The 56,051-nt window shown below is 71.7% G+C and carries 49 protein-coding genes and 1 pseudogene (2 of these 50 running past the window's edge); 22 read left to right on the top strand and 28 right to left on the bottom strand.

The window, feature by feature from the left end:
• From STRVI_RS46500 to STRVI_RS23535, 3 genes are all read left to right on the top strand, one after another.
• On the top strand, positions 1-865 hold the 3' portion of the coding sequence (locus tag STRVI_RS46500) for a serine/threonine-protein kinase (protein ID WP_014058131.1). The gene continues 566 nt to the left of window position 1, outside the view; only the last 865 of its 1,431 coding nucleotides appear in the window; the start codon falls outside the window, past its left edge; its stop codon occupies positions 863-865.
• Positions 862-1,224: a hypothetical protein gene (locus tag STRVI_RS23540; protein ID WP_014058130.1), complete on the top strand. Its 363-nt coding sequence runs from the start codon at positions 862-864 to the stop codon at positions 1,222-1,224. The genes STRVI_RS46500 and STRVI_RS23540 overlap by 4 nt, the downstream gene beginning before the upstream one ends.
• 139 nt (positions 1,225-1,363) lie before the next feature.
• Positions 1,364-2,695, top strand: coding sequence for an alpha-lytic protease prodomain-containing protein (locus STRVI_RS23535; RefSeq protein ID WP_043239581.1), 1,332 nt, complete (start codon positions 1,364-1,366; stop codon positions 2,693-2,695).
• 61 nt (positions 2,696-2,756) lie between these two features.
• Here the strand turns inward: STRVI_RS23535 and STRVI_RS23530 are convergent, their stop codons facing one another.
• From STRVI_RS23530 to STRVI_RS23510, 5 genes are all read right to left on the bottom strand, one after another.
• Positions 2,757-5,867 carry a glycoside hydrolase family 2 TIM barrel-domain containing protein gene (locus STRVI_RS23530; protein WP_014058128.1) on the bottom strand — a complete coding sequence of 1,037 codons (3,111 nt, stop codon included), beginning with the start codon at positions 5,865-5,867 and terminating at the stop codon, positions 2,757-2,759.
• A 120-nt stretch (positions 5,868-5,987) separates the two neighbouring features.
• Positions 5,988-6,683, bottom strand: a complete 696-nt coding sequence (locus tag STRVI_RS23525; RefSeq protein ID WP_014058127.1) for an HAD family hydrolase — start codon at positions 6,681-6,683, stop codon at positions 5,988-5,990.
• Positions 6,684-6,769: 86 nt separating this feature from the next.
• On the bottom strand, positions 6,770-7,015 hold the full coding sequence (locus STRVI_RS23520; RefSeq protein ID WP_014058126.1) for a hypothetical protein: 246 nt from the start codon (positions 7,013-7,015) through the stop codon (positions 6,770-6,772).
• A gap of 76 nt (positions 7,016-7,091) precedes the next feature.
• The gene (locus STRVI_RS23515) at positions 7,092-8,258 is read right to left on the bottom strand and encodes a cation diffusion facilitator family transporter (protein ID WP_014058125.1); all 1,167 of its coding nucleotides are present in this window, start codon (positions 8,256-8,258) and stop codon (positions 7,092-7,094) included.
• A 207-nt stretch (positions 8,259-8,465) separates the two neighbouring features.
• Positions 8,466-9,062 (bottom strand): hypothetical protein, encoded by a 597-nt coding sequence (locus tag STRVI_RS23510; RefSeq protein ID WP_014058124.1) that lies wholly within the window; start codon positions 9,060-9,062, stop codon positions 8,466-8,468.
• Between the two features lie 119 nt (positions 9,063-9,181).
• Here STRVI_RS23510 and STRVI_RS23505 point away from each other — a divergent pair, with 119 nt between their 5' ends.
• The gene (locus tag STRVI_RS23505; protein WP_251982722.1) at positions 9,182-11,191 is read left to right on the top strand and encodes an amino acid transporter; all 2,010 of its coding nucleotides are present in this window, start codon (positions 9,182-9,184) and stop codon (positions 11,189-11,191) included.
• Between the two features lie 32 nt (positions 11,192-11,223).
• Here the strand turns inward: STRVI_RS23505 and STRVI_RS23500 are convergent, their stop codons facing one another.
• Positions 11,224-12,561, bottom strand: a complete 1,338-nt coding sequence (locus STRVI_RS23500) for a radical SAM protein (RefSeq protein ID WP_050993988.1) — start codon at positions 12,559-12,561, stop codon at positions 11,224-11,226.
• Between the two features lie 190 nt (positions 12,562-12,751).
• On the opposite strand from STRVI_RS23500, the gene STRVI_RS23495 reads away from it, so the two are divergent.
• Genes STRVI_RS23495 through STRVI_RS23480 form a run of 4 tightly spaced genes read left to right on the top strand, consistent with a single transcriptional unit; the run spans position 12,752 to position 17,557 of the window.
• Positions 12,752-13,828 carry an NAD(+)/NADH kinase gene (locus STRVI_RS23495; protein ID WP_014058121.1) on the top strand — a complete coding sequence of 359 codons (1,077 nt, stop codon included), beginning with the start codon at positions 12,752-12,754 and terminating at the stop codon, positions 13,826-13,828.
• Between the two features lie 8 nt (positions 13,829-13,836).
• Positions 13,837-14,463, top strand: a complete 627-nt coding sequence (locus STRVI_RS23490) for a 2Fe-2S iron-sulfur cluster-binding protein (protein WP_014058120.1) — start codon at positions 13,837-13,839, stop codon at positions 14,461-14,463.
• A complete protein-coding gene (locus STRVI_RS23485; protein WP_014058119.1) occupies positions 14,460-15,458 on the top strand; it encodes an FAD binding domain-containing protein in 999 nt (332 codons plus the stop codon). The genes STRVI_RS23490 and STRVI_RS23485 overlap by 4 nt, the downstream gene beginning before the upstream one ends.
• A complete protein-coding gene (locus STRVI_RS23480) occupies positions 15,455-17,557 on the top strand; it encodes a xanthine dehydrogenase family protein molybdopterin-binding subunit (RefSeq protein WP_014058118.1) in 2,103 nt (700 codons plus the stop codon). The genes STRVI_RS23485 and STRVI_RS23480 overlap by 4 nt, the downstream gene beginning before the upstream one ends.
• 240 nt (positions 17,558-17,797) lie before the next feature.
• Here the strand turns inward: STRVI_RS23480 and STRVI_RS23475 are convergent, their stop codons facing one another.
• The 9 genes from STRVI_RS23475 to STRVI_RS23435 form a co-directional block, all read right to left on the bottom strand.
• On the bottom strand, positions 17,798-19,015 hold the full coding sequence (locus STRVI_RS23475; protein WP_014058117.1) for a S1 family peptidase: 1,218 nt from the start codon (positions 19,013-19,015) through the stop codon (positions 17,798-17,800).
• A gap of 110 nt (positions 19,016-19,125) precedes the next feature.
• Positions 19,126-20,256 carry an LLM class flavin-dependent oxidoreductase gene (locus STRVI_RS23470; RefSeq protein WP_014058116.1) on the bottom strand — a complete coding sequence of 377 codons (1,131 nt, stop codon included), beginning with the start codon at positions 20,254-20,256 and terminating at the stop codon, positions 19,126-19,128.
• Between the two features lie 43 nt (positions 20,257-20,299).
• Positions 20,300-21,352, bottom strand: coding sequence for an ABC transporter ATP-binding protein (locus STRVI_RS23465; protein WP_014058115.1), 1,053 nt, complete (start codon positions 21,350-21,352; stop codon positions 20,300-20,302).
• On the bottom strand, positions 21,349-22,416 hold the full coding sequence (locus STRVI_RS23460; protein WP_014058114.1) for an ABC transporter ATP-binding protein: 1,068 nt from the start codon (positions 22,414-22,416) through the stop codon (positions 21,349-21,351). The genes STRVI_RS23465 and STRVI_RS23460 overlap by 4 nt, the downstream gene beginning before the upstream one ends.
• Positions 22,394-23,317, bottom strand: coding sequence for an ABC transporter permease (locus tag STRVI_RS23455; protein WP_014058113.1), 924 nt, complete (start codon positions 23,315-23,317; stop codon positions 22,394-22,396). The genes STRVI_RS23460 and STRVI_RS23455 overlap by 23 nt, the downstream gene beginning before the upstream one ends.
• Complete coding sequence (locus STRVI_RS23450; protein ID WP_014058112.1) at positions 23,317-24,333, bottom strand: ABC transporter permease; 1,017 nt, start codon at positions 24,331-24,333, stop codon at positions 23,317-23,319. The genes STRVI_RS23455 and STRVI_RS23450 overlap by 1 nt, the downstream gene beginning before the upstream one ends.
• Entirely contained in the window at positions 24,330-25,907 is a 1,578-nt protein-coding gene (locus STRVI_RS23445; RefSeq protein WP_014058111.1) for an ABC transporter substrate-binding protein, read from the bottom strand. Before STRVI_RS23445 ends, STRVI_RS23450 begins: the two co-directional genes overlap by 4 nt.
• A gap of 362 nt (positions 25,908-26,269) precedes the next feature.
• Entirely contained in the window at positions 26,270-27,253 is a 984-nt protein-coding gene (locus STRVI_RS23440; protein ID WP_014058110.1) for a DsbA family oxidoreductase, read from the bottom strand.
• A complete protein-coding gene (locus STRVI_RS23435; RefSeq protein WP_043236430.1) occupies positions 27,250-27,660 on the bottom strand; it encodes an RrF2 family transcriptional regulator in 411 nt (136 codons plus the stop codon). Before STRVI_RS23435 ends, STRVI_RS23440 begins: the two co-directional genes overlap by 4 nt.
• 96 nt (positions 27,661-27,756) lie before the next feature.
• Here STRVI_RS23435 and STRVI_RS23430 point away from each other — a divergent pair, with 96 nt between their 5' ends.
• Positions 27,757-28,281 (top strand): cupin domain-containing protein, encoded by a 525-nt coding sequence (locus STRVI_RS23430; protein WP_014058108.1) that lies wholly within the window; start codon positions 27,757-27,759, stop codon positions 28,279-28,281.
• A 130-nt stretch (positions 28,282-28,411) separates the two neighbouring features.
• Positions 28,412-28,657, top strand: a complete 246-nt coding sequence (locus tag STRVI_RS23425) for a hypothetical protein (RefSeq protein WP_014058107.1) — start codon at positions 28,412-28,414, stop codon at positions 28,655-28,657.
• A 26-nt stretch (positions 28,658-28,683) separates the two neighbouring features.
• Here the strand turns inward: STRVI_RS23425 and STRVI_RS23420 are convergent, their stop codons facing one another.
• Entirely contained in the window at positions 28,684-29,280 is a 597-nt protein-coding gene (locus STRVI_RS23420; RefSeq protein ID WP_043236428.1) for a helix-turn-helix domain-containing protein, read from the bottom strand.
• A 90-nt stretch (positions 29,281-29,370) separates the two neighbouring features.
• Here STRVI_RS23420 and STRVI_RS23415 point away from each other — a divergent pair, with 90 nt between their 5' ends.
• Positions 29,371-30,018 (top strand): class I SAM-dependent methyltransferase, encoded by a 648-nt coding sequence (locus STRVI_RS23415; RefSeq protein ID WP_014058105.1) that lies wholly within the window; start codon positions 29,371-29,373, stop codon positions 30,016-30,018.
• A gap of 56 nt (positions 30,019-30,074) precedes the next feature.
• Here the strand turns inward: STRVI_RS23415 and STRVI_RS23410 are convergent, their stop codons facing one another.
• The 3 genes from STRVI_RS23410 to STRVI_RS23400 form a co-directional block, all read right to left on the bottom strand.
• The gene (locus STRVI_RS23410) at positions 30,075-31,157 is read right to left on the bottom strand and encodes an acyltransferase family protein (protein WP_014058104.1); all 1,083 of its coding nucleotides are present in this window, start codon (positions 31,155-31,157) and stop codon (positions 30,075-30,077) included.
• Between the two features lie 170 nt (positions 31,158-31,327).
• Positions 31,328-32,029, bottom strand: a complete 702-nt coding sequence (locus STRVI_RS23405) for a DAK2 domain-containing protein (RefSeq protein ID WP_014058103.1) — start codon at positions 32,027-32,029, stop codon at positions 31,328-31,330.
• Positions 32,030-32,104: 75 nt separating this feature from the next.
• Complete coding sequence (locus STRVI_RS23400) at positions 32,105-33,103, bottom strand: dihydroxyacetone kinase subunit DhaK (protein WP_014058102.1); 999 nt, start codon at positions 33,101-33,103, stop codon at positions 32,105-32,107.
• Positions 33,104-33,399: 296 nt separating this feature from the next.
• Here STRVI_RS23400 and STRVI_RS23395 point away from each other — a divergent pair, with 296 nt between their 5' ends.
• The 3 genes from STRVI_RS23395 to STRVI_RS23385 all read left to right on the top strand — a co-directional run bounded on the left by STRVI_RS23395 (position 33,400) and on the right by STRVI_RS23385 (position 36,768).
• Entirely contained in the window at positions 33,400-34,407 is a 1,008-nt protein-coding gene (locus tag STRVI_RS23395) for a 1-aminocyclopropane-1-carboxylate deaminase (RefSeq protein ID WP_014058101.1), read from the top strand.
• 172 nt (positions 34,408-34,579) lie between these two features.
• Entirely contained in the window at positions 34,580-35,377 is a 798-nt protein-coding gene (locus tag STRVI_RS23390; protein ID WP_014058100.1) for an SDR family oxidoreductase, read from the top strand.
• 218 nt (positions 35,378-35,595) lie between these two features.
• Positions 35,596-36,768: a sialidase family protein gene (locus STRVI_RS23385; RefSeq protein ID WP_014058099.1), complete on the top strand. Its 1,173-nt coding sequence runs from the start codon at positions 35,596-35,598 to the stop codon at positions 36,766-36,768.
• A gap of 105 nt (positions 36,769-36,873) precedes the next feature.
• On the opposite strand, the pseudogene STRVI_RS56045 reads toward STRVI_RS23385, so the two are convergent.
• Positions 36,874-37,146, bottom strand: a pseudogene (locus STRVI_RS56045) (WHG domain-containing protein); the annotation flags it as partial.
• Positions 37,147-37,894: 748 nt separating this feature from the next.
• Here STRVI_RS56045 and STRVI_RS23380 point away from each other — a divergent pair.
• The gene (locus tag STRVI_RS23380) at positions 37,895-39,913 is read left to right on the top strand and encodes a spermidine synthase (protein WP_014058097.1); all 2,019 of its coding nucleotides are present in this window, start codon (positions 37,895-37,897) and stop codon (positions 39,911-39,913) included.
• A gap of 74 nt (positions 39,914-39,987) precedes the next feature.
• On the opposite strand, the gene STRVI_RS23375 is transcribed toward STRVI_RS23380, so the two are convergent.
• Complete coding sequence (locus STRVI_RS23375; protein WP_251982721.1) at positions 39,988-41,040, bottom strand: hypothetical protein; 1,053 nt, start codon at positions 41,038-41,040, stop codon at positions 39,988-39,990.
• 333 nt (positions 41,041-41,373) lie between these two features.
• A complete protein-coding gene (locus tag STRVI_RS23370) occupies positions 41,374-42,342 on the bottom strand; it encodes a D-2-hydroxyacid dehydrogenase family protein (RefSeq protein ID WP_014058095.1) in 969 nt (322 codons plus the stop codon).
• 296 nt (positions 42,343-42,638) lie between these two features.
• Between STRVI_RS23370 and STRVI_RS52840 the strand changes: the two genes are divergently transcribed.
• On the top strand, positions 42,639-43,469 hold the full coding sequence (locus STRVI_RS52840; protein ID WP_014058094.1) for a hypothetical protein: 831 nt from the start codon (positions 42,639-42,641) through the stop codon (positions 43,467-43,469).
• Positions 43,470-43,477: 8 nt separating this feature from the next.
• On the opposite strand, the gene STRVI_RS23360 is transcribed toward STRVI_RS52840, so the two are convergent.
• Entirely contained in the window at positions 43,478-44,170 is a 693-nt protein-coding gene (locus STRVI_RS23360; protein WP_014058093.1) for a response regulator, read from the bottom strand.
• Complete coding sequence (locus STRVI_RS23355) at positions 44,167-45,855, bottom strand: ATP-binding protein (RefSeq protein WP_014058092.1); 1,689 nt, start codon at positions 45,853-45,855, stop codon at positions 44,167-44,169. The genes STRVI_RS23360 and STRVI_RS23355 overlap by 4 nt, the downstream gene beginning before the upstream one ends.
• 251 nt (positions 45,856-46,106) lie before the next feature.
• Here STRVI_RS23355 and STRVI_RS23350 point away from each other — a divergent pair, with 251 nt between their 5' ends.
• From STRVI_RS23350 to STRVI_RS23340, 3 genes are read left to right on the top strand one after another with little or no spacing between them, the layout of a single operon-like run.
• Positions 46,107-46,919, top strand: a complete 813-nt coding sequence (locus tag STRVI_RS23350; protein WP_043236424.1) for an ABC transporter ATP-binding protein — start codon at positions 46,107-46,109, stop codon at positions 46,917-46,919.
• A complete protein-coding gene (locus tag STRVI_RS23345; protein ID WP_014058090.1) occupies positions 46,912-47,784 on the top strand; it encodes an ABC transporter permease in 873 nt (290 codons plus the stop codon). The genes STRVI_RS23350 and STRVI_RS23345 overlap by 8 nt, the downstream gene beginning before the upstream one ends.
• A gap of 50 nt (positions 47,785-47,834) precedes the next feature.
• Positions 47,835-48,866, top strand: a complete 1,032-nt coding sequence (locus tag STRVI_RS23340; protein ID WP_014058089.1) for an ABC transporter substrate-binding protein — start codon at positions 47,835-47,837, stop codon at positions 48,864-48,866.
• A gap of 56 nt (positions 48,867-48,922) precedes the next feature.
• On the opposite strand, the gene STRVI_RS23335 is transcribed toward STRVI_RS23340, so the two are convergent.
• The 3 genes from STRVI_RS23335 to STRVI_RS23325 form a co-directional block, all read right to left on the bottom strand.
• Positions 48,923-50,035 carry an MGDG synthase family glycosyltransferase gene (locus tag STRVI_RS23335; RefSeq protein WP_014058088.1) on the bottom strand — a complete coding sequence of 371 codons (1,113 nt, stop codon included), beginning with the start codon at positions 50,033-50,035 and terminating at the stop codon, positions 48,923-48,925.
• A 66-nt stretch (positions 50,036-50,101) separates the two neighbouring features.
• The gene (locus STRVI_RS23330) at positions 50,102-51,037 is read right to left on the bottom strand and encodes a lyase family protein (protein ID WP_014058087.1); all 936 of its coding nucleotides are present in this window, start codon (positions 51,035-51,037) and stop codon (positions 50,102-50,104) included.
• 249 nt (positions 51,038-51,286) lie between these two features.
• A complete protein-coding gene (locus STRVI_RS23325) occupies positions 51,287-52,237 on the bottom strand; it encodes a sensor histidine kinase (protein WP_014058086.1) in 951 nt (316 codons plus the stop codon).
• Positions 52,238-52,391: 154 nt separating this feature from the next.
• On the opposite strand from STRVI_RS23325, the gene STRVI_RS23320 reads away from it, so the two are divergent.
• From STRVI_RS23320 to STRVI_RS23310, 3 genes are all read left to right on the top strand, one after another.
• Complete coding sequence (locus tag STRVI_RS23320) at positions 52,392-53,273, top strand: alpha/beta fold hydrolase (RefSeq protein WP_014058085.1); 882 nt, start codon at positions 52,392-52,394, stop codon at positions 53,271-53,273.
• A 229-nt stretch (positions 53,274-53,502) separates the two neighbouring features.
• On the top strand, positions 53,503-53,826 hold the full coding sequence (locus tag STRVI_RS23315) for a hypothetical protein (RefSeq protein WP_014058084.1): 324 nt from the start codon (positions 53,503-53,505) through the stop codon (positions 53,824-53,826).
• Positions 53,827-53,879: 53 nt separating this feature from the next.
• Positions 53,880-54,716: an SAM-dependent methyltransferase gene (locus tag STRVI_RS23310; protein WP_014058083.1), complete on the top strand. Its 837-nt coding sequence runs from the start codon at positions 53,880-53,882 to the stop codon at positions 54,714-54,716.
• Positions 54,717-54,778: 62 nt separating this feature from the next.
• Here STRVI_RS23310 and STRVI_RS23305 read toward each other — a convergent pair whose 3' ends face one another.
• Positions 54,779-56,051, bottom strand: the final stretch of a protein-coding gene (locus STRVI_RS23305) for an AfsR/SARP family transcriptional regulator (protein ID WP_014058082.1). Its footprint extends 1,502 nt past the window's final position; 1,273 of the gene's 2,775 nt are visible here — the last part of the coding sequence; its start codon lies beyond the right edge, outside the window; it ends in the stop codon at positions 54,779-54,781.

Below are 56,051 nucleotides of genomic sequence, written 5' to 3'. Positions count from 1 at the left end.
GGTCGGAACGCCCCCTTACATGGCGCCGGAGCGCTTCACGCCCTCGCCGTATCAGGCGACCGGGGAAGCGATGCTCAGGGCCGATCTGTGGTCACTGGGCGTGACCCTGTACGAGGCCGTCGAGGGCGTCGTGCCGTTCCAGGGGGAGAGCGTGGGCGAGCTGATGAGCGCGGTGCTCAACGACCCGCCGCCGCCCATGAGATACGCGGGTCCGCTGCGGCCGCTGATCGAGGGTCTGCTGGTCAAGGACCCGGAACGGCGGCTGACGGCCGAGCGGGCCGAGGCGCTGCTGCGCACCGTGGCCCGGGGAGAGGCCATGTCCGCCCCGAGGATCGAGGCAGCGGCCCTACCCGCCGCCGCGGGGGCCGCGGAAGCCACGTGGTCGGCTCCTCCCCGTGCGAGAACTGTGGGCGCCGGAGCGCTCGCCCCGATCGTCATCGTGCTGGGGATCCTCCTCGCCGTGTCGGGGGCGGTGGCCCTGCCCTCGCTGCGCCCCGGCCACCTGGACGACGTTCCCGGATGGGTGGGGTTCGTGTGTCTCGGCCTGCTGTGGCTGGCGCTCGCGGCGCGCGGCTTCGCGTGGGCCAGACAGCAGGACCGGCAGGCCCGGTGGCTCGACGCCCTGCGCCCGGATGCCGGGGAGGCGGGCGCCCACCGGCCCACCGCGCCCTGGCAGGCGCTGCGCGAGGGATATCTGGCGTCCCTGGCGATCCCTCAGTCCCCCGCGCGGCGGGCGCGACGTCCGGTGGAGCGAGAGATGGAGCGGGACATGGCCGACTTCCTCACCGCGCTCGGTCCGCCTCCGCCACGGTCCGCGGCCGCGGATCCCCCGTCCCGTCCGGACCGTCCGGGGGAGGCGCCGTGACCGAGAACGCGAGTGAGAACCCCGCCCCGGGCAGCCCTCCGGAGACGGCGGTGCCCTGGGGCGACCGGCTGCCGGTGGAACAGGCCAAGGAGTGGGAGGCGGTCAGGCCCGGCACGGTGGAGTGGATGCTCACCGAGCTCCAGCGGGAACGCGAGCACCGCCGCCGCATGGACTGGGTCCACACGGGGCTGCAGGCATTCGGCTCGCTGCTCGGCGCGGGCACGGTCGTGGCGTACATCTGGGTGGCCACGTATTTCCTCGCCCATGACGCCGCCACCCAGGGCGCGGCCATCCTCGGCGGCGGCACGGCCGCCCTGGTCGGGGGGTTCCTCGGCAAGCGCTACGGCGACCGGCGCTGATCCCCGGTTCCCGCGGGCCGCGGCAGGCCCTGGCCGCCGCTCCGTCCGGGGAGTGAGCAGGACGCCGCTTCCTTACGTATGAGGGGGAGGGCCTTCGCCGTCCGAGGCCCCGGCTGGATCGACGTAAGGAGACAGGGTGGTGAAGCACATGCGGCGCGGCGTGCGCCGGGTCGTGCGGTTCGCGGCTGTCGGGGCGCTGGTCTGTGGCGGGGTGATGGTCTCACAGGCCGTGCCGGGCGGATCGGCCCACGGGGCGACCGGAAGCGACGGTTCGCGAGCCCTGACCGCGCGCCAGACGGACGATGTGGGCGGACGGCTGGTGTCCGCGCTCGGCACCTCCCGTACGGCGGGCAACTGGATCGGCGCCGACGGCCGTCCGGTGGTCGCGGTGACGGACGATACGGCGGCGGGCGAGGTCAGCCGGGCCGGGGCCACCGCCAAACGGGTGCGGTACAGCATGGAGCAGCTCGCCTCCGCGACCGAGAAGCTGCGCTCGGCGCCCCGGGTGGCGGGCACCGCGTGGATGGTGGACCCCAAGTCCAACCAGGTCGTGCTGGTCGGCGACAGCACCGTCTCCACTGCCCGCTGGTCGAGGATGAAGGACCTCGCGGCGGAGGTGGGCGACGAGGTGCGCACACAGCGGACGACGGACTCCTTCACCACCAGAACCGCGGGCGCCGCTCCGATGTTCACCAACGGCAGCCGCTGCTCGGCCGGTTTCAATGTCACCAACGGCCAGGCCGGCTTCATCCTGACGGCGGGGCACTGCGGTCCCCCCGGCACCCCCTGGTTCACCGACGCCACCGGCCGCACCAAAATCGGCACCACGGTCCAGACCAGCTTCCCCGGCAACGACTTCTCGCTGGTGCGGTACGACAACACCTCGCTGGACCAGAGCAGCGTGCTCAACGTCGGTGGCGGCCAGGTGGTGCGGGTCACCGGCGTGGCCGACCCCGTCGTGGGCCAGGAGGTGTTCCGCAGCGGCAGCACCACCGGGCTGCGCTCGGGCAAGGTGACCGGGCTCAACGCGACGGTCAACTACCCCGAGGGCACGGTCACCGGGCTGGTCCAGGCCACCGTGTGTGCCGAGCCCGGCGACAGCGGCGGGCCGCTCTTCGCCCAGGGCGTGGCGCTCGGTGTCACCTCCGGCGGCAGCGGCGACTGCACCAAGGGCGGGGTGACGTTCTTCCAGCCCGTGACCAAGGCGCTGACCGCGCTCGGGGTGAGCATCCCGGGCGCCAAGGCCCAGAGCGCCAACCCGTCCATCGCGTCCGGCGGCCAGACGGGCGCCGCGCCCGGCACCTCCGGGGTCGACGACGGCGTCTCGACGCTCGACGACGTCGTGGCGTACGCCCAGAGCCTCGGCCCCGGCCTGGTGGTCATCGTGGTGGGGTTCGCCGGGCTGCTGTCCACGCTGGCCATCCGGCCCCGGAGCCGCCGCTACCGCCGCTACCCCGCCGGCTGGGGATGAGCCGGTGAGGTGGCGGCCCCGCTCGTGGCCCCTTCGGCGTGGCGCCGTCGGATTCAGCCGCTCACCGGGCCTCGAAGGCGACGATGCGCTGGGCGCCGTCGGCCGCGCCCGGATGACGGCTGGTGAGGTCCAGCCGGAGCCGGGAGGTGCGGACCGGGTCGAAGGTGATGACCGTCGGGGTGCCGGAGGCGGTGGCCCAGTCGACGGACGCCCCGCGCACCGGGACGTAGGCATGGCCGTTCCATGCGGAGACCTCGATCGAGGCGGGCAGGGTGTGCGTGGCGTCGACGGTGAAGGACACCTCCACGCGGCGCAGCCGCCGCCTCCCGCTCCAGGTCACCGAGACCCAGTCGGCCTTCCGGGCGCCGTCGAAGGCGGGAAGCAGCGCCGTGGCGGGCTTGTGGAAGGCGTTGGACCAGCCGGTGGCCGGATCGCCGTCCAGCATGGCCGCGGGCAGGGTCGTCGGCGCGCCCGAATAGCTCGCGTCGGCGCGTGGCTGATCCGGGGCGCCGGGGCCGGGGTCGGGCGCGAAGGGCACCGGGCGGGTGACCGGCTGCGATGTCCCGCCGGTGGCGCGGACGGTGGTGGTCGCGGTGCGCAGCCCCGCCGAGCGGGCCGTGATGGTCAGCGGCCCGGCCTCGGTGCCGGAGCGGACGATGGCCAGGGCCTTGCCGTGGAAGGCGGTGCGGGTGCTCGCCTGGTAGCGCTCGGCGCTCTCCTGGCGGCCGTTGTCGACCCCGGCCAGGGAGCCTCCGGTGACCTTGAAGGCGATCGGATGGCCGGCGTCGGGCACCACCACACCGTGGGCATCGACCACTTCGGCGGTCACGAAGCACAGCGAGCGGCCGTCGGCGTCGACGCTCTCGCGGTCGGGGGTCAGCCGTACGGTGTGCGGGCGTCCCGCCGTGCGCAGCACATCGGTGGCCACGACCCGGCCGCCGCGCCGGGCCACGGCCTTCAGCTCACCCCGTGCGAACGGCACCTTCCAGGTGAGGTGGAGCTTTCCGGCGCTGCCGCCCGGACTGGTGTAGCTGCCGGGGTAGGGGCCTGAGGTGACGGTTTTGTCGTCGCCGGTGGGCTCGGTGGTCTCCAGGTAGGCGCGGCCGTCCGTGGTCTTCTTGGCGTCGAACTCGCGGACCCCCAGCGACCGGCCGTCCAGGAACAGCTCCACCGAGGCGACGTTGGAGTAGGCCCACACCTCCACGGTCTCGCCCGGCCGGTGGCCGGTCCAGTCCATGGGAACCAGATGGACCATCGGTTCGCCGGTCCACTGGCTCTTGAACAGGTAGTACATGTCCTTGGGGAAGCCCGCGGTGTCCACCGCGCCGAAGAACGACGCCTTCACCGGGAACACGTCGTACGGCGTGGGCTCGCCGATGTAGTCGATGCCCGACCACAGGAACTGCCCGGCGAAGAACCTCCGGTCCCGGTCCTTCTTCAGCCCGTACTCGCCGCTCATCGTCCAGGAGGCGAGGTTGTTGTCGTAACTGGAGGTCTCGCGCCTGCCGGGGGTGTGGTTCTCGCCCGTGTTGAGGTGCTCGGGCTCCTGATAGGCCCCGCGGGTGGAGGTCTCCGAGGAGGACTCGGACTCGAAGAGGAACAGCCGCGGGTAGCGGGCGTGCAGGGCGTCCACCGAGGCGGCCGTGTTGTAGTTGAGGCCGAGCCCGTCCAGCTTGGCGAGCATCAGGTCGGCGGGGGAGCCCTCGGCGGGCAGACCGCGGTACTTGTCCGAGCCGATCACGACGGGTCTGGTGTCATCGGCCGCGCGGACGGCGTCGATGAGCCGCTGGGCCATGCCCAGCCCCGGGGCGCTGGTGGAGTCGGGGATCTCGTTGCCGATGGACCACATGACGACGGCGGGGGAGTTGCGGGCGGCGCGCACCATCTCGGTGATGTCCGCCTCGCAGTGCTCGTCGAAGAAGCGCCCGTAGTCATAGGTGTTCTTGCCGGTGCGCCAGCAGTCGAACGCCTCCACGAGCATCACGATGCCGAGCCGCTCGCAGACCTCGATCAGCTCCGGTGAGGGCGGATTGTGCGAGGTGCGCAGGGCATTGACGCCCATGCTCTTCATGATGGCCACCTGGCGCAGCACGGCGTCGGTGTTGACGGCGGCGCCGAGCGCGCCCAGGTCATGGTGGAGATCGACGCCCTGGAGCTTGGCGTACTCGCCGTTCAGCGAGAATCCGCGGTCGGGGTCGAGGGTGACATGGCGGAGCCCGAAGGGGGTGCGGTACCGGTCGGTGGTGTCCTGGCCGACCCGCAGTTCGGTCTCCAGGACATAGCGCTCCGGGGTGTCGAACGACCACAACCGCGGCCGGTCGATTCTGAGCTCCTGGGTGGCGGTACGGGTGTCACCCGCCCCGATCGTGACGGTGGAGTGCGCCTGGACCACCGTGTGCCCGTCGGGGTCCTTGACGGTGGAGACCACGGTCACCGGCTTCGGGCCGTCCGACGCATTGACGACGAGGGTCCGCGCCCGCACCGTGGCATATCCGGCGCGCAGGGCGGTGGCCAGGCCGGGGGTGGTGAGGTACGTGCCCCACCGGGCCACATGGACCGGGTCGGTGACGACGAGCCGGGCATGGCGGTAGATGCCGCTGCCCGAGTACCAGCGGCTGCTGGGAAGGCGGTTGCGCACCTTGACGGCGAGGACGTTGGGAGTGGCGCCGTCGGTGTGGGCCACCTCGGTGAGGTCGAGGGCGAAGCCGGTGTATCCGTAGGGGTGTTCACCGAGGGGCCGTCCGTTGCAGTACACGGACGAGTCCATGTAGACGCCGTCGAATTCGACGCAGATCCGCTTGCCCTCGAGGGTGCGCGGCAGGGTGAAGGTGGTGCGGTACCAGCCGAGGCCGCCGGGCAGGAAACCGGTGCCGCCGCTGGTGCCGTGGTCGGTGGTGGGGGAGAGCTCGATGCTCCAGTCGTGCGGGACGGCGACCTCGCGCCAGGCCGAGTCGTCGTACGCCGGGTCGTGGGCGGTCTCGTACGCGCCGGTCGGGTCGGTGATCCCACCGGGGTTGACGAGGGCGAAGCGCCAGCCGTCCGTGAGCGGGATCGTCCGTCCTCCCATGGCGCGGGACGCGAGGGCGCCCTGCGCGGGATTGGCCGTGACAAGTGCCCCGGCCATCGGGGCGGCGGTGCCTGCGATCAATATCGATCTGCGCGTGACCGCCATCGCGATCCCCTTGTCTTCGATTGTGTGGTGGCGAAGGGCACGTGACCGACCACAACAGCCCTTCGCGCAACAGATTCTGACAGTTTTAAACAGGGACCTGTCAAGGGTCCCGCAGGGGGCTCAGTGCCCCAGCGCGCTGCCGTCGAGGTGGTGGAGCAGATCCGCGGGGTTCCGGTAGATCTCGTCCGCACCGGCGTCCCTCAGCATCTCAGGGGGGATGCCACCGGACTGCAGCGCGATACACCGCACCCCGGCCTCCACACACGCCACGACGTCCCACACGGTGTCACCGACGAAGACCGCGTCCCGGGCCGGCACCCCGGCGCGCTCCAAGGCCTGCTCGACCGGGTCCGGCGCGGGCTTGCCCTCCTCGACGTCGTCCGAGCTGAGCGCGGTGCCGATGGCCTCGTCGGCACCGATCGCGGCGCGCATCGCGGCCAGTTCGTCCTGCGAGGCGGAACTGGCCAGCACCAGGTACCAGCCGCGCTCCGCCAAGGTGCGCAGCAGATCCGAGGCACCGTCGAGAGCGGGCAGCCGGGGGAAGTACTCCGCGTACAGGGTCTTGTGGGCGGTGCTGATCCGCTCGTCCTGCGACCGGTCCCGGTCCTCGGGGAGCAGACGGTCCATGAGCTTGTCGGAGCTCATGCCGATGGTGTGGTGGATCTCCCGCATCCCCACGGTGTGCCCCGCCTGCCGCATCGCCTCCCACCAGGTGACGGTGTGCAGATAGTTGGTGTCCACGAGCGTGCCGTCCACATCGAACAGCGCGGCCCGGCGGCCACGGGCGTCCTGGTCCGAGGTGCGTTCGCTGCTCATCGTGTCCTCCCGGGCGAGTCGTACAACGACGAGGTGGCCCCCACCCGCGGCGGGGGCCACCTCCTCGGAAAGGGGCTGTCCGGCACTCAGTAGTCGTAGTGGGGGTGATGCCGGTGACGCTCGGGCTCCTCGACCACGGGGGGCGCCATGGCGGTCGGTTCCACGACGCGCCGGCGCTTGTACACACTCACATACGCCGACGTGCCGATGATGCCGACGGCCATCAGGATCAGGCCGACCAATTGGACGTTGAAGCCGCTGGCGTTCCAGTCGGTGGCGAAGGTGAGAATCCCTCCCACCGCGATCATCAATATGCAACCGCCGAGGCCCATCAGTTCTGCCTCCGTACATGAGTTCGCTGTTGTGGGCTGGTCTTCACCCGGGTACCCAGGTCCGCCGGGGCCAATCTCACCCCTCGCGGTCCTCCCGCTCCACGGCCGCCACCGTCTCATCGAGCGCCTGGCGGTCCTCGCGCGCCTTCGCCCGGTCCCTGGCCGAGGCGTCGGTGACATCGAGAAAGATCTGGTCGGCGTGCGGCCAGATCCGCGTCATCGCCGTCTTGACGCGTACCAGGACCTCCTCGACCTCCTCGCTGTCGAGACCGGGGACGAGATCGACCCGGGCCGCCACCAGCGTCGAATCGTTGCCCAGACGCATCGTCAGCAGACTGGTCACGGTGTCGATCTCCGGCTGTCCTTCCAGGAACCGGCGGAGCTCCCGGCGCTGGACCGGGTCGATCGCCTCGCCGATGAGTTGCGCGCGCGATTCCCTGGCCAGCCGGTAGGCCACATAGACCAGCAGCGCCCCGATCAGGAAGGAGGCCGTGGCCTCGTACGCCACCTCGCCGGTGACCATGTGTAGCCACATGCCGAGCAGGGCGAACACCACACCGAGACAGGCGGTGGAGTCCTCGGCCAGGACGGTGCGCAGCGTGGGGTCGTCGCCCCTGCGCAGTTCGGCCGCCATGCCACGGCCCGCTTCCCGGGCGTGTCCGCGGACCTGGAACAGCGCCCGGACCAGCGAGGAGCCCTCGGCGATGAGCGCCAGGCCCAGGACCGCGAAGCCCACCAGATAGCCGCTGTGGTCCTCGGAGCTGCCCGCGCTCAGGGCCTCGGCGCCCTGGAAGAAGGAGAAGCAGCCGCCCATGACGAAGATGCCGACAGCGGCGAGCAGCGCCCAGAAGTAGCGCTCCTTGCCGTAGCCGAAGGGGTGCTGGTCGTCGGGCGCCCGCTTGCTGCGTTTGAGGGAGGCGAGCAGAAACACCTCATTGAGGCTGTCCGCGACGGAGTGGGCGGCCTCGGACAGCAGCGCGGGGGAACCGGCGAAGACGCCGCCGATGGCCTTGGCCAGCGCGATGACCAGATTGGCGCCGAGCGCGACGAAGACGGTGACGGCGGTCCGGGCGTCCTGGCCCCCCGGCGTCCGGGCGTCCTGGCCCCTCGGCGCATTGGGCCCGTCCGGCTCAGGTCGGCTGTCCGGTGCGTCCGGTGCGCGCGAGGGCTCCGGTGAGTCCGGCGTATGCGGTGTGCGTGGTGTCCCGTGCCGGTCGGAGGGGGACGTTGAGGAACGGCTCATCGGGGGGAAACTCCGTAGGCGGAAGTCCGTGCCGTCCTGGTGGCGCTCTCCGCCGGGGGCGGCCGGACGGCCTGTCCCCTTCGCGGGTGTCCCGATGCCGGGACCTCAATCGTGACATGCGCATCGTGACACGCCCCGCCGACGGAGCGCGCCCCGCGTGAGCCATCCGGACCACGGGGCGCGCTCGGATCGGCACAGACGGTCGGGTCAGCCGGCCGGAGTGTTCGGGGAGGCGGGCACCTTCGGCAGCTCGCTGAAGATGTCGAGCCCCATGACGGCGGCGATCAGCAGACCGATGACGCCGAGCGCCACCGCTCCCCAGGCCACCGCGGTCACCCAGGGTGCCCCGGTCGTGACGGGCCGCCGCCGCAGCAGCAGCAGCACCACACCGGCGATCACCACGGCGGCCAGTGCGAAGAGCCCGTTGACGAGGGCCGTGGTGTGCCACGGAGTGCCGTACACCGTGGCGATCTGATCGGCGGCCGACCCGGACTGGGCCTTGATCTGGCCGGTGAGCTGCTTGCGCTCCTGCAGCATGGTGCCGAGCCAGGTGCCGGAGAGCGAGGCGAGCCCGAGGCCGGCGGCGACGACCGAGGCGGCGCCGGGGACGACGCTCGGCGTGGTGGCCGGGGAAGAGGTTCCGATGTCGTCGGAATCTTCCTCGAGGTCCGGTGCCTCGTGCGGGTCCGAAGTTTCCTGCGGGTCCGGAACAGTGTTCGGGGCACCCTCCGCCGTGGCTTCTTCCTCGCCCTCTGCGGGCTGCACAGCGGTGTCGGTCGGTTGGTCGGTCTTGGTGGTGTCCATGTGCCGCAACCGTACGGACCGAAGATGAAAACCCACTGAGAAAGCGATGTCCTTCGGCCGGCGGCACCGGCCGGGTGGTGGCCGGCCGGCCCGCATACGCTGACCGAAGGGTCTCACCGATGGCCGGGGACCCTTTCGCTGTACGACGGGAGTACCCCGTGGTCTCCTCCACCTCTGGCGGCGGCGCCTCCGACGGCTGGGTACGGCACCGGCTGCGCGCATGGCTGCTGGAGGGCCTGACCGACATCGCCAAGCGCCAGCCCGGCCCGCATGCCGAGCCGGAAAGCGCACACCACGGCCGGCCGTGGTGGCGGGTCATGTGCCTGACCGGTCTGGACTACTTCTCCACCCTCGGCTACCAGCCCGGTATCGCCGCCCTGGCTGCCGGGCTGCTCTCCCCGGTGGCCACTGTGGTGCTGGTGGTGGTGACCCTGGTGGGCGCGCTGCCGGTGTACCGCAGAGTGGCCGAGGAGAGTCCGCACGGCCAGGGCTCGATCGCGATGCTGGAGCGGCTGCTGACCTTCTGGAAGGGCAAGCTGTTCGTCCTCACCCTGCTGGGCTTCGCGGCCACCGACTTCCTCATCACCATCACTCTCTCCGCCGCCGACGCCACCGCCCATCTGGTGGAGAATCCGCATCTCACCTCGACCCTGCACGGTCATGAGGTGGCCGTCACCCTGATCCTGGTGGGATTGCTCGGCGCGGTGTTTCTCAAGGGGTTCACGGAGGCCATCGGGATCGCCGTGGTGCTGGTCGCGGCCTATCTGCTGCTCAACGCCGTCGTGGTGGCGGTCGGGCTGTGGCATGTCGGCACCGCGCCACATGTGATCCCCGACTGGTCCCAGGCGCTGGTCGCCGAGCGCGGCAGTCCCCTGGTGATGATCGGCGTGGCGCTGGTGATCTTCCCGAAGCTGGCCCTCGGCCTGTCCGGGTTCGAGACCGGCGTGGCCGTCATGCCGCATATCGAGGGCAAGCCGGGCGACACCCCGGAGCGCCCCGCCGGACGCATCCAGGGCGCCAGGAAGCTGCTGACCACCGCCGCGGTGATCATGAGCATCTTCCTCATCACCTCCAGCTTCATCACGACCCTGCTGATCCCGCAGCGCGAGTTCGAACCGGGCGGCGAGGCCAATGGGCGCGCCCTGGCCTATCTCGCGCATGAGTACCTGGGCTCGGCGTTCGGCAGTGTCTATGACGCCTCCACCATCGCCATCCTCTGGTTCGCCGGTGCCTCGGCCATGGCCGGACTGCTCAACCTGATGCCCCGCTATCTGCCGCGCTACGGCATGGCACCCCACTGGGCGCGCGCGGTCCGCCCCATGGTGCTCGTGTTCATCGCCATCGCGTTCCTGGTGACCTGGATCTTCAGGGCGGATGTGGACGCCCAGGGCGGCGCCTACGCCACCGGTGTGCTCGTGCTCATCACCTCCGCCGCCATCGCCGTCACCATCGCCGCCCGGCGCGCCCGGCAGCGCCGCTGGACCGTCGGCTTCGGCGTCATCGCGGTGATCTTCCTGTACACCACCGCGGTCAATGTCGTCGAACGGCCCGACGGCGTCAAGATCGGCGCCTGCTTCATCGCCGGCATCATGGCCGTATCGCTGCTGTCCCGGGTCGCCAGGGCGTTCGAGCTACGGGTCACCAGCGTGACGCTCGACCCCCTGGCCGAGCGGTTCATCCGCGACACCGCCCACCGCAGGATCCGCTTCATCGCCAATAAGCCGGAACGCCGCGACCTGGCCGAATACCGGGAGAAGCAACACCAGATCCGCGCCGACAACGACATCCCGCCCGAGGACGACCTCATCTTCGTCGAGGTCACCGTCGCCGACCCGTCCGAATTCGAAAGCGAGCTGCAGGTGTGCGGAGAGGTGGTGCACGGCCGCTACCGCGTGCTGACCATGCAGAGTGCCACCATCCCCAACGCGCTGGCCGCGCTGCTCCTGTGGGTGCGGGACGCCACCGGGCAGCGCCCGCACATCTACTTCGAGTGGACGGAGGGCCATCCGCTGGCCCACTTCCTGCGCTTCTTCCTCTTCGGTCAGGGAGAGGTCGCCCCCGTCACCCGTGAGGTCCTCCGCGAGGCCGAACCCGACCGCGGCCGCCGCCCCCACGTCCACGTCGGCTGAGGAGATCCCCCGAGCCGGGCCGGCCGTCGGCGTCAGGGTGCCACCGGCTCCTGCTCCGGCTCCGCGGCGGGCAGGCTGTCCATGAACGAGCTCACCGAGAACACCGCCCGTCCCGGCCCCGGCGGGCCGTATCCGGGCGGCGAGGCCAGCCCGAAGTCCTCGAGCGTCGCCCGATAGGTCTCCAGCAGCCGGATGTGGTACTCCAGCGGGGCGCCATGCGGATTGGCCTTGCCCAGCGGTGTCGTCGGCTCGGGACACCACGTGGTGAACCGGGGCACGACACCGTGCGACATGAAGAACCGCAGCCCCTCGCCGGTGGAGCCGATCGCCTCGGCCACGGAGGAGAAGCCGTACGGCTCGGCCATCTCCACGCCCGCCACGAAGTTGGGAATCACATTCCGCGCGCCGAACACCTCGGTCGAATCCAGGATCCGGCGGTGCCACTCCTCGCGGCCGACGTAGCGCTCCTTGCCCGGGCAGTACAGCTCGAACAGCCGCCGGTCCCACACCTCGAAGTTGGGGTGGTAGATCCGCACCCCGTAGTCGTGGAACCGTTGCACGTCGTCCTTGGGCAGCGCCTGCGCCACCACCTTGCCGATCCACCGGCCGGGGAAGCGCTCCTCGATGGCCTTCGCGTACTGGCCGTAGAAGTCGGCCTCGTCCCGCCCGCCGATATGCGAGGTGATCGCGCCGCCGGTGAGGGTGTACGCCTGGGAGGTGCGGGCGGTGTCATGGCGGTCGATGATCTCCAGCGCCTCCAGCACCTCCTCGACCGGCTTCACCCCGGTGTACGGGCGGCCCGCCGCTTTGTGCTGACGCCAGTTGTGGTTGATGTCGCAGTACTGGCACTCCTCCTTGGCACCGAAGTACTGGCACACCCGGAAGACCGTCAGATAGACCAGATAGCCCCACTGGATGGTGGGCGCGACCTCCATCACCGACTTGCCGTTCGACAGGGTGTGGCGGTAGTAGTCCGGCATCGGGGGCAGCCCCACATCGGCGATGCGCACACCGTCCAGATACAGACCCAGCGCACCGTCCTCCCCGGCCCGGACCAGATACGGCGACGCGGGGTTGACGCGGACGGACACCACGGTGCGGCGCAGCTCGTACGGCCCGCCGGTGAGCACGATCTCCTCGGGCGGCCGGTTGAGGGCCGCGGCACCCAGCTCCGGCAGGGTGCGGTGGTCGAACGAGAAGATGAAATACGACTTCGGCTTCACGTCGCCGTCCTCGTTGCCGCTGAGCGCGGACTCGTCGAAGGCCATGCCGCCGCGCAGCAGGTCCTCCTTGATCACGGCTTCCCGGGGCACCTGGGGGAAGCCCGCCATCAGGCCTTCGACCAGCTCGGTTCGTCCCTGGCTCGCCATCTGCTGCACCATCCCTGGCTCCGTATGGACGCGGTGTGGTTCCCCCGCAGGCCATCTGCCGATCAACACCATAGATCAGCGTGGATGTTCAGCTCCAGGGTGCCCGCCCTCGCCACGGCCGGCGGGTCGCCATGACCGCGGGCCGGCCTGGCGGGCGCCTCGGGGCCGGCCGATCTACGGTGGAAGGGCCATGGCTGTCAACCGGCTCGGCATGGTCGTCCACCAGGCCCGCCCCACCGCTGTCGCGGCGGCGCACACCGCCCGCGCATGGGCCGCTGCCCACGGCATCTCCTGCTTCGAACTGGACGTCTGGCGTGGCGACCAGCCCCGGCGCAGCGCCAAGGAGGAGGCCGCGGCCGCGGGCCACCCCGACCTGATCGTCACCTTCGGCGGCGACGGCACCTTTCTGCGCGGCGCCCGGCTCGCCGCCGTGAACGGGGCCGCGGCGCTGGGGGTGAACGTGGGGCGGGTCGGCTTCCTCACCGAGATCACCGTCGATCAGGTGGAGGACGCGCTGGACGCCGTCCACGACGGCCGTGCCACGATCGAGGAGCGGATGCTGCTCACCCTGCGGGCGTCCCGGCCGCTGGAGATGCCCGAGGGCATGGAGGCGCTGCTGCGGTACGGGCGGGGCCCCGTGCCGCCGCCGCCCAGGGTCCGCCCCGGCCGCGGGCCCGAGGAGGTCGGCTGGGGCATTGCGCTGGATGTCATCGCCGTCAACGACGTGGTCTTCGAAAAGCTCGCCCGCGACCGCCAGGCGGGGCTGGGGGTGTATGTGTCCGGGCAGTTGCTCGCCTCGTACTCGGCGGACGCGATCATCGTGGCCACCCCGACCGGCTCCACCGCCTACAGCTTCGCCGCCGGCGGGCCGGTGGTCTCCCCGCACATGGACGCGGTGGTCTTCACCCCGGTCGCCCCGCATATCGCCTTCGACCGTACCGTGGTGGCCGCGGTGGACGAGGCTGTCGCCGTGCGGGTCCTGCCGACCTCGGGGCGGGTGGCGGTCAGCCTCGACGGGCAGTTGCGCGGGGTGCTGGATCCGGGCGACTGGGTGGCCGCCTACCGGGCACCGAACCGGCTGCGGCTGGTGCGGCTCGCGCCGACGCGCTTCTACCACCGCCTGCGGGACCGCTTCCGGCTGGCCGACTCGCCCGCCGCCGACGCGGCCCCGCCGTTCTACCACCCCCGCTCCCCGGTCCCCCCGGACCTGGCGCATCTGCGGCTGGCCTTCGATCCCCTGCCTTCGGAGGCGGAACACGAGGAGTGACGCCGAAGATGCGGGGCGCCCACCCCGATGCCAGGCTGAGTGATGTGACAGCTCACGCGTTTCACAGCGATCTCATGCTGCGTGTCAACGGTGCTGACCGCCCCCTCACCCTCGACCACCGGGTGACCCTGCTGGACGCCCTGCGCGAACACCTGGCGCTGACCGGGGCCAAGAAGGGGTGCGACCACGGGCAGTGCGGGGCCTGCACCGTCCTGATCGACGAGGAGCGGGTCAACAGCTGCCTGGTGTTCGCCGTGGCCGCCCAGGGCCGCGACATCACCACCATCGAGGGCGTGGCGGGGCTCGCCGCCCCGGAGGAACTCCATCCGCTGCAGCGGGCGTTCCTGGAACACGACGGTTTCCAGTGCGGCTACTGCACACCGGGCCAGATCTGTTCCGCGATCGGCGCGCTCACCGAGGCCGCGCGTGGCTGGCCCAGCCATGTCACCGAGGAGGTGGCGGCCGGAGTCGGCGCGCCGGGTGACCTGGACGCCGACGAGATCCGGGAGCGGATGAGCGGCAACCTGTGCCGCTGCGGGGCGTACCCCGGCATCGTGGCCGCCATCCGCGAGGTCGCCGGGGCCGACGGCGACGGGGCCCCGGCCCGCGCCGGCGCGGCAGGAGGGGCGCGATGAAGCCGTTCGCCTACGAGCGCGCCACCGACCCCCAGGCCGCCGCCACGCTCGTGGCCGACTCCACCGAGACGGTGTACCTGGCCGGGGGCACCAACCTGGTGGACCTGATGAAGCTCGGGGTGACCGAGCCCACCATGCTCGTCGACATCACCCAGCTCCCGTACGACACCATCGAGCACCGCCCCGACGGCGGTGTGCTTATCGGCGCGCTGGTATCGGGCAGCCGGCTCGCCGGAGACCCCGGCGTCCGCGAGCGCTTCCCGGCACTGGCCGAATCGCTGCTGTCCGGGGCCTCCGGGCAGTTGCGGACAGTGGCCACCACCGGGGGCAATCTGTTGCAGCGCACCCGCTGCGTGTACTTCCAGGACGTCACCAAACCCTGCAACAAGCGGCAGCCGGAAACCGGCTGTTCGGCCATCCAGGGCCTCCACCGAGACCTGGCCGTGCTCGGCACCTCCGACTTCTGCGTGGCGAGCCACCCCTCGGACATGGCGGTGGCGATGGCCGCGCTCGACGCGGTCGTCCATCTGCGGCGGGCGAACGGCAGCCCCCGTGCGGTGCCGCTGAACGACTTCTATCTGCTGCCCGGTGACACACCGGACCGCGAGACGGTGCTGCAACCGGGCGATCTGATCACCGGGGTCGAGCTGCCACCGCCCCCCGAAGGCGCCGCAATGTTCTACCGCAAGGTCCGCGACCGCTGGTCCTACGCGTTCGCGGTGGTGTCGGTGGCCGCCGTGGCCGCCACGGACGCCGACGGCACACTGCGGGAGATCCGGCTGGGGCTCGGCGGTGTGGGCACCCGCCCCTGGCGGGCCCGCGAGACCGAGCGGCTGCTCCTCGGCCGGCAGCCGACCGAGGAGACCCTGCGGGAGGCGGCACGGGCCGAGTTCGCCTCGGCGCGCCCGCTGCCGCAGAACGCGTTCAAGATCGACCTCGCCGTGGATGTCGTCACCTCGGCCGTGCGCGACCTTGTGGGAGGGCAGCGTCGATGACCACGCTCCAGCGGACCGTGGGCGCGGAGGTGACCCGTGTCGAAGGACGCGAGAAGGTCACCGGTACCGCGCTCTACGCCTATGAGTACCAGGTGCCGGACGCCCTGTACGGGTGGGCGGTGCAGTCCACCATCCCGCGCGGCAGGGTGCGCGCCGTCGACGCCGGAGCGGCCCGGACCCTGCCCGGGGTGATCGCCGTGCTCGACAGCCGCAACGCGCCCCGGCTGCACCCGACCGACGATCCCGAACTCGCCGTCCTGCAATCCGCCGACGTCGCCTACCGGGGGCAGATCGTGGCGGCCGTGGTGGCGGACACCTTCGAGACGGCCCGTCAGGCCGCGGCGGCCCTGCGGGTCGAGTACGACGTGGACGACCACGACGCCGAGCTGAAGGACGGCGATCCGCGCATCTTCGTCCCCGACACGGTCAACGGCGGCTACCCGGGGCAGACCGGGACCGGCGACGTGGAGGCCGCCCTCGCCGCGGCGCCGGTCGTCCTCGATGCCACCTACACCACGCCCCCGGAGCACACCAGCGCGATGGAACCGCACGCCACCATCGCGGTCTGGGACGGGGACTCGCTCACCCTCTACAACGGCGACCAGGGCCCCTGGATGACGGCCGGCAGGGTGGCCGAGCTGTTCGGCCTGCCCGAGGGCGCCGTCCGGATCGTCGCCGACCACACCGGTGGCGGGTTCGGCTCCAAGGCGATTCCCCGCCCGCCCACGGTGCTCGCCGCGCTGGCCGCCCGCGCGGTGGGCCGCCCGGTCAAGGTGGCGGCCACCCGGCAGCAGATGTTCACCATGGTCTCGTACCGGACGCCCACCCTGCAGCGCATCCGGCTCGGCGCCGAACGGGACGGCCGGCTCACCGCCATCTGGCACGACGCGCTGCAGCAGAGCTCCACACTCAGCCCGTACTGCGAGCAGACGGTCACCCCCACCCGCGTCATGTATGCCGCGCGCCACCGCCGGACCACCCATCGCCTGGCGCGGCTGGATGTGCCGACGCCCTCGTGGATGCGGGCCCCCGGCGAGGCGCCCGGGATGTTCGCGCTGGAGAGCGCGATGGACGAACTGGCCGTTGAGCTGGGCATGGACCCCATCGAACTGCGGGTGGCCAATGAGCCGTCCGTGGAACCGGAGACCGGTCGCCCGTTCAGCAGCCGCAATCTGGTGGCGTGTCTGCGGGAGGGCGCGGCGCGCTTCGGCTGGGCGGGCCGCGACCCCGCGCCGGGGCACCGCCGGGAAGGGCGCTGGCTGGCCGGCACCGGAGTGGCGGCGGGCAACTACCCCGCCCTGACCTGGCCCTCCACCGCGACCGCCCGCGCCGAGCCCGGCGGAGGTTTCACCGTACGGATCGCCGCGGCCGACATCGGCACCGGGGCCCGTACCGCGCTGACCCAGGTGGCGGCGGACGAACTCGGTGTGGCGATCGACCGGGTCACCCTCGACATCGGCCGCAGCGCCTACGGCCAGGCACCGTGGGCGGGCGGCTCGATGGGCCTGAGCTCCTGGGGATGGGCGGTGTCCAAGGCGTGCCGGGCCCTGGCCAAGCGGCTCGACGAGGTCTCCGGCGCGATCCCGCCCGGCGGGCTGGAGGAGCGGGCGGACACCGCCGAGGACGTCGAGGCGCGCCGGGAGTTCTCGCGCCACGCCTACGGCGCCCAGTTCGCGGAGGTGCGGGTGGACGCCATCACCGGTCAGGTGCGGGTCGACCGGCTGCTGGGGATGTTCGCCGCCGGACGCATCATCAACCCCCGGACGGCGGGCTCGCAGCTGCACGGCGGCATGTGCATGGGACTGTCGATGGCGCTGTACGAAAACCTGGAGACGGACCCGCGGTTCGGTGACTTCGCCAACCACGACCTCGCCACGTATCACATCGCGGCCCACGCGGATGTGCGCGATGTCCAGGCACACTGGCTCGACGAGGACGACGACGAGCTCAACCCGATGGGCAGCAAGGGCGTCGGGGAGCTGGGCATCGTCGGCACGGCGGCGGCGATCGCCAACGCGGTGTACCACGCCACGGGGGTGCGGGTCCGCGATCTGCCGATCACGCTGGAGCGGGTGCGCGCGGGGCTGCCCGCCCACTGAGCGGCCGCCCGGCCGTCGTGGCTCCCAGGGACGCCCGGCCTGTCGCCGCTCCTGGGGCTGTCCGGCCTGTCACCGCTCCTGGGGCTGTCCGGGCGGTCGGCCCGGCCAGTGGCTCCGGGGCCGTCCGGCCTGTCGCCGCTCCGGGGCCCCGCCTGTCGTGGCTCGCGGGGCCGTCCGGCCCCACCGCGGCTCCCGGGGTGTCCCGCGGTGACGGCGCGGGACACCCCGGGTCGCGTGGGATCAGCCGTTCTCGGCAGCCCCACCGGCGCCGTCCGCGCCCGCGCCGTCCGCGCCCGCGCCGTCATCGGCGGCGCCGCCGTCCGCCGCGCCGCCGCCTCCGGCCGCGCCGCCGTCCCCGATCTGCGCACCGACCGCCTCCAGCGCGGTCGTCACCGGCTGGAAGAAGGTCTCACCGCCGGAGGTGCAGTCACCGCTGCCGCCGGAGGTCAGGCCGATGGCGTTGCCGTCCGCGCTGAACAGCGGGCCGCCGCTGTCGCCGGGCTCCGCGCAGACATCGGTCTGGATGAGCCCGCTGACCGTGCCCTCGGGGTAGTTGACCGTCGCGTCCAGACCGGTGACCGAGCCGTCGTTGAGCCCGGTGGTGCTGCCCATGCGCTGCACCTGCTGGCCCACCGCGGCCTCGGCGGCCCCGACGATGTCCACGTTCTGGTCGCCGGTGTTCACCGCGGACGGGGCCTGGGTGTTGGCGTCGTCGTAGGTGACCAGCGCGAAGTCGCCGTCACCGGGGAAGGTGGCGTCCTGCACGGTGCCGATCGGCGCGCCGTTCTGGGAGTCCGACCACTGCTCGGCGGCGACGCCGCAGTGGCCGGCGGTGAGGAACGCCGGGGCGCCGCTGTCCGTGGTGACGTTGAAGCCGAGCGAGCAGCGCGCGCCGCCGCCGAAGATGGCGTCGCCGCCCGCGACGAAGGGCTTGAACTCGCCCGTGGACTTCTTGAGGGTGGCCATGCCGTCGCCCAGCGACTTCACGGTGGACTCGAGAGTGTCCCACTTCGCCCCGGTGACGGTGGAGTCAGCCGTGACCCGCAGCTCATTGGTCTTGGGGTCCACCGACCAGGCGGTGCCCGGGATCGTGGCCTTGGTCTTGAGCGTCTTCGCGGCGGTCTGCAGCGCCTTGGTGCTGTTGTCGACGCTTCTGGCCACCGCGCCGGCGCTCTTGACCTCGACGTTCACATTGTTGTTGTCGCCGACGACATTGACGATGACCTGCTGCTTGTCCTTGTCGTAGTAGGCCCCGCCGAACGCCTCGCCCAGTTGTGACGCGAGCTGCGCCGCGATGTCCGCCGCCGAGGCGGCGTCCACCTTCTTGGGCTGGGCGGCCTCGGTCTTGTCGTCCTGTGAGGCGTTGGCGTTGGGCAGCAGTATCGCGGCCGCCGCGACGGCGGCGACCCCGGCCCCCGCGAACACGATCTTTCGCTTGGGTACGCGTTTATGGCTCAACTCATGACCTCCTGTTGGGGGGTTACGGGATCGGCTCATCCGCGACGAGCACGACCCGGCAGTGGATACGGGCGGCGCACGAGTTGCGTTCAGAGAGATTGAGGAGATCTTTACGCGGCGCCCCCACCGGCCCGGTGGGCCAGCTCCTGGCGGACCAGCGGCAGCAGCTCACGGCCGTAGCCGACGGCGTCGTCCAGCGGGTCGTAACCGCGGATCAGCAGGGTCGTGACGCCGATGTCCACATAGTCCAGCAGCGCCTTCGCGACCGTCTCCGGGGTGCCGACCAGCGCCGTGGAATTCCCCGCGGCCCCGGTGGCGGCCGCGGTCGCCGTCCACAGCGCCCGGTCGTGGAGCTCACCCCGGGCGGCGGCGGCCAGCAGCCGCTGGGAGCCGATGTTCTGCGGCTCTGTGCCCCCGGTCGTGGGTGAGCCGAGCGCCTCGCGGCCCCACCGGGAGGAGGTGAAGGAGCCCGCCGGGCCATGGGCCCTGATGGTGTCGAGGATCCGGTGCGCCCGCTCCCACGCCTGCTCCTCGGTCGCGCCGAGGATGGGCCGGAAGGACACGCTGATACCGGGCGGCTCGGTCCGGCCCGCGGCCTTGGCGGCCCGGTGCACGGAGGCGATCTGCTCCGCCGTCTCGGCCAGCGGCTCGCCCCACAGCGCGAAGGTGTCCGCGTGCCTGCCGCCCACGGCGTACGCCGCTTCGGAGGAGCCACCGAAGTACAGGGGGATGCGCGGCCGTTGCTGGGGGCGGACCTCGGCGTGGAAGTCCTCGAAGCGGTAGAAACGGCCGTCGTGTCCGAACGGCTCCTCATCCGTCCACGCCCGCTTCAGGATCTCCAGGTACTCATCGGTGCGGGCGTAACGGTCGTCCTTGCCCAGATAGTCGCCGTCCCGCCGCTGCTCGGCGTCGCGCCCGCCGCTGATGATGTGCACGGCCACCCGCCCGCCGGAGAACTGGTCGAGGGTGGCGAACGTACGGGCGGCCAGGGTGGGCGCCACGAAGCCGGGCCGATGGGCCACCAGCAGCCCGAGCCGCTCGGTGCGCGCGGCGACATACGCGGCCACCTGGGCGCCGTCCGGGGTGGCGGAGCCATAGCCGATCAGCACCCGGTCGAAGCCCGCGTCCTCATGGGCGCGGGCGAACCGCAGGGTGTACTCGGCGTCCACGACGGGACCACGGGCGGGGTGGATCTCGGACACCTCATGGGTGCCGATCATTCCGATGAACTCGACGGACATCGTCAGCCTTTCTCCGAGGGGCGGGAAGTGGCCGGGGGGATGGTCACCGCCCGGCTTCCTTGTCTGTTTCTCCGGCGGCCGCCACCAGCTCCGGCGGCCCTTTCGTGATGACCGGGGGAGCCGCCCCGGCCACCAGCTCACGCCACTGGGTCACCCGGTGGCAGGCGGCGGTGCGCCCCTGGCCCACCGGGGCCGGCGCGGGCGCGGTGCGGCAGGAGCCGATGACGAACGGGCAGCGGTGGCCGAAGACACAGCCCTCCCGCGCCGTCCAGGCGGGCGGTTCGGCCGCCGGGCGCAGCGCCGCCGCGCCCGGCCCGCCCTCGCCCCGTACGCTCGGCGCGGAGGCGATGAGCAGCGCGGTGTACGGATGCAGCGGCCGGCCGAACACCTCCCGTACGGGCCCCTGTTCCACCACCCGGCCGCGGTACAGCACCGCCACCCGGTCGGCGATGCCCGCCAGCGAGCTGAGGTCGTGCGAGATGACGACGACAGCCATCCCGCGCTCGGTGCGCAGCCGGTCCAGCAGCCGCAGCACCCGGTTGCGGTTGGAGGCGTCCAGGGCGCTCACCGGCTCATCGGCGATCAGCACTCGGGGCCGGGTGACGATCGCCCGCGCGAGCAGCACCCGCTGGCGCTGACCGCCGGAGATCGCGCCCGGCAGCCGATCGCCGAGGCGCACCGCGTCCAGGCCCACCGTCTCCAGCGCCTCGTCCACCCGCGCGGCGATCTCCGTGTCGCCGAGATCCCCCGCGACGGCGAGCGGCTCGGCCACCGCCCGTCGGACCGTCAGCTCCGGGTCCAGGGCCCGCAGCGGATCCTGGAACGCGTAACTCAGCCGCCCCGAACGGCGGAACGCGCGCAGTGCGCGCCCCCGCAGCCCGGAGATCTCGCGCCCGTCGAAGACCACTCGGCCCGAGCGCGGAGGGACCAGGCCCACGGCGGTACGGGCGAGCGTGGTCTTGCCGGAGCCGGTCTCCCCGATGACCCCGACGATCTCCCCCTCGCCCACGGACAGCTCCACACCGTCCAGCACCGGCCGCGCGTCCCGCCGGCCGAAGGCCACGGTCAGGCCGGAGATCTCCAGCAGCCCGCTCATACCGCCACCTCCCGGGTGCCGAACGCACCGGCCCGCGACCGCTCGATCTCCTCGCCGCGGACACACCGCACCCGCCGCCCGTCGGACGTCTCCCGCAGCGGCACCGGACCGCTGCGGCACTCGGGCGCGGCGAACGCGCAGCGGTCGGCGAACCGGCAGCCCGGCAGCCGCGCGCCCACCTCGGGCGGCGCGCCGGGGATCACCTCCAGCTCCCGCCGTTCCCAGTCGACGACCGTGGCCACACGCAACAGTGCCTCGGTGTACGGATGCAGCGGGTCGTTGAGCACCCGCTCGGCCGGGCCGTCCTCGACCAGCTCCCCGGCGTACGCCACCAGAATGCGGTCGCACACCTCGGCGATCACCGCCAGATCGTGGCTGACCAGCAGCAGCGCCAGATCCTGCTCGGCGCGCATCCGGGCCAGCAGCTCCAGGACCTCGGCCTGGACCACCACATCCAGAGCGGTGGTCGCCTCGTCGGCCACCAGCAGATCCGGTGCGCAGGCCACCGCGACGGCGATCAGCACACGCTGCAGCATCCCGCCGGACAGCTCGTGCGGATGGCGCCGGGCGACCTCGGCGGGGTCGTGCAACCCGACGGCGGCGAACAGCTCGACGGCCCGCGCACCGGCCCGCGCGCGGTCCAGCCCCAGCTTCACCCGCAGCACCTCGGTGAGCTGACGCCCCACGGTCAGCGCGGGGTTGAGATACGAGGCGGGGTCCTGGAAGACGGCGCCCACCCGGGTGCCCCGTACGCGGTCCCAGTCCCGGCGCGACAGCCCGGTCAGCGCCTCACCGGACAGGGCGATCTCGCCCCCGGACACCGCGCAGCCCGGCGGCAGCAGTCCGAGCACCGACCGGCAGATGAGGGTCTTGCCGCTGCCGGACTCGCCGACCAGGCCGACGGCCTCACCGCGGCGCACGGTGAACGACACATCGCGTACGGCCGTGAGCCGTCCGGACGCGACGGTGACGCCGAGCCCCTGGACCGTCAGCGCGGCGGGCCTTTGGCCCAGGGCGCCGGGGCCGCCGGGCGTGGCGGGGTCAGGCGACGGGGAGTGCGGCATCGGTCTTCTCCTTGGTGGTGTCGGGGGTGTCGGCGCTGGCGCCGAGGGAGCCGGTGGCCGTCTCCGGTCCGCCGCCGGGCAGCAACGCGTCCGCCCCGGCGTCCCGTACGGCATCGGCCAGCAGGTTGAGCGCACCGGCGGTGACGACGATCAGCGCGGCCGGGAACACCGGTGCCCAGATCTGCTGGGTGAGGAAGCCCAGATCGGTGGCGAGCATGCCGCCCCAGGTGGCGGCGGGCGGCTGCACACCGACCCCGAGGAAGGTCAGCGAGGAGACCACCAGCAGACAGGTGGCCAGCGCGTGGGCGGCGGTGACGATGACGGTGGGCAGGACCTTGCTCCAGATGTGGGTGCGCAGCACCCGCCCGACCGAGGCGCCGAACAGCTCGGCCGACTCCACGTACTGGGCGTGGCGCAGGCTCAGCGCGGCCGCGCGGGTCATCCGGAAGAACAGCGGGGCGTAGAGCACCCCGAGCGCCAGCATGGCCTGGTGCATCCCGTTGCCCAGCGCGCCCACGACCGCGATGGCGAACACGGTGAACGGCAGCGTCATCAGCGCGTCGACGGCGCGCTGAGCGATCCACTCGCCCACGCGCCCCATCCACAGCGAGGCCAGTCCGGTCGGCACTCCCACCGCCATCGCGGCGGCCACCGCCTCCACGGCGCCCGCCACCGAGCGGCCACTGCCCTCCAGCAGCCGGCTGAGCACATCGCGGCCCAGATAGTCGGTGCCCAGAAGATGGCCGGGGCCGGGGCCGCGCAGCATGTTCCGGGGGTGCTGGGCCAGCGGGTCATGCGGCGCGAGCCGGCCGCCGAACGCCGCCAGCAGCGCGATGGCCAGCAGCACCAGCAGCGCCACCTTGGCGGACGGATGTCCCCATGCCCGTCGCAACGTCCTCATCAGCGCGTCACCTCGCGGCGCCGGGCGGCCGGATTCAGCGCGAGCAGTGCCGCGTTGACGGCCACGTTGACGACCAGGACCACCGCGATGGTCACCAGCAGCGTCCCCTGGATCACCGGGATGTCGTGCTGCTCCGCCGACTGCAGGGTGAGCTGGGCGAGACCGGGCAGCGCGAAGATCTGCTGGGTGACCACCGCACCGCCGAGCAGCATCGGCACGCTCATCCCGAGCGCCGTCAGCGCCGGTCCGGCCGCGTTGCGCAGAGCATGGCCGAACACCACGCGCCGGGCGGGCAATCCGCGCATCACCGCACCCGTCACATAGTTCTCCCGCAACGTCCCCACCAGCGAGGTGCGCAGTTGACGGGCGATGGCGGCAGCGGCCTCCAGGCTCAGTGCGAGCGCGGGCATCACGGTGTACCGCAGCCACTGCGCGGGGTCCATGTCCAGCGGCACATAGCCACCGGACGGCAGCCACCCCAGCTTCAGCGAGAACACCGTGACCAGCGCGATGGCCACGACGAAACCGGGCAGGGTGCCGAGCAGCGCGCACAGCGCGGTGACGGCGCGGTCCAGCCGTCCGCCGGCCCGGAGCGCGGCGGCGACACCGGCGGCTCCGCCCAGCACCACGGCCATCAGCAGCGCGAGCCCGGCGATGGACAGATCCACCGGCATCGCCTGCCGGATGCTGTCGGCCACCGGGACCGTGGTGAACCACGAGCGGCCCAGATCCCCGGTGAAGGCATGTCCCAGCCACGACACGTACTGCTCCCACAGCGGCCGGTCGAGGCCGAACTGCTGGTTCATCCGGGCGATATCGGCGGGCGTCGCCGTCTCGCCGAGCACCGCCGCCGCCGGATTGGCCCCGGAGAGCGCGCCGAGGCCGAAGGTGAGCGCGGAGGACAGCAGGAAGACCGTGCCCGCCGTGGCGAGGACGCGGCCGAGCGAGCGCGGGAGACGGGCCGCCCGTACGGACTTCCGCCGGGTGCGCGCGAGGTGCGGAGCGAGCGCGGTCATCCGGCCGTCACCCCCTCGAACCGCTGCACCACCGGGAGCGAGGGGATGGCGGAGACGGAGGACGTACGGGCGAGGGCGCGCGGCACCGTGTACAGGAACACATTCGGCATCGTGCGCACCGCCACCGCGGTGGCCGCCCGCAGCACCTCCGGATAGCGCGGCGACTCCAGCGGGGTGCGGCGCACCGCGGCCACGGCCGCGTCCAGTTCGGGCGTCGTACGGCGGGAGGGGTTCATCAGCCCCTCCGCGCCGAAGAGCACCTGCATCGCCTGCACCGGCGACTCCCGCCCGGCGAACTGGTCGAGGTACAGGGCGCGGGAGTGCTGGACGTACACCACCTGGGAGGCCCGCGCCTCGGGGATGACTTCGATCCGGGCCCGGAACCCGGCCCGGTTGAGCTGCGCCTGCAACTGCTCGGGCGCGCCCTGCGGCTGGGCGGTGGTGATGGTCACCTCGACGCCGTCGTGGTGTCCGGCCTCCCGCAGCAGTGCGCGCGCCCGCTCCGGGTCGTGCCGGTACACCGCGCCGAGCGCCGGGTCGAAGCCCGTATAGCCGGGCGGGAAGGGCTGGTGGTCCACCTCGCCATGGCCGAACTGCTCGCTGTCCAGCAGGGCTTGGCGGTCCACGGCGTACTTCAGGGCCTTGAGGACGGCGGGGTCGTCGAACGGCTTCATGGCGGTGTTCACATCCAGGACGCGCACCACCATCGACGGGATGAGCTGCACCGTGAAACCGGCCTCACGTGCCGCCTCGACCTGGCTGAACGGGATCTGGGCCACATTGAGCCGCCCGGACTGGAGCGCGGCGAGCGCCGTGGTCTCATCGGGCTTCGGATACGCCTCGAAGCGCTCGACGGCGATGTGTTCGGCGTTCCAGTAGCCGGGGTCGCGGCGCAGGCTCGCCATCGAGTTCTGGGTGTAGGACACCAGCCGGAACGGGCCGTGGCCGACCGGCCTGGTGGCCAGCCGCGCCTCGTCCTTCCCGAACGCGGTGGGGCTGACCACCATGCCGGTCTTCCCGGCCAGCAGGGCGGGCAACTGGTAGTCGGCCTCGGTGAGTTGGAGGACCACGGTGTGCGCGTCTGGGGCCCGTACCGTGTCGATGCTGGTCAGTTGGGAGGCGATCAGGGACTTGGGGTGGTTCTTGCCGCGTTCGACGCTCTTCTTGACGGCCTCGGCGTTCACCGGAGTGCCGTCGGCGAACCGCAGGCCACGGCGGAGGGTGAAGGTGAGGCGCCGGCCGTCGTGGGAATAGCGCCAGGAGGAGGCGAGCGCGGGTTTGGCGCCGCCCTTGGCGTCGAGTTGGGTCAGCCCGGAGTAGACGAGCGACAGCAGATGGACATCCCAGCCCTTGGAGGAGAACACCGGGTCCCAACTGGAGGGCAGATCCCAGCCCCAGCGCAGGGTCTCGCCCCCGCCGCCTGCCCCGGTCGTCGCCACCCCGCCGCAGGCGGACAGCAGCAGGGAGCCACCCGCCCCCAGAGCGAGCCCGAGCACGGAGCGCCGGTCCGGAGCGGGACGCGGTGGCGGATCGGGCGGACGGCGGACGGGAAGCGGCGGGGTGGCGGAAGTCATGACGGGACGTCGCCTTTCGTGGTGTCAACTGCCCCCGGACGGCGGTGAGCACACGGCCGCACACGTCCACTCACGACAGCGAGGACACGCGGACGGGCAGCGGTCATGAAGGCCGGAGGCGGTGGGGCCCGGGGAGGAAAGCGAGGGGAACGAGCGGAACGAGGCGCTCGGGACGTGGCGGATCGCGTCGGCGGATCGCGTCAGCGAAGGGGGGCGATCAGCGACAGATGGCGCTGGCGGTGCGCCGGAAGTCCACGTATCGGCACACCACACCGGGGTGCGTCGTCAGCATGTGCCCATGGTGCGGGGCGAGGACCGGCGAAGTCAATGGACACCTTTAGGTGTCTCATGGGGTAAGACGGCTACGACCTGGGGCTTTTCAGCCCTGATGAGGCGGCGAGCGCCGGATGGGTGGTGGCCTCGTCCGGGTGCAGCCACAGCGGCCCGCCCGCCGTCTCCACCCGTACGGCCGTGGACGGGGGGTTGGTCCGGCCCGTTAGCAGTGACAGGTCGGGCCCGGTCAGGCTGCGGTACTCCGCCAGGGCCTCCTCGGGACCGATGAGGGCCGCCTGCCAGAGGTGACCGGGAGCCACCGTGCGCAGCGCCGCCGTGTACTCGGCCATGCTCCGCCACCCCGGGGCGGCCACGCGCCCGCCGGGGCCGGAGAACACCAGCGTGGGCAGCGCGTAGCGCACCCCGTCGTCGGTTTCCTTGACGCCCGTGCCATGCGGCCCCGGGGCGCGGAAGGCATACGCCTCCGGAATCGGGTCGCGGGCCTCGGCGTGGTCCCGCCGGACGGCAGCCACCACCGACGGCTCGCCCAGCTCCGCGCCCAGCCGCCCCACATCGACACCGTCGAGCCCCGCCAGGGCGTCGAGCACCCGCTCCGCCGTATCGCCCGGTGTGCCCAGTACGAACGTGGTCTCGCGCAGCCGCCGCAGCACCCGCTCCGCGGCGATCGCGCCCTGGCGCTCGGCCGCCTTCGCGGCGAGCGAGGCCGGCCGGCTGGTGGCCGCCACCCAGCGCAGCCGATGAGCGTAGGGCGCCCGGGTATGGCGGGCGATATCGGCGATATAGCGGCTGTACCAGGCGGTCTCGGCCGCGGGGTCCGGTGCCGGATCGTCGCCGTCGTCGAAGAGGATGCCGAACACCCGGCGCCAGCGGGCCCGCCCCGCGGTGAGGGCCCGCAGATGGCGGAACGCGGGCTCGGAACCCCACGCCCACGGGCAGGCCGGATCGGTGTACTCCACGATCTCGACGGCCCCGCCGCCGTCCGCCCCGGTGCCGCCCAACCCGGTGCCGCCCAACCCGGTGCTCCGGGGCCGGCCCGGGCTCGCGGACGTCATGCCGCCAGCCGCTCGCGGACCAGATCGCTGAGGGCGGTGGCGGTCAGCACCTGGCGCACATGGTCCTCCATCCCGCGCCACACCCCGGGCAGTCCGGCCGCCGGGCCGTGGTAGCCGAGGTCGTCCAGCCGCTCGCCGCGCAGCGTCAGGAATGCCCCGTCCACGGCGAGCACGATGTCCGCGAGGGTCATCTCGGCGGGGTCGCGGGCGAGCCAGTAGCCACCCTCGCAACCACGCTGACTGCGCACCAGACCGGCCTGGCGCAGATCGCGGAAGACCGCCTTGAGGAACCGGAAGGGGATGCCCTGCGAGGTGGCTATCGCCTCACAGGTGAGTGGCCTGTCCGTGTCCGCGGCCAGCTCCGCCAGCGCCCGGACCGCGTAGTCCGCCTTCGCCGAGATCTGCATACGGCCATTATGCAGCGTGGATTTCACGGTGTTGTGCCTGATGGGAGAAAGGACACCTGTTGACATCCATTACTCGGGCTTTCTACGGTCGGTGTCATGACGACGCCCGGCGGCGACCCCGCGCAGCAGCACGACGCGTTCCATCCGCATCTGAGGGATCCGAAGGATCTGAAGGCCACCGCCCCCGACAGTTCGTTGCGGATGCGTCTGCACCACATCCGCACCGAGGACGTCGACCCCGGCACCGCCCAGACCGAGGGGATGCGGCGGTTCGCCGCGATCAGCGGTCTGTCGGTGGGCTCCGAGCGGCTCTGGATGGGCCAGACCCATGTGGCGCCGGACACCGCCTCCGCCAACCACCACCACGGCGAGTCCGAGACGGCCATTTTCGTGGTGCGGGGCCACCCCGAGTTCGTCTTCGCCGAGGAGCGGGACGGACATGTCGAGGAGGTCCGGCTGCGCACCCGCCCGGGTGACTACATCTTCGTTCCGCCGTTTGTGCCGCACCGGGAGGAGAACCCGGACCCCGACGACGAGGCGGTGGTGGTCATCGCCCGCAGCACCCAGGAGGCCATCGTGGTCAACCTGCCGGAACTGTATGTGCTGGAGCCGGGGGAGTAGCCGACCGCGCGGACACGTGGGTACAGGTGGCCGCATCGAATCGGCGCTGACCATGCATTCCGCCGGCGCTCGCGGGTATTCGCCCCTGCTGTGCCCCCTCCATCGACGAATCGACGAAAGGAGCGGCATCGTGAGCGACGACCGGCGACCGGAAGAACGAGAGCAGCGCGAGGACCGGGGCGGGATCCCCAGGGACCTCCCCGATCAGCAGGCGCAGGACGGCCCCGACCACCTGGACGTGGCGGGCGCCGGCCAGGAGCCGGATCTCGGGGACGACGTCCCCGAGACGGACGAGTCCGGCACGGGACGGCGGGGGAAGCCGCAGACCGGAAGCGTGCACCCCGAGCGGCCCGTCCCGGACGAGCCCTCGGGGTGAACGCCCCCGGAGGGAAACGGGACGGGTCAGGTACCGGCAGGGCGGGCGCGGACATGGATGCGCTCGCCCTGCGCCCCGAACAGGGAGAGGAACTCCACCGGCCGGTCCCCGGCGTTGGCGAAGCCATGGGGCGTACGGGTGTCGAATTCGGCGGCCTCGCCGGACGTGAGCACCAGGTCGTGCTCGCCCAGCGCCAGCCGTAGCCGCCCGGAGAGCACATAGAGCCACTCATAGCCCTCGTGCGCCCGCTGCTCCAGCGGTTCCTCGCGCACGCCCTGCGGCCGGGGCGGCATGATCTGCTTGTAGGCGTGCAGCCCGCCCAGATAGCGGGTCAGCGGAACGAACGTCTGGCCGTGCCGGGTGAACGGCCGCGGATGGACCCGGGGGTCCCCGGTGGCCGGCGCCCCCACCAGCTCGTCCAGTTGCACTCCGTACGCCTTGGCCAGCGGCAGCAGCAGCTCCAGGGTCGGCTTGCGCTGCCCCGACTCCAGCCGCGACAGGGTGCTCAGCGAGATCCCGGTCGTCTCGCTGAGCTGGGCCAGTGTGGTGCCACGGGTGCGCCGCAACGCCCGCAGCCGGGGTCCTACGGCGGTCAGTACCTCGGTGAGGTCGTCGTCAGCCATACCTTTCATTTGCTACCCCGGCAAAGAAGTTTGTCAAGTGGCCGCGGCCGTGCGCACTCTCTTGCCAGGAACGAAGGGAGCGCATCCGATATGACCACCGACCCGCACACCATCTCGCCCGACACCTCGCCCGAGGAGTTCTGGGACACCTTCTACAGCGCCGAGGACCGCGTCTGGAGTGGCAGGCCCAACGCCGCTCTGGTGCGCGAGACCACCGGGCTGACCCCTGGCAGCGCGCTGGACCTCGGCTGCGGTGAGGGCGCCGACGCGATCTGGCTCGCCCGGCAGGGCTGGCGGGTCACGGCCGTCGACGTCTCACAGGTCGCCCTGGACCGCGCCGCCGGACACGCGGCGTCGGAAGGTGTCGGCGACCACATCGAGTGGCAGCGGCACGACCTGTCCGAGTCCTTCCCGGCCGGCACCTTCGACCTCGTCTCCGCCCACTTCTTCCACTCCCGGCTGGAACTGCCCCGGGACCAGATCCTGCGCACCGCGGCGGGGGTCGTCGCACCGGGCGGAGTGCTGCTGATCACCGGACACGCCGCATTCCCGTCCTGGGCGCCGGACCCCGGTCCGGAGTTCCACTTCCCCACGCCCGAGGCGGTGCTCGCCGGGCTCGACCTCGCGGACGGGGAGTGGGACGTCCTCGTCAGCGATGTCCATGTGGAGAACATGACCGCTCCCGACGGACAGCCGGCCACCCGCACCGACAACACCCTCAAGGTCCGCCGCCACTGACGGCGGACCCGCGCCGCACTCGGGAACCGGCCCGCCCGTAGGGAGCCGGTCCGCCCTCAGGAACCGGTGCGCCGGAACGCCCAGTCCATGCGTGGCTCCAGCAGCGAGCGCAGGACTCGTCGCACCGGTTCCGTGCACAGCACGGTGATCACGAGCACCGCGGCCGCGGTGACGGCGAGCTCCCCGAGCGGGGTGTGCAGCCATGGATGGTCGTACCAGTCCCAGAAACGGGACGACTTGATGATGAAGCCGTGCAGCAGATAGCCGTACAGCGTCCCCGAACCGAGCGCGGTGAACCAGGTCCGGCGCCCCGGCACCCAGGCCAGGAAGCAGGCCGTCAGCACCAGCGCCAGACCGAAGAGGGCGGGCGTGGTGAGCAGACCGGCCCAGGACGGTACGCCGTCCATAGCCGCCACGCTCTTGCGGTGGTAGAACCACTCCGCGTCCAGCCAGGGCGCCGCCGCGTACGCCGTGCACAGGGCGAAGGCCGCCACCGGAAGGGCGATCAGCCGGGTCCGCCGGGTCCGCAGCCGGGTGAAGTGGCTCGGTCGCAGGGTGAGTCCGACCACGAAGAACGGGAGGAACGCCAGCACCCGCTGCAGGCCGAGATCCCCACCGGCCTCGGGCGAAATGGAGGCCAGTGCGGCCACCGCCAGCGCGACCGGCACCGGATGGCGCAGCGCGAGCCACAGCGGGGTGGTGATCCGCCAGATGAACAGCGCGGCCAGGAACCACATCACATACCAGGGGTCGAGCAGGCTGATCGGATAGTCCGGATCGTCCTGTGCCCAGCGGTAGAAGAGCGTGTACGCGACCTCGAAGACCACATACGGCACGACGACACCCGTGAGCAGCCGTTTCACCCGGCCCGGCGCCATGTCGAAACTCCGCGAGAAGTAACCCGATATGAGGGCGAACGCGGGCATGTGGAACGCGTACACCAGCAGGTAGATCGCGGTGGCCGCCCGGCTGTCGTAGGTGAGCGGCTCCCATGCGTGGCCACACGCCACCAGCACGATGGTGAGGTACTTCGCGTTGTCGAAGTACGGGTCGCGCGTCCGGCCGCCCGACGCGCCGCCCTCGCGCGGTCGTGGGACGGCCGGGGGCGTGGTCACACGGGTGTCGGTCTCCTGCTGCACAGCTTCTCCCGGACCCCTTCGATCGAGCCGATAGTCGAATCCTGGTCGTCTGCCCCGCTCCGCCCGTCCCATGCGGGCCCAGACTCGGATACCGGTACGTGCGGCCCGGCCGCGGCGTTCACCGGCGGGCGGCACGTCCGGGGATCCCCTCATGAACTCGGCCTTCCTCCTCAGGACACGGGGAGCCGGCTCAGCGAGGTCAGCTCGGCGTGTGCGGAGGCGAACAGCAAAGCGACGGTCAGGGCGCCCGGGTCCGGGACGCCACGGGCGTGGTCGCCGGTATAGCTGGCACGCCCGCGCCGGGCGCGCAGATCGGTCGTGGAGCGGGCGCCCCGATGGGCCGCCACCGCGGCCAAATGGAGCGCGTACGCGGGGTCGCCGGTGGGTTCACAGGAGGCGAGGGCCCGCGCGGCGGGGACGAGGGCGTCCACCATCGTCTTGTCGCCCACCTCGGCCTCGCCGACCCGCTGGATCGCGGCCGTCCCCGCAGCGGTGCCCAGGGCCAGCGCGGCGGTTCCGGGCGGGTCGGCGGCCACCCCCAGCGCGTCGGCGAGCTCCTGGAAGAGCAGCCCGAACAGGGGACCGCTGGTGCCGCCGACATCGTCGAGGAAGACCCGCGCGGCGGCGTCGAGCGGCACGTCCGGGCCCCTCCGGCTTCTCTCGCCGTTCCCCGCGCCCGCCGGCAGGGCGTCCAGCGCACGGCGGACACCGTCCATCCCGGTGACCAGGTTGCCGCCGAAGTCCCCGTCGCCCGCCTTCTGGTCGAGCACGGTGAGCTCGGGTTCCACGGAGCGTACGGTGGCGGCGAACCGTGTCAGCCAGTCCATGACGGCGGCGTACGTAAGGCCCTTAGGGCCGGGCTGGTCGGACATGAGCGGGGCAACTCCTCGGGGCGGTGGCGGGGTCAGTGGCGGGATCGATGGGGCCGGACGGGGTCAAAGAGGCGGTCACAGGGGCCAGGCGGGGGTGCGGGCGGGGGCGTCCCACAGCCGCAGCGCCTCCGCGTCGGTGGCGAACAGGGTCAGCGAGAAGCCCCGCATGTCCAGGGCGCTTACGAAGGTGCCGGTCAGGGACCGGTCGAGGCCGACACCGCGGTCGTCGAGGGCCTTGGCGACCGCGTGGCGGATGCCGTACAGCTCCAGCGAGGTGATCGAGCCCAGCCCGTTGACCAGCGCGAGCACCCGTGTCCCCGCGGTGTCGGGCAGCGCGGCGAGCAACTGGTCCGTCATGGTCTCGACCAGCTTGCCGAGCGGTGCGTGCGGGATGGTCCCCTCGGCCCGCTCGCCGTGGATGCCGACCCCGAACTCCAGGACGTTGTCGGGAAGGGCGAAGGCCGGTGCCCCGGAGGCGGGCGTGTTGTGGGCGGCCGAGGCGACGGCGAGGCTGCGGGCCCGCCGGGTCACATCGGTGCCGAGGGCGACCAGGTCCTCCAGACCGCGCCCCTCGTCGGCGGCGGCGCCGAGGATCTTCTCGATGATGAGGGTGGTGCCGGTGCCGCGCCGGCCGACCGCGATGTCGTCGGAGTCGCTGGCGATGTCGTCGTCGATGAGGACACGTGCGCAGCGGATGCCCTCATGGGCGAGGCGCTCGGCGGCGATGCTGAAGTTGATGCGGTCACCGGTGTAGTTCTTGACGATGTGCAGCACACCTTCGGGCCGGGCGACGGCCCGGCTGGCCTCGAAGATCTGCCGGTTGTGGGGCGAGGCGAAGATCCGCCCGGGGCAGGAGGCGTCCAGCATCCCCGTACCGAGGAAGCCGGAGTGCAGGGGTTCATGGCCGGAACCGCCTCCCGAGACCAGCCCGACGCGGCGGGTGGGTGCGCAGTGGCGGGTGCGGAAGTATCCGTGGTCGGGGTGGTAGGCGACGAGATCGGCATGGGCGGCGGCGAAGCCCGCGAGCGCGTCGGGAACGAGAGACTCGGGCGAGTCGCGGAAGTACTGGGGCATGAACTCGGCTCCCTGGGCGAGTGGGGCGGACGGGGTGGACTCGGCGGTCGAGCGCCGTCGCGGCGGCAGCGGAATGAGGGCTCAGGAACAGATCGTCTCCGCGACCCGGCGGCAGGGTGCTCAGGCTGGACAGCAGCGGGACCCCAACGGCCTACAGGCATACGCCGGTCGTGTGCCGAAGGGGAGGCATTGGGGAGGTTCCGGCTCGTGTGCCGACGGGGAGCGGCGGGGTAGGGATCGGCGGACATCCGGCACCACCCATGCGGGCATCCGGCACCATCCCTAAGGAGTCACCCATGTCCCTCGATGACTTCGAGCGCCATCCCCTGCTGTTCGGCCCCAGCCCCATCCACCCCCTGGACCGGCTGAGCGAGCGGCTCGGCGGGGCGCGCGTCTGGGCCAAGCGCGAGGACTGCAACAGCGGGCTGGCCTTCGGCGGCAACAAGACCCGCAAGCTGGAGTACCTCGTCCCCGACGCGCTCCGGAAGGGCGCGGACACTCTGGTGAGCATCGGCGGTGTGCAGTCCAACCACACCCGCCAGGTCGCCGCGGTGGCGGCGAAGCTGGGGCTGAAGGCCGTACTGGTGCAGGAGAGCTGGGTGGACTGGCCCGACTCCGTCAACGACAAGGTCGGCAACATCCTGCTCTCACGGATCATGGGCGCGCGGGTGCAACTGGCCGACGCCGGATTCGGCATCGGCTTCAAGGACAGCTGGGCCCGCGCCCTGGAGGACGTCCGCGCCGCGGGCGGCACGCCGTATCCGATCCCCGCCGGGGCCTCCGACCATCCGCTGGGCGGTCTGGGCTTCGCCAACTGGGCCCGCGAGGTCCAGGCGCAGGAGCGGGAGCTGGGCGTCTTCTTCGACACCATCGTGGTGTGCAGCGTCACCGGCTCCACCCAGGCGGGCATGATCGCGGGCTTCGCGGGGCAGGACCGCCCCCGCCGGGTGCTGGGCATCGACGCCTCCGCCAAGGTGGCCGAGACCCATGCCCAGGTGGAGAAGATCGCACGCGAGACCGCCGCTCTGATCGGCCTCGGCCGGGAGCTGCGCGATGAGGAGATCACCGTGCTGGAGGGCTGGGCCGGGGAGCTCTACGGCGTCCCGGTCGACTCCACCCTCGACGCGATCCGGCTCACCGGAAGCCTCGAAGGGGTGATCCTCGACCCGGTCTACGAGGGCAAGTCCATGGCCGGGCTCATCGACCTGGTCCGCGACGGCGACATACCCAAGGACTCCAACGTGCTCTACGCCCACCTCGGCGGCCAGCCCGCGCTCAACGCCTACAGCGGCGCCTTCCGCTGACGCTGCCACCTTCGCTCTGACGCGTCCCTGGTCCGCCCCGGCCCATCCCCGGTCCGAAAGGGGAAACGCGAGGTGATGGGCGGCCGCCACCGGGGTACCCGACGCATGGCCCGGGCCATGCGGCCCCGCGGCCTCCCCACCCCCGCGAGACCAGGGAGCCAGGGTGACGGACATGAACACCGGGAACGACCGGCAGGCCGGGAACGCCGCGCCCCCCGACGGCCCGCTGTCGGGCTGCGCGGCGCTGGTGACCGGCGCGTCCAGCGGCATCGGAGCGGCCACCGCCCTGGCGCTGGCCCGCCAGGGAGCCGATCTCGCGCTGGTGGCCCGCCGCACCGATCGGCTGGAGGACCTGGCCGCCACCCTCCGGAAGGAGGGCCGCTCCTGCACCGTCCTCACCGCCGATCTGCGGAGCGCGGCGCAGGCCCGTCAGTGCGTCGAGGACGCGGCGGAGCAGTACGGACGGCTCGATGTGCTGGTGAACAACGCCGGCTATGCGGCCACCGGCACGGTCGAGGAGAGCGACCCCGAGAGCTGGGAGCGGATGATCGCCCTCAACCTCGAGGCCGTACTGCACACCTCCCAGCAGGCGCTGCCGCATCTGCTGCGGACGGCGTCCGACGGCCCGCGCGGGGTGGCGGACCTGGTGAACGTCAGCTCGGTGGGTGGCCGGGTGGCGCGGCCCGGCAACAGCGTCTACTCGGCCACCAAACACGCGGTGGGCGCCTTCAGCGAGGCCATGCGCCAGGAGGTGACCGCCCGCGGTGTCCGGGTGGGGCTGGTCGAGCCGGGCATGACCGTCACCGAGATGACGGCCGACAACAGGACGGCCACCGTCGCACGCGGTATGACGCGCGAGTCCTGGCTGCACCCCGAGGACATCGCCCGCGCGATCGCCTTCATGGTCGTCCAGCCCGCGCATGCCGCCGTCAACGAGATCATGGTGCGCCCGACCGCCCAGGAGCACTGACCCGCCTGCCCCCGCCCCCCGCCCGCCCCGTTGCGCCACGGCGTAACGGGGCGGAAGCGCGTGCCGACCTCGGCCCGGCTTGGCTCTCGTCCGGCCCCGCTCGGCTCTCGCGGAAGCGTGCGCGAGGGATTTACAACGTTGGAAATCCTCTTTAACGTTGCGCCACGCACGGCCCGGGCCACTCTTTCCCCTCCACCACTCCTCCCGAGGGAGCGTGCATGACTACGCCGTACCGAAGACACCTCCTGCCCACTCTGCTGACTCTCCTGACCGTCTTGGGCTCGCTCCTGGCCGTCCAGGCGCCCCCGGCCGCGGCCGCCTCCGGCACCCTGCTGCGCGACGGCACCGGCCTCTACCCCCGCGCCCTGCGGCTCGCGCACAACGGCGCCGCCAACGGCCGCGTCCTCGCTTCGGTGGTCACCTTCCGCGGCTCGGACGGGATCGGCGCCATCTACGAGAGCACCGACGACGGCGCCACCTTCCGCCAGGTGGGCGAGGTGGCCGACCCCGAGGCGTCGGGCGGACAGGGCGAATGCTGCGCCACCCTGTACGAACTGCCGCAGGCGGTCGGCGGCATGCCCGCCGGGACCCTGCTGTGGTCCGCCTCCATCGGCCAGGACGAGCCGGACCGCCGGATGGCCATCCGGGTCTTCCGCAGCAATGACCAGGGCCGCACCTGGTCCTATCTGTCCACCGTGGCCACCGCCCCCAGCACCAAGGGGCTGTGGGAGCCGGAGTTCTCCATCGATTCCAGTGGGCGCCTGGTGGCCCACTACTCGGACGAGACCGACCCCGCCCACAGCCAGAAGCTGATCGCCGCCCGCAGTGCCGACGGGATCACCTGGGAGGGCCACCACGCCACCGTCGCCAGCAACCTCGCCTCCGACCGGCCCGGTATGCCCATCGTGCGCAAGCTGCCCGACGGCCAGTACTTCATGGCGTACGAGATCTGCGCCGCCCAGGGGCAGTACTCATGCGTGGTCCACTACCGGACCTCGCAGGACGGCTGGAACTGGGGCGACCCCGCGCACCTCGGCTACCGTCCCGAAACCGCCGACGGCAAGTACTTCACCCATACGCCGAACCTCGCCTGGGCCCCCGAGGCCGGCAACCCCCGGGGCAAGCTGTTCCTCATCGGTCAGGTGCTGAACAACGCCGACGGCAGCACCGCCACCGGCAGCGGTGCCACCGTGTGGACCAACAGCAACGGTGGCACCGGGGCGTGGCGTTCCATCCCCGCACCCGTGCGGGTGGACTCCAAGGTGGTCGACTGGTGCCCCAACTACAGCTCGGCGCTGCTGCCCTCGGCGGACGGCAGCCGTGTGCTGGAGATCGCCACGGACTACGTCGGCACCGTGTGCAAGCCCTTCTTCGCCACCGCGGGGAGCTGACCGGGTGAATGATCGGGTGAACGCCCACCGATCGAAGCGGTGTTCACCCGGCCCGGATTCCCCGTCCGGCCGTTCGGGGCCGGTGCCCAGCATGGTGCGTACGACCGTCTCCACCAGGGCACCGGCCTCGGCACGCGTCCGCGTGCCGAGCCGTTCGTCGAGCAGAAGCGTGCTCAGCCAGTGCACGAGCGACTGGATGCCGGTCAGCAGCGCCTCGCGCCGCTGACGTTCCGCGACCGCCGCGATGCGCTCCGCCATGAAGGTGATCGCCGCGTCGGAGGCGGCGATGGCGTCGGGGTGAGTGCTGCAGGGCTGCCCGAACATGAGGCGGTACACCCCCGGGTGGTCGAGCGCGTAGTCGACCGCCGTGCACGCCATGGCGATGAGCTCCGCGCCGGGTCGTCCCCGGGGGCGGCCGCGGCGAGGCGTTCGCCCAGCTCCGTGAAGCCCCGGGTGGCGAGGGCGGCGAGCAGTGCCTCTTTGTCGTGGCAGTGGCGGTAGGGAGCGTTCGGGGAGACCCCGGCATGCCGGGCGACCGCGCGGCGACAGCCCGCCCGGGCCCTCGGTGTTGAGGAGCGCCGGAGCGGAGCCGAGCAGGGCCGCTCGGAGATCCCCGTGAGCCGACGTTCCCACTCATGGCTCGCCCACCCCGTACTCCCGCACGGGTGACCTCGTCTCCTGGGGCGTACTCGCCGCCACCGTGGCCGCGGCGACGGTCCTCGCCGTGCGCTCGCGGCGCCGCCCCGCTCCGCGGATTCCTTCGGCCTCCTGCGCGCGGGCGTCCGGCGTTGGCCCGGGCAGGTGACGGACACCGCCCGGACCATGACCCGAACGCCGTACGGAGGTGACCCGGGCAGCGGGCCCGGGCCGTGTGCCGCGGTGTGGCCACCGCACGCCGCGCGGTTGGTGCACCGCATCCCATGCCACGCGGCTGACCTGCGTGAATGACCTCGGCAGGGGAGAGGTGGCGAGGTGGCGGGCGGCCGGAAGTCGAGTGGCCGGGGCCGCTTCCCGCTGCTCCGGACGCCCGCCATCCGGCCGACGGCACGGGCCGTGTGGGTGCTCGACCTGCCCCGTCCCGGATGACAGCGTGGCCGGCATGGAGCACAGCCCAGGACCGCAAAACGTGCGCGCGAGGCTGCTGCTGGCCAGCGCCACCATGCTCTTCGTCGAGCTCGCGCTGATCCGGTGGACCGGCGCCAATATCGTCCATCTGAGCTATTTCTCGAACTTCATCCTCTTGGGCTCGTTCCTCGGGATCGGCCTGGGATTCCTCATGCCCGCCGGGCGTGGGCAGTGGATCACCCGCTGGGCGCCCGTCCCGCTCGCCGTTCTCGTCGTCTTGGTGCGCGAGTTCCCCGTGCAGGTGCGGCAGACCAGCGGCGAGGTCATCTACTTCACCGCCGTGAAGACCACCGGTCTGCCCCAGTGGGTGACCCTGCCGGTGCTCTTCGGACTGACCGCGCTGATCATGATGGCGATCGGGAAGATGACGGCCGATCAGTTCCGTAAACTGCCCTCGCTGGAGGCCTACCGCTACGACCTGCTGGGCTCGCTCACCGGCTCGGTGTCCTTCGGGCTGCTTTCCTGGCTGCGCGCACCGTCGGTGGTGTGGGGTGTGCTCGCCGCGGTGGCATTGCTGACCCTCGGCGGCCGCCGCAACGCCATCCGGTACACGGTCCCGCTCGCCTTGATGGTGGCCGTCCTGGCGCTGGAGACGGCGGCCAGCGGTATCTCCTGGTCCCCGTACTACAAGATCGAGGTGACCAGGCCGACCTCCGGCAGCCGGGACTACAAGATCTCCGCCAATGGCGTACCGCATCAGTCCATCGCCCCGCTGAAGGTGCTCGGACGCCCCGACTCCCCGTACGAGCAGCCCTACCGCGAAACCCCGAGGAACTCCCATCGCCGGGTGCTGGTCATCGGCGCCGGCAACGGCAACGACGTGGCGATGGCGCTCGCCCACGGCGCCCAGCGGGTGGACGCGGTGGAGATCGACCCCCGGCTGCAGGAGATCGGTGCGTCACTGCACCCGGCCCGGCCCTACGCCAACCCCCGGGTGCACGTGCACATCAACGACGGCCGGGCATTCCTCGAGCGCACCAAGACCCGCTACGACCTGGTCGTCCTCGCCCTGCCGGACTCCCTGACCCTGGTCTCGGGCGCCAGCAACCTGCGCCTGGAGAGCTACCTGTTCACCCGGCAGGCATTCGAGGCGGCCCACCGCCACCTCGCCCCCGGCGGCGCGTTCGCCATGTACAACTACTACCGGCAGAACTGGCTCATCGACCGGTTCGGCTCCACGCTTACCTCCGTCTTCGGACACGCCCCCTGCATCACCCACTACGGAGGCAAGAAGGCGGCCATCCTGGTGGCCGGTGTCACGTCCAGCGACCAGTCCTGCACCGCCTCCGCCTGGCGCCCCTCGGGCCCGGTGCCCTCGGCCGCCAGTGACGACCATCCGTTCCCGTATCTGCTGCACCGCACCATCCCCACCCTCTACATCGGGGTCCTGGGCGCGATCCTGCTGGTGACCCTGGTGTCCGTACGGCTGACCGGGGTCCGGCTGCGGCGCACCGCCCGCTATGTCGACATGTTCCTGCTCGGCGCGGCGTTCATGCTGCTGGAGACCAAGAACGTGATCGGCTTCGCCCTCTACTTCGGCACCACGTGGCTGGTCAACGCCATGGTCTTCGCGGGGGTGCTGGTCGCCGTGCTGTGCGCGGTGGAGGTGCGGCGCAGGCTGCGCCGGGTCAATCAGCTCGTGCTGCAACTGATGCTCTTCGCCAGCCTCGCGATCGCCTGGCTGATCCCGTCCCATCTGGTGCTGGGACTGCCCTTCGCCCCTCGGCTGGCCGCCGCGATCGCGCTGGCCTTCGCCCCCATCTTCTGCGCCAACCTCATCTTCTCCGACCGGCTGGCGGCGACCTCCGACCCCACGGCGGCCTTCGGCGCCAACCTGCTGGGCTCCCTGTTCGGCGGCACCCTGGAGTATCTGGCCCTGCTCACGGGTTATCAGGCGCTGCTGCTGGTCGTGGCGGTGCTGTACGCGGGTGCCTGTGTCGCCATGCGCTTCACCCGCCGCGGCTCCGGCGACGTCACCAGCCATGAACCACTCACCGTGCAGACGGCGCCACGCCCCTGAGCGCCCCTCTCCCAGCCGCCCCCGGCCGCCTTCCGGCCGGGGGCGGTCGCGTTCGGTGGCGCGCGCCGCCGCGGTCACTCGAACATGACGTAATCCGGGCGTGGCCGCAGGGCCAGCACCTCTTCCGGGGTCATCAGCCGGCTCCCCTCGGTGTCCTCCTCGTAGAAGAGCTTGAAGCCGGTGCGCACGCCCTCGGGCTGGTCCTTGACCAACTGCCGCCAGGTGTCCCGCTTCATCCCCGGCGATCCGATGCCGTCCGCGCTTTTGATGACCACCACGCCGGGCTGGGGGCGCAGCGCGGACTGCTCGCTGACGACGGACACGGCCACCTGGTGGAAGACGAGCGGCTTCTGCGGCAGATCGTGTTCGGCGATGATCTCGGAGAGGTAGCGGGCCACATCGGTGAGTTCCTTGCCGCTGGTGTGGCCGTAGGTGTCCCCCGGCACCTCGCCGGGACCCATCTCCCACTCCGGGTCCAGGGCTATGCCGACATCGGGATGGACCAGCCATTCGCGCAACGCCTTGACCTCGCCGAGGACCGACGCCCGGCCCGGCTGGATGTTCAGCAGCAGCAGGGCGCGATGGCGCTTGGCCGCGTCGTGGAAGCGGCGGATCGTGTCGGGGGAGGTGCGCGAGCGGTAGGTGCCGTCGGGGCCCGCGCTGCTGTTGGCGACGGTTGCGAGGAGTTCGAGCACCGGCTGCGGTTCGCGGTCCGCGGCGTAGGCGCGGGCGGTCTTCTCGATCTGCCGCACCTGGTCGTCGAGGTCCCCGATGCCGAGCCGGCCGAGCGCGGCGGCCCCGGGCAGTCCGCAGTAGCCCACCAGACGGTACCGGGACAGCTCCCGGCCGCCTCGGGGCAGCTCCGGCCGCGGCTTCGGGGTGGGGGAGGGGGAACTCTTTGATGGAGTGGCTGACGGGGAGCGCTTCGCCTTGCCGGAGCCTTGCGGGCCCGCTCCGGAGGGCGAACCGGCCGACTCTTCGCCGCAGCCGGCGAGCAGGCCGATCCCGGCCGCCGCGGCCACCGAGAGCATGCCGCGCCGGGTCGGTGGCGGTGTCCCCGATCGTCCGCCGCCGTCGCCGTGCCGCAGGGCGTCCTGCCCGGCCGATGCCCTGTCGGTTGCCGGCATTCCGGGTGTGCTGTGAGCCACGTTCCCTCCGTCCGCGGTGCCGGGTCGGTGGACCGGGCACCGGTTTGTCGTGCGGGCCGATGGGTTGTCCGTGCCAGGCAGCCTGTCCGGTATGACGAAGGCGAAACGGAATAGTGTCCACCGGGCGGAGGGCATGCGTCGCTTTCAGCCCGGGAAGACGATCGGTGGCTGGGTGTGGGATGTTCGAACGAGGGCAGCCGGGCCCCCGATGGGCCCAACGCGCCCTGGAACGGGCGCACTTGGCGCCTCTCGCGGCCGCCACCCCGTGGGTGCCGGAGCGGGGTGGAACCGGAGGGCGCCGCTCGGGAGCGCTCAGGCGGGCGGGGTCAGCCGACGGAGCGGCGCACCCTCCAGATAGGCGCGGATGTCCTCCACCACATCGCCGTAGAACCGCTCGTAGTTGCCCCGGGTGACATAGCCGAGGTGCGGGGTGGCCAGCAGATTCGGCAGGGTACGGAACGGATCGCCCGGCGGCAGCGGCTCCCGTTCGAACACATCGACCGCCGCGCCCGCGATCCAGCCGTCCCGCAGCGCCTCCGCGAGCGCCGCCTGGTCCACGATCGCCGCGCGGGAGGTGTTCACCAGAAGGGCCGTGGGACGCATCCGCCTCAGCTCCGCCGCGCCCAGCAGCCCCCGGGTGCGGTCGCTGAGCACCAGATGCACCGAGACGATGTCGCTGGTCTCCAGCAGCTCCTCCTTGGAGCCGGCCGGCCGCACCCCCTCCGCCTCCGCGCGCTCGGCCGTCAGATTCTCGCTCCAGGCGGCCACCTCCATGCCGAAGGCCCGGCCGACCCGCGCCACCTGGGTGCCGATCCGTCCCAGCCCCAGCAACCCCAGACGGCGGCCGTACAGATCGGAGCCGACGGTGCTCTGCCACGGACCGCCGTCCCGCAGCGCCGTGCTCTCCGGCACCACATGGCGGGCGAGCCCCAGGATCAGCGCCCAGGTGAGCTCGGTGGTCGGTTGCGAGCCGCCGCCCGTGCCGCACACGGTCACGCCGTGGCGGGCGGCGGCCTCCAAGTCGACCGACGCGTTGCGCATCCCCGTGGTCACCAGCAGCCTCAGCCGTGGCAGCCGGGCGAACAGCGACGCGGGAAAGGGCGTGCGCTCCCGCATGATGACCACGATCTCGCAGTCCCCGATCGCCTCGGCCACCGCGTCCTCATCGGCGATGTACTCATGGACCGGCGTCACGTCCACCGCGTCGAGCACACCGGACCAGTCGGCCGCCGACAGCGCCACGTCCTGATAGTCGTCGAGCACGGCGCAGCGCAGCTTCATGGGACTACCTCTGTTCCTCGGACGGGTACGGTGTTTCTACCACCCGTGTGAAGCCACCCCGAAAATCGGGGCCTGACACGTCGTCACCGCGTTTGCGGCGCCACCCTTCCGGATGACATCGGCGGAGCGGGCGCGGTGTGACAGGCGTGTGTTTTCACCGAAAGTTGGCCTCTCAAGGGGTGCTGAGACACGTGTGGTTGTTTTGCGTAGTGGCACACAGGGCACCGCACCGTCTGAACAGCAGGCATAATCACCACTGCGATGGGCGCAGACGCCCAGAAAGGGGACGAAGTGAAGTGAACGCGTTGAGCGCGGACAGCAGTGTGGGTTCGACCATTGAGGTACTGGAGGCCGAACTCCCCCAACTGCAGAAGCAACAGGAGGCACTCAAGGGTGATTTGGAGGCCGTCACCAAGCGGCTGGAGGCGGTCAGCACCGCCCTGAGCAGCCTGCAGACGCTCTCCATCGCCACGGCGTCGGAGCAGGCCGTGGACGGTGCCCCGGTGGCGGTGGCGAAGCCCGTGGCCGAGGCCACCCCGGCCGAGCCGGCCGCGGAGCCGGCCACCGAGGCCACGGCGGAGACCGAGCCGGAGACCGCCGAGGACGCGGCCTCCACCGGCCGTACCTCCGCCGCCACGCGCAAGGCGGCCATCGGCCGTCAGCGCAGCAGGGGCAAGGCGGCCAAGGCGCCGGCCACCGGACGGGCCACCAAGGCGGCGGGCAAGAAGACCGCCGTCGCCAAGAAGACGGCCGTCGCCAAGAAGACGGCCGCGAAGGCCGTGGCGAAGGCTCCGAAGGCCACCAAGGCCACGGTGAAGGCCACTACCAAGGCCACCGCGAAGCCCGCCAAGGCCACCAAGGTCGCCGCCGCCGAGAAGCCGGCGGAGAAGGCCACCAAGGAGACGGCCGCCACCTCCGAGCGCTCCACGGGGCTCGCCGACAGCGTGCTGGCCGCGCTGCGCAAGGCCGGTCGTCCCATGCGGGCCTCCGAGGTCAACGATGCCCTGGGCCGCGACGAGACCCGCACCAATGTGAACTCGGTGCGCAACACCCTGGAGCGGCTGCGCTCCTCGGACCGGGCCCAGCGTTCCGGCCGTGGCCTGTACGAGGCCTCGGCCACCAGCTGAGGGTGCCGTCAGTTCACCGCCACCCATGTGTAGCGGTGTTCGGGACGGCCGGTGTCCCCGTACTTGAGGGTGAGGCTGATGCGGCCCGCATGTTCGAGGTACTTCAGATAGCGCTGGGCCGTGGAGCGGCTGATACCCGTGCGCTCCGCCACTTCGTGGGCGGAGAGCGGCTGGTCGGCCTGGTCCAGGACCCGCCGTATGAGGTCGACGGTGGGCGCGGAGTGGCCTTTGGGGAGGGCGGGGCCGGAAGTGTCGGCGGCTGCGAAGGCGCCGAAGATCCGGTCCACCCTCTCCTGGCCGGTCTCGCCGCGCCCGCCGACGCCCTCCAGGGTGCGGCGCAGCCCCGCGTAGCCGTCCAGCTTGGCCCGCAGCCCGGCGAAGCTGAACGGTTTTACCAGGTACTGCAGTGCGCCATGGCGCATGGCGGCCTGGACGGTGGCCACATCACAGGCCGCCGTCACCATGATGACGTCGGCGTGGTGGCCGAGCTGGCGCATCCGCCGCACCAGGGTCAGCCCGGTCTCGTCCGGCAGATAGTGGTCGAGCAGGACGAGGTCGACCGGAGTGCGTTCGAGGGTCGCGAGGGCCTGGGCGGCGGTATGGGCGCGGGCGGTGACCCGGTAGCCGGGCACCTGGGCCACATACGCGGCGTTGATCTCGGCGACGTGGAAGTCGTCGTCCACGACAAGAACGTCAATCATCGTGACTCTCCTGCTGCGGTGAACTCATGAGTGGGTGTGTCGTCCCCGGTGAGGGCCTCGGGCAGGACGACGGTGAACACCGCCCCGCCACCCGCCCGGGCGGTGACCCGGGCCATGCCCCCGTATCGCTCGGCCAGTCGCCGTACCAGGGCCAGTCCTATGCCCCGGCCGCGCGGCGACACCGTGGCGAACCCCTCATGGGCATCGGGCCGGGCGTCCGGGGAGCCGGTGCGGGCGGGCCGTTTGGTGGACCAGCCCTCGGTGAAGATCTGTTCGCGCATCCCCGGTGGCACCCCCGGACCGGTGTCGCTCACCCGCAGTACGGCGGTGGTGCCCTCGGCCCTCAACTCCACCTCGATGAACGGCGTGGGGGAGGGGTGTGCGGCCACCGCGTCCAGCGCGTTGTCGATGAGGTTGCCGAGCACGGTCACCAGATCGCGCGGATCGACCACCCGCCCGGGCAGCAGGGTCGCGGGCGAGATACGCAGGGCCACTCCGCGCTCGGCCACGATGGCCGACTTGCCGACCAGCAGCGCCGACAGCAGCGGATCGTACACCCGTTCGGAGATCTGCTCGGCCGAGGCACGCCGGGCGTTGGTGAGCTCGGCCACGAACTGCGCCGCCCGCTCGTGCATTCCCAGCTCCAGCAGCCCCAGCAGGGTGTGCAGCCGGTTGGCGTGTTCGTGGTCCTGGGCGCGCAGCGCGTCCAGCAGCCCGCGGGTGCTGTCCAGCTCGCGGCCCAGCAACTCCAGCTCGGTGCGGTCGCGCAGGGTCGCCACCGCCCCGCCGTCCTCGGTCGGCATGCGGTTGGCCACCAGCACCCGGGCGCCGCTGACCGTCAGCAGATCCGCCCCATCCACCCGCCCCGCCAGCACATCGGTGGTACGGCCCGGTGGCAGTGACTCCTCCAGGGTGCGCCCGGTGGCGTCCGGGCGGACCCCGAGCAGCCGCCCCGCCTCGTCGTTGATCAGGCGGATCCGGCCGTGCCGGTCGAAGGCCACGACGCCTTCGCGGATGCCGTGCAGCATCGCCTCCCGCTCGTCCAGCAGCGCCGAGATGTCGGCGAACGCGACACCGTGCGTACGGCGGCGCAGTTGGCGCGAGACGGCGATCGCCGCCAGCACACCCACCCCGAGCGCCGCCCCCGCGTACAGCAGCAGCCGGGGCACCGCCGCCAGCAACTGGTCGCGCACGCTGCCGTAGCCGATGCCCACCGACACGGCCCCGACGAGCCGTCCGTCCCCGGCGCGCAGCGGCACCTTGGCGCGGGCCGAGCGACCGAGCGTCCCCACGTCTATCTGCAGAACCTCCCGGCCCGAGAGCGCCTCGCCCGGATCGGTGGAGACATGTTCGCCGATCCGGGCGGTGGTGGTGTGCGACCAGCGCACCCCCCGGGAGTCCATCACCACGATGTACAGCGCCCCGGTGGCCCGGCGGATCCGTTCGGCCGCCCGCTGCACCGGACCCGAGGGGGTGGGCTCGGTGGCGGTGAGGTCCCGCGCGATGTCCGGATCGGCCGCGGTGGTCTGGGCGATGGCGAGCGCCTGGTGCATCGCCTGGTTGTCGATCTCGGAGCTGAGCGGGGCCAGGAACAGCGCGGTCGCCAGCACCATCACCCCGGCGGTGATGGAAAGCTGCGCGGCGAGCACCTGGCCGGAGACACGCCGGGGCCATCGGATGCGCATGAGGGGCCCCCTGCCTCCCGTCTCGCTCATCCCGTGTGGTCCCGTGTGGTCCCGTGTGCGAGCGGTAGTACTTCGTCTGTTCATGGTGCTGTGAACGCACCGTAAAGGCGCCCGGGGCGTATGCCCAGTCTCCGTGGCGTTTTCGTTGCGTGGGCGTGAGCAAAACGAGCAGAACGCGGTTTGTGGGCGCAACAGCGGGTTGTGCCCAGAAGGCTGCCGCTGTGGCCCGGATCACTTCTAGCCTCCCGGCCATGAGCAGCCATACCAGCCCCGCCATCGAGCTGCGGGGAACGAGCAAGGCGTTCCGGACACCGTCCGGGGCCCTCCACACCGCGGTCAGGGATCTCGACCTGACGGTTGGGCACGGTGAGTTCGTCGCCGTCGTCGGGCCCACGGGTTGTGGAAAGTCCACAACACTGACGCTGGTCAGCGGGTTGGAGGAGCCCACCGAGGGCGAGGTGCTGGTGGCCGGTGAGCCGGTCCGCGGCATCGCCTCCAACGTCGGCTTCGTCTTCCAGCAGGACGCGGTGTTCCCCTGGCGCAGCGTGCTGTCGAATGTGATGGCCGGCCCGCGTTTTCGCGGTGTGCCCAAGCCGGAGGCGAAGGAACGGGCCCGTGAATGGCTGGCCCGGGTCGGCCTCACCTCCTTCGAGGACCGCTATCCGCATCAGCTTTCGGGCGGTCAGCGCAAGCGCGTGGCGCTCGCGGCGACCTTCGTCAACGACCCCGAGATCCTGCTGATGGACGAGCCGTTCTCGGCGCTCGACGTGCAGACCCGCGCGCTGATGTCGGACGAACTGCTGGAGCTGTGGGCGGGGACCGGCGCCTGCGTCGTCTTCGTCACCCACGACCTGGAGGAGTCCATCGCCCTGGCCGACAAGGTCGTCGTGATGACGGCCGGACCGGCCACCGTCAAGGAGGTCTTCGAGATCGATCTGCCCCGGCCCCGCAAGGTCGAGTCGGTGCGGCTGGAGCCGCGGTTCGTGGAGATCTACCGGGAGATCTGGTCCTCGCTCGGCGAAGAGGTCCGCATCACCCGCGAGAGGGGTGCCGTCGATGCCTGAGACCATGTCCGCCACGGCCGCCCCCGCCCTCGACAAGACACCCGGTACACGCACCAGGGCCCGGGCACGCGCCGCCCGCAACCGCGCGATCCTCGTCCAGACCAGCCGCGCCCTGGTGCTCCTCGGTGTCATCGGGCTGTGGGAATGGCTGGCCCGCGCCGCCGTCATCGACCCCTTCAACTTCTCGATGCCCTCCAAGATCTGGGACCAGCTCGAGCAGTGGGCGCTGCACGGCACCGCGCAGGGCTCGCTGTGGGAGCAGATCTGGTACACGCTCTACGAGGCACTCCTGGGCTGGGGCATCGGCGTCGTGGCCGGTGTGGTCCTGGGGATCGCGTTCGGCCGGGTCGCCTTCCTCGCCGATGTGCTCGGCCCGTACATCAAGGTGCTCAACGCGCTGCCGCGCATCGTCCTCGCGCCCATCTTCCTGATCTGGTTCGGCCTCGGCCCGGCCTCGAAGGTCGCCTCGGCCGTGGTCCTGGTCTTCTTCCCCGTCTTCTTCAACGCCTTCCAGGGCGCCCGGGAGGTCGACCGCAACCTGGTGGCCAACTCCCGGATCCTCGGCGCGAGCAACCGCCAGGTCACCCTCCAGGTGGTGATTCCCTCCGCCACCTCGTGGATCTTCACCAGCCTCCATGTCAGCTTCGGCTTCGCCCTCATCGGCGCCATCGTCGGCGAGTACATCGGCGCCACCAAGGGGCTCGGCCTGCTGGTGTCCTCCTCGCAGGGCACCTTCAACGCCGCCGGTGTGTACGCCGCCATGGCGATCCTCGCCGTGGTGGCCCTGCTCGCCGAGGGGTTGCTGACCTTCCTGGAGAAGCGGCTCTTCCGCTGGAAGCCCGCCCAGCCCGGCGAAGACCGCTGAGCCCCCGCCTTTTTCTTCCCAGCTCATCACCGCTCACAAGGACGTGACCCATGCACAGCAGTGCCAAGTTCTCCGCGGCCGCGGTCGCCGCGGCGCTCGCTCTGACCACCCTCACCGCCTGCGGCGGTGACTCCAGCGCCTCCGGCGGCGAGAACGGCAAGGTCAAGATCATGGTCGGTGGCCTGGACAAGGTCATCTACATGCCCGCGATGCTCACCCAGCGGCTCGGCTACTTCAAGGCGGAGGGCCTCCAGGTCCAGTTGCTCACCGAGCCCGCCGGGGTGCAGGCCACCACCTCGCTGATCGCGGGCGATGTCCAGGGTGTTGTCGGCTTCTACGACCACACCCTCGATCTGCAGGTCAAGGGCAAGCAGGTGGAGTCCGTCGTCCAGCTCGCCCAGGCCCCCGGTGAGGTCGAAGTGGTCTCCAACAAGGCGGCGGACGAGATGACGTCCCCCAAGGACTTCAAGGGCAAGAAGCTCGGTGTCACCGGCCTGGGCTCCTCCACCGACTTCCTGACCAAGTACCTCGCCGTCGACAGCGGAGTGAAGACCAGCGAGTTCACCCCGGTGGCGGTCGGCGCGGGCCAGACCTTCATCTCGGCCCTCAAGCAGGGCTCCATCCAGGGCGGTATGACCACCGATCCCACGGTCGCCCAGATCGTGGACCAGAAGATCGGCAAGGTCCTGATCGACATGCGCACACCCGAGGGATCCAAGCAGGCGCTCGGAGGTCTGTACCCCTCCTCCTCGCTCTACATGAACACCGACTGGGCGAACGGCCACAAGGACACGGTGCAGAAGATGGCCAACGCCTTCGTGAAGACCCTGAAGTGGATGTCCACCCACTCGGCCGAGGACATCGCCGCCAAGATGCCGAGCGACTACGCGCAGGGCGGTGCGAAGCTCTACGTGGAGGCCATCAAGAGCACCCTGCCGATGTTCACCAAGGACGGGGTGATGCCGGCGGACGGCCCGGCGACGGTCGAGCGCGTCCTCAAGGCGTTCAACCCCAACCTGAAGAACGCCACGGTGGACCTGAAGAAGACCTACACCACCGAGTTCGTCAAGAAGGCGGGCTAGGGGCCCCGAGGGCCGAATCCGGTGAGCTCCTTCGAGCAGCACTGCCTTCGAAGCGCTCAGCCCGACGCCGCCGTCCGCGCGACCGCCCCGGTCAGCCGGACGGCGGCGTCGTCGGCGAACAGCCGACGGCCCGCCGCGATACGGCGCTCCCGCCACGCGCAGGGCTCGGTGAGCGCGTCGAGCAGCCGCACCAGCTCCCACGAGTCCCGCGCATGGTCCGAGAGCCCCAGCGCGGCCATCCGCCGGACGCCCTCGCGGCCATGGCCCGGGATGGGGCGGTAGCCGATCACGGGCACCCCGGTGGCCAGCGCCTCCAGCGCGGTCTGACCGGCCGCGTTGTCCACCACGGCCCGTACGGCGGCCAGCAGACCGGGCATGTCCCGCTCCCAGCCGAAGGCCGCCACATCCGGCCGGCGCGACAGCTCGGCGCGCAGCCGTTCGTCCCGGCCGCACAGCACCACCGGCAGATACCCCGCCCCGGACACCAGCCGCGCCGTGTCCACCACCCGTGTCCCGGCGCCCCACGCCCCCACGGACAGCAGCACCGGCGGCCTCCCGGGCGCGAGCGCACACAAGTGCCGCCGCCACCGCGCCGCCCCCGGCGCCGGGGCGAAGAAGCGCGGCGCCACCACGGGTCCGGCGGCCACCGACGGACGGCCCAGCGCCCGGCGCACCGTGTCCGCGGCCTCCGGGGTGACACACAGATGCAGATCGTTGCCCGGGTGCAGCCACTGGCGGTGCACCGAGAAATCGGTCACCACGACCGCGCTGGGCACTCCCAGGGCCCCGCGCGCCCGGAGCCTGCCGGTGAGCTGCGCGGCCAGATGGAACACCGGGACGACGACGTCCGGCCGCTCCCGTTCCACCAGGGCCAGCAGCCGGTCCTCGGCGAGCGCGGCCAGCGGGGCGCTGCCCGGCCGGGGGCCCCTGCCGGGCCGGAAGAACGCCCGGTAGATGCCCTCGTACACCACCGGGGCACGGCGGATGGTCGTCCGATAGAACGCACGCAGCCCCGCCCCGATCCGGTGTGGCAGCAACTCCAGCACATCCACCCGGCCGGCTCCCTGGCCCAGCTCCTCCAGCCTGCGGACCAGCTCGGCGGCGACCGCGTCGTGTCCGGCCCCCATCCCGGCGCTCACAACGAGAAAACGTGCCGATGGCTGGCGCATGACCACCTCCGATGGTGCGAGGCGCGGCTCCTCATGGCTCACTGGAGGTATCCGCTCCGCACGCCGTCAAACCGCGCGCTCGACGGCCGGTGACCCAGGGCCAGCGGCCGGTCGGCGGCGAGACAGGGAGATGCCATGATCCGCCCCCTCCCGGACGCACCCCTCGATCGCGGCCACGTGCGGGACACCGGGTACGCCGACCCCACCCGGACCAGGGTCGCCCTGGTGACCGGTGCCTCCTGTGCCGCCGATGGCGACCTGGTACAGATCCGGCAGGGTGGCGCGCAGCCGCTCCAGCGCGTCGGAGAGCTGGGCGGCGTAGCCGGACCACTCCTGTCCCACGGAGAGAGGGACCGCGTCCTGAAGATGGGTGCGGCCGGTCTTGACGATGTCGTACCAGGCGCGGGACTTGGCGGCGATGGCCTCCTGGAGCAGGCTGACCTGCGGCAGCAAGGGGTCGTGCAGGATGCGCACGGCGGCGATGTGCATGGCCGTGGGGAAGGTGTCGTTGGCGGACTGGCCCAGATTGACGTGGTCGTCGGGGTGCACCGGGTCCTTGCTGCCGAGGACGCCGCCGACCAGCTGGATCGCGCGATTGCTGATGACCTCGTTGACGTTCATATTGGTCTGGGTGCCGGAGCCGGCCTGCCACACATACAACGGGAAGTGGTCGTCCAGCGCACCGGAGATCACCTCGTCGGCCACATGCGCGATCAGATCGGCCTGCCACCCCGCCAGCCGCCCCTCCCGGCCGTTGACCAGCGCGGCGGCCTTCTTGACGTAGCCGTAGGCGTGGTAGACCGCCTTGGGCATACGGTCGTCACCGATCGCGAAGTGGACCAGGGCCCGCTGGGTCCGGGCGCCCCAGTAGCGGTCTGCGGGGACCTCGACGGTCCCCAGCGCGTCCGTCTCCCGCCGGGTGCCGGTGGCGTCGATGCGGGTGGGGAGGTCCCGCACCCTCGGGGTGCCCTGGGCGCCCCGGCGCCTGTGGGGCGTGTTCATCGCGTGCTCTCCCAGACGGACGGCAGCCCATCCATACGCACACTCCGCATCACCGCTGTTGCCCTCCCCGCCAGTGTCGCTCCGCACCGCCCCGGCCGCATCCGGCACCGGTACGGCCGCCGGCGCCTGCCAGGTCGGGCGTCGTGGCGCAGGCGCGGAGGTGGCAGCGAGCGGCGGGTGGGAAGCCGGGAGGGCGAGCTTCCCACCCGCACCGCGGCACGTCCGTGTACGCCCGCGGGCGACGCGGCGTCAGATGCGGGTGCGCAGCCGGATGAGGGTGCCGTCCGCGTCGGCCTGCATCTGTACGACGTCGCACAGCATGCGCACGCCCCACAGCCCGAATCCGGGCTCGGTGTCGGCCGGCGGAGTGAAGCCCCACAGCGCGTCCGGGTACCAGTGGCCGGGCCCTGAGATCTCGCAGACCAGATCGCCGTCATGGACCCAGGTGCTCAGCCGCGCCGGGGCCTCGCCGTGCCGGATCGCGGTGGTGGACACCTCGCTCACGCCCGCGACCATGTTGCGCAGCGCGTCATGGCCCATGCCGTGCCGGCTCGCCCGCTCGGCGACGAAGGTGCGCACGGCGTCCAGATCGGTCGAGACGATCGACACCGACTCGGCTATGCGCGGGGCGGGCGGCAGGGGACGCCGGTCGCAGGTGGCGCTGAACGGGCCGGGGTCGGTGTAGGCGTCGCTGCGCTCCGGCCCGTGGCCGTCGATGATCTCGGGGTGCGTCTGGCGCGCGTAGGCGAGGATCTCGGGGTGCAGCAGGCGCCGGTCGTAACAGCAGATCGCTCGGGCGCCGGAGTGGGCGAAGGCCGCGTTGACGATCGACTCGTAGCGTGCCCACTCCACCACCTCGAGCGGGGTGCGGCCCTGCCACACCGGTTCGGCGATCACCCGGACCCGGCGCGGCTTCTCGGCCTTCACGAAGGAGTCGTAGGCGGCGATGGTCTTGACCGGGTGCTGGTACCAGCTCAGCGCCTCCTCGAACTGCACCGCCCTGGCGTCCTGCCCGAGCGCGTCCCGCAGCGCCTCGATGTTGGAGGAGGCGGCGACGACGGCCACGGCGTCGTCCGCCTCCAGGCCCTCGCGGAGGAAGGGGACGCACACGTCGACGACGTCGTCCTCGTCGCGATAGAGGAATCCGCGATGCATCATGGCATCGCGGTGGTCCGCGACGGGGCTGCTCGGGCTGGTCATCGGGCCTCCCTGGGGCTCGGCCGGCGAAAACACTTCAGGTGCGTCATCGAATTTCCGGACGGTATGGCGCAGTCTGCCACTTCCCCGGCCCGGCGCGCAGCCCGTTCCGGCCATACATGGACGACATCCTGACGGTGCATTAGCATCCTCGGGCGTGACAGAGCTGAAGAACATCAACGCAAATGGACTTGATTTCGGGTATTTCGAAGCGGGCCCGGCAGACGCCCCATTGGCGCTCTGCTTGCACGGATTCCCGGACACCGCGCACTCCTGGCGTCATCTGCTTCCCGCGCTCGCGGACGCGGGCTACCACGCTGTCGCGCCCTTTCTGAGGGGCTACGCGCCCTCCGGCATACCGGCCGACGGCGCCTACCAGGCGGGTGCCATCGCCGCCGACGCCAACGCGCTCCACGAGGCATTCGGCGGCGACGGTGACGCCGTGCTCATCGGCCACGACTGGGGCGCCATCGCCACGTACGGCGCCACCGGCAGCGCCCCCGAGCGCTGGCGGCGGGCGGTCACGATGTCGGTGCCCCCGCTGGGCGGGGTGCTGGCCGACTTCTTCAACTATGACTACGGCCAGTTCAAGCGCTCCTTCTACATCTTCCTGTTCCAGACGCCGCTGGCCGAGGCCGGGGCGGCGGCGCACGACATGGCCCTGATCGACGGCCTGTGGCGCGACTGGTCGCCCGGCTACCAGGACGCCGCTAAGGACATCGCGCATGTCAAGGAGAGCCTGCGGGACCCGGCCCATCTCGCTGCCGCGATCGGCTACTACCGGGCGCTGTTCGACCCGTCGCGCCATGTGGCGGCGTACGCGGCCGAGCAGGAGGCCATCACGGCCACCGGGGAGACCCCCATCCTCTATCTGCACGGCACCGACGACGGCTGCATCGGCGCCGATGTCGTCCAGGGGGCCAAGGACCACCTCCCGGCGGGTTCGCGCATGGAACTGGTCGAGGGCACCGGGCACTTCCTCCACCTGGAGGCGCCCGAGCGGATCAACCGGGAGGTCCTGGCCTGGCTCGCCGGGTGACCGGGTGACCGGGCGGCCCTGGTCACACGCCTTGCTGCCACATCGCGTGTGACCAGGGCCTTTCCCATGCGGAACGCGATGCGGCCGCGGCGGGGATCTCGACCGGGGCGGACCCGGTCGAGCCGCCGCGGCCGTCGCTTTACCGCCGGTATACCGCCGCTGGTCCGCCCTCTTCCATGCTGGTCGCATCGCTACAGCCGCCCGGCAGGGACGCGTCTGGAGAGGGCCTGTGAACGTCGACCAGCAGCATCAGCCTCGCACCGAGGACGAACCCCTCTACGCCTGGAGCACCTTCCAGCTCTGCGGCGGGGTGGAGGGGTCCGGCCCGAGTGGCACCTGCCGGGCCGAACACACCGCTCGCACCTGTCTGGAAGCGGCACTCCGGGCCACCGCGACCCACTCCGGCGCGTACTCCTGGGGGCAGCTCAGCCGGGTGTCCGCCGATGTCGGACTGCCCTTCCACCTATGGGCGCGGGACCCGGTCGCCTGGGCCGAACCGGGGCCCAGTAAGACGGTCACCTGGCGTCCGGGCGCGGCTCCGCATCCGCAGTGATCCGGAACCGTCCGCAGGTGAGGCGAGGCAGTGCTATTGGTAAGGGAATCACGATGAAGAGCAGCGGACCCGGCATAGGGCTCCTCAGGACAAGGGCGTGGCGGCCGGCCGACCACGGCCGTCTCGCGGTCAGCGAGGCGAATCCGGCCAGGGTCTACAACTATCTCGTCGGCGGTAAGGACAATTACCTCGCCGATTACGAGCAGGCCCAGCGATTTCTCGGAGTCGCACCGGAAGTCCGCGACACCGCGCTCTCGAATCGGAGATTTCTGCACCGTGCCGTCCGCCATCTCGCCGCCAGTGGAATCAGCCAATTCCTGGATATCGGCGCGGGATTGCCGGCGAACCCGAATGTGCACGAGATCGCCCAGGCCGTGAATCCCCGGGCCCGTGTGGTCTACGCCGACAACGACCCCATCGTGGCCAGCCACGGCCAGGCCCGTCTCTCGGTCTCCGGCACCACCATGGTCAAGGCCGACGTCCGCTCGCCCGACGATCTCCTCGGCCATGAGGAGCTGCGGCGGCTGCTCGACCCCGCCCAGCCGGTCGCCATCCTGCTGACGCTCGTCCTCGACTACATCGAGGACCTGGAGAACCCCATCGGCATCGTCCGCCGGTTCATGGACTGGGCCGCACCGGGCAGTTGTCTGGTCCTCTCCCACGCCACCGGTGACTTCACCCTCGAGACCGACCGGGAATGGGAGGTCATCAGCTTCGGGGATCCCGTCAATCTGGTCGCCCGCGACCGTGCCGGGATCATGGAGTTCTTCACCGGCCTCGACCTGCTCGCCCCGGGCCTGGTGCAACTGCCCTCCTGGCGCCCGGGCATCGGCGCCGAGTCCGACCCGAGCCGGGTGTGGGCCTATGGCGGGGTGGCCCGCAAGCCGTAACCCTGCCCACCTCGCGTACGACGTCGTACCCCCCGTCCCCGACGTCCGCCCCGGATCCCGCCTCAGCGCGGGCCGGGGCCGATCTGCAGGGTCATACAGGCGGGGAAGAGCCCGCTCCAGGTGTGTCCGCGCCAGCTCTCGTAGGTACCGGGGCGCTGCCACACGGGCAGAGCCTGGTCCATATGGGACCGGCCCTCGTCGAACCTGCCCTGTTCCATATAGGTGATCCCGATCTCGTAGAGGGCGAAGCCCTCATGGTGGATGTTGCCCGTGCGGCGGGCGTACTCCAGGCTCTCCTTGAAACAGGTCAGGGCGTCCTCGGGACGGCCCATGCCCCGGTGGGCCCGGCCGAGATTGCCCAGACCGATCACCTCGGCCGGCAGATCCCCGGCCTCCCGGGCGAGGGCAAGCTGCCGCTCCTGCACCGTGCCGGCCTCCTCGAACAGGCCCAGTTCGCACAGCGCGTCCGCGAGATTACAGGCGGAGCGCAACTCGCCCTCCCGGTGGCCCAGTTCGCGCCAGATCTCCAGCGCCGACTCCAGAGCGGTCCGCACCTCGTCATAGCTGTGCTGCAGCCAGTACGCGGCGGAGAGGCCGTCCAGCGCCCATGCCTCGCTCGCCGGATCGCCCAGGCGGCGGGCGGTCTCGATGGCCAGCTCGTTGACCGTCTGCAGATCCTGGGCGTGGGCCCGGGGGAAGAGGAACCACTGGAGCGCCCGCGCCAGCCGCAGCCCGAGACGGGCGATCGCCTCGGGCTGGGCGGGCTCGGCCGCGTGGGCGACGGCGGCGAGCAGATTGGGGAGCTCGGTCTTCAGCCAGCTCTCGGCCTCGTCCTGGCCGGTCAGTGGGACCGCCGGGCCCTTGCCGGGATGCCGGGGCCAGGGGCGGAGCGGGTCGAGCAGGATGACCGCCTGCTGGGCGGTGGCCGCATAGCAGGACAGCGCCCGCTCCAGCGCCGCCGAGCGCTCCGCCTCGGACTCCTCCTGCTCCGCCTGCTCCGACGCGAACAGCCGCAGCAGATCGTGCATGTGGTAGCGGACGGAGTCCCGGCTCTCCAGGAGCTGGGCATCGACCAGCCGCTCCAGCGCGTTCTCGGTGCGGTCGGCGGGCAGGTCCAGCAGCGCGGCGGCCACCGGCAGGCTCACATCGTGCCCGTGCACCAGGCTGAGCAGCCGGAAGGCGCGGACCGCGTCCAGGTCGTCGGAGCGCCGGCCGAGCCGGAACGCCTCGTAGCTCACCTGGAAGCTGATGCGGACGGCCAGATCGCCGAACCGCAGCTCGTCCAGCCGGCCGCGGGCGTCGGTCAGCTTGGCCACGAGGGTGCGCAGCGGCCAC

This window comes from Streptomyces violaceusniger Tu 4113 (assembly GCF_000147815.2).
GTDB classification, from domain to species: Bacteria; Actinomycetota; Actinomycetes; order Streptomycetales; family Streptomycetaceae; genus Streptomyces; species Streptomyces violaceusniger_A.
This window is presented reverse-complemented; position numbering and strand designations above follow the sequence as displayed.

What these genes read in the sequence shown, in the direction of transcription:
- STRVI_RS23445 (WP_014058111.1), bottom strand. Translation starts at nt 25,907, where the DNA reads ATGACTTCCGCCACCCCGCCGCTTCCCGTCCGCCGTCCGCCCGATCCG.
- STRVI_RS23325 (WP_014058086.1), bottom strand. Translation starts at nt 52,237, where the DNA reads ATGACCAGCCCGAGCAGCCCCGTCGCGGACCACCGCGATGCCATGATG.
- STRVI_RS23470 (WP_014058116.1), bottom strand. Translation starts at nt 20,256, where the DNA reads ATGTCCGTCGAGTTCATCGGAATGATCGGCACCCATGAGGTGTCCGAG.
- STRVI_RS23370 (WP_014058095.1), bottom strand. Translation starts at nt 42,342, where the DNA reads ATGAAGCTGCGCTGCGCCGTGCTCGACGACTATCAGGACGTGGCGCTG.
- STRVI_RS23390 (WP_014058100.1), top strand. Translation starts at nt 34,580, where the DNA reads ATGAACACCGGGAACGACCGGCAGGCCGGGAACGCCGCGCCCCCCGAC.
- STRVI_RS23515 (WP_014058125.1), bottom strand. Translation starts at nt 8,258, where the DNA reads ATGAGCCGTTCCTCAACGTCCCCCTCCGACCGGCACGGGACACCACGC.
- STRVI_RS23500 (WP_050993988.1), bottom strand. Translation starts at nt 12,561, where the DNA reads ATGGCGAGCCAGGGACGAACCGAGCTGGTCGAAGGCCTGATGGCGGGC.
- STRVI_RS23435 (WP_043236430.1), bottom strand. Translation starts at nt 27,660, where the DNA reads ATGCAGATCTCGGCGAAGGCGGACTACGCGGTCCGGGCGCTGGCGGAG.
- STRVI_RS23405 (WP_014058103.1), bottom strand. Translation starts at nt 32,029, where the DNA reads ATGTCCGACCAGCCCGGCCCTAAGGGCCTTACGTACGCCGCCGTCATG.
- STRVI_RS23350 (WP_043236424.1), top strand. Translation starts at nt 46,107, where the DNA reads ATGAGCAGCCATACCAGCCCCGCCATCGAGCTGCGGGGAACGAGCAAG.
- STRVI_RS23520 (WP_014058126.1), bottom strand. Translation starts at nt 7,015, where the DNA reads ATGGGCCTCGGCGGTTGCATATTGATGATCGCGGTGGGAGGGATTCTC.
- STRVI_RS23360 (WP_014058093.1), bottom strand. Translation starts at nt 44,170, where the DNA reads ATGATTGACGTTCTTGTCGTGGACGACGACTTCCACGTCGCCGAGATC.
- STRVI_RS23415 (WP_014058105.1), top strand. Translation starts at nt 29,371, where the DNA reads ATGACCACCGACCCGCACACCATCTCGCCCGACACCTCGCCCGAGGAG.
- STRVI_RS23310 (WP_014058083.1), top strand. Translation starts at nt 53,880, where the DNA reads ATGAAGAGCAGCGGACCCGGCATAGGGCTCCTCAGGACAAGGGCGTGG.
- STRVI_RS23450 (WP_014058112.1), bottom strand. Translation starts at nt 24,333, where the DNA reads ATGACCGCGCTCGCTCCGCACCTCGCGCGCACCCGGCGGAAGTCCGTA.
- STRVI_RS23495 (WP_014058121.1), top strand. Translation starts at nt 12,752, where the DNA reads ATGGCTGTCAACCGGCTCGGCATGGTCGTCCACCAGGCCCGCCCCACC.
- STRVI_RS23485 (WP_014058119.1), top strand. Translation starts at nt 14,460, where the DNA reads ATGAAGCCGTTCGCCTACGAGCGCGCCACCGACCCCCAGGCCGCCGCC.
- STRVI_RS23345 (WP_014058090.1), top strand. Translation starts at nt 46,912, where the DNA reads ATGCCTGAGACCATGTCCGCCACGGCCGCCCCCGCCCTCGACAAGACA.
- STRVI_RS23505 (WP_251982722.1), top strand. Translation starts at nt 9,182, where the DNA reads ATGGCCGGGGACCCTTTCGCTGTACGACGGGAGTACCCCGTGGTCTCC.
- STRVI_RS23510 (WP_014058124.1), bottom strand. Translation starts at nt 9,062, where the DNA reads ATGGACACCACCAAGACCGACCAACCGACCGACACCGCTGTGCAGCCC.
- STRVI_RS23525 (WP_014058127.1), bottom strand. Translation starts at nt 6,683, where the DNA reads ATGAGCAGCGAACGCACCTCGGACCAGGACGCCCGTGGCCGCCGGGCC.
- STRVI_RS23335 (WP_014058088.1), bottom strand. Translation starts at nt 50,035, where the DNA reads ATGCGCCAGCCATCGGCACGTTTTCTCGTTGTGAGCGCCGGGATGGGG.
- STRVI_RS23400 (WP_014058102.1), bottom strand. Translation starts at nt 33,103, where the DNA reads ATGCCCCAGTACTTCCGCGACTCGCCCGAGTCTCTCGTTCCCGACGCG.
- STRVI_RS23530 (WP_014058128.1), bottom strand. Translation starts at nt 5,867, where the DNA reads ATGGCGGTCACGCGCAGATCGATATTGATCGCAGGCACCGCCGCCCCG.
- STRVI_RS23355 (WP_014058092.1), bottom strand. Translation starts at nt 45,855, where the DNA reads ATGCGCATCCGATGGCCCCGGCGTGTCTCCGGCCAGGTGCTCGCCGCG.
- STRVI_RS23465 (WP_014058115.1), bottom strand. Translation starts at nt 21,352, where the DNA reads ATGAGCGGGCTGCTGGAGATCTCCGGCCTGACCGTGGCCTTCGGCCGG.
- STRVI_RS23490 (WP_014058120.1), top strand. Translation starts at nt 13,837, where the DNA reads ATGCGGGGCGCCCACCCCGATGCCAGGCTGAGTGATGTGACAGCTCAC.
- STRVI_RS23440 (WP_014058110.1), bottom strand. Translation starts at nt 27,253, where the DNA reads ATGACGTCCGCGAGCCCGGGCCGGCCCCGGAGCACCGGGTTGGGCGGC.
- STRVI_RS23395 (WP_014058101.1), top strand. Translation starts at nt 33,400, where the DNA reads ATGTCCCTCGATGACTTCGAGCGCCATCCCCTGCTGTTCGGCCCCAGC.
- STRVI_RS23420 (WP_043236428.1), bottom strand. Translation starts at nt 29,280, where the DNA reads ATGGCTGACGACGACCTCACCGAGGTACTGACCGCCGTAGGACCCCGG.
- STRVI_RS23330 (WP_014058087.1), bottom strand. Translation starts at nt 51,037, where the DNA reads ATGAACACGCCCCACAGGCGCCGGGGCGCCCAGGGCACCCCGAGGGTG.
- STRVI_RS23385 (WP_014058099.1), top strand. Translation starts at nt 35,596, where the DNA reads ATGACTACGCCGTACCGAAGACACCTCCTGCCCACTCTGCTGACTCTC.
- STRVI_RS23375 (WP_251982721.1), bottom strand. Translation starts at nt 41,040, where the DNA reads ATGCCGGCAACCGACAGGGCATCGGCCGGGCAGGACGCCCTGCGGCAC.
- STRVI_RS23460 (WP_014058114.1), bottom strand. Translation starts at nt 22,416, where the DNA reads ATGCCGCACTCCCCGTCGCCTGACCCCGCCACGCCCGGCGGCCCCGGC.
- STRVI_RS23430 (WP_014058108.1), top strand. Translation starts at nt 27,757, where the DNA reads ATGACGACGCCCGGCGGCGACCCCGCGCAGCAGCACGACGCGTTCCAT.
- STRVI_RS23455 (WP_014058113.1), bottom strand. Translation starts at nt 23,317, where the DNA reads ATGAGGACGTTGCGACGGGCATGGGGACATCCGTCCGCCAAGGTGGCG.
- STRVI_RS23340 (WP_014058089.1), top strand. Translation starts at nt 47,835, where the DNA reads ATGCACAGCAGTGCCAAGTTCTCCGCGGCCGCGGTCGCCGCGGCGCTC.
- STRVI_RS23480 (WP_014058118.1), top strand. Translation starts at nt 15,455, where the DNA reads ATGACCACGCTCCAGCGGACCGTGGGCGCGGAGGTGACCCGTGTCGAA.